Annotated in this window: 58 protein-coding genes (2 of these 58 running past the window's edge); 30 read left to right on the top strand and 28 right to left on the bottom strand. The window is 65.8% G+C overall.

Features of this window, described 5'->3' with window-relative positions:
• The 5 genes from BSY238_RS16780 to BSY238_RS16760 all read left to right on the top strand — a co-directional run.
• Positions 1-711, top strand: partial view of an efflux RND transporter permease subunit gene (locus BSY238_RS16780; RefSeq protein WP_069040158.1) — the 3' end only. It extends 2,481 nt beyond the left edge of the window; 711 of the gene's 3,192 nt are visible here — the last part of the coding sequence; its start codon lies beyond the left edge, outside the window; its stop codon occupies positions 709-711.
• Between the two features lie 18 nt (positions 712-729).
• Positions 730-2,238, top strand: a complete 1,509-nt coding sequence (locus tag BSY238_RS16775) for an efflux transporter outer membrane subunit (RefSeq protein WP_069040157.1) — start codon at positions 730-732, stop codon at positions 2,236-2,238.
• Between the two features lie 11 nt (positions 2,239-2,249).
• The gene (locus BSY238_RS16770) at positions 2,250-2,987 is read left to right on the top strand and encodes an SDR family oxidoreductase (RefSeq protein WP_069040156.1); all 738 of its coding nucleotides are present in this window, start codon (positions 2,250-2,252) and stop codon (positions 2,985-2,987) included.
• Positions 2,988-3,121: 134 nt separating this feature from the next.
• Complete coding sequence (locus tag BSY238_RS16765; RefSeq protein WP_069040763.1) at positions 3,122-3,652, top strand: DUF1993 domain-containing protein; 531 nt, start codon at positions 3,122-3,124, stop codon at positions 3,650-3,652.
• A gap of 71 nt (positions 3,653-3,723) precedes the next feature.
• Positions 3,724-4,542, top strand: coding sequence for a zinc-dependent peptidase (locus BSY238_RS16760; RefSeq protein ID WP_069040155.1), 819 nt, complete (start codon positions 3,724-3,726; stop codon positions 4,540-4,542).
• Between the two features lie 12 nt (positions 4,543-4,554).
• Here the strand turns inward: BSY238_RS16760 and BSY238_RS16755 are convergent, their stop codons facing one another.
• Positions 4,555-5,286 carry a HisA/HisF-related TIM barrel protein gene (locus BSY238_RS16755; protein ID WP_069040762.1) on the bottom strand — a complete coding sequence of 244 codons (732 nt, stop codon included), beginning with the start codon at positions 5,284-5,286 and terminating at the stop codon, positions 4,555-4,557.
• A gap of 13 nt (positions 5,287-5,299) precedes the next feature.
• Between BSY238_RS16755 and BSY238_RS16750 the strand changes: the two genes are divergently transcribed.
• The 3 genes from BSY238_RS16750 to BSY238_RS16740 all read left to right on the top strand — a co-directional run bounded on the left by BSY238_RS16750 (position 5,300) and on the right by BSY238_RS16740 (position 8,139).
• The gene (locus BSY238_RS16750) at positions 5,300-6,307 is read left to right on the top strand and encodes an ATP-grasp domain-containing protein (RefSeq protein ID WP_069040154.1); all 1,008 of its coding nucleotides are present in this window, start codon (positions 5,300-5,302) and stop codon (positions 6,305-6,307) included.
• Entirely contained in the window at positions 6,297-7,334 is a 1,038-nt protein-coding gene (locus tag BSY238_RS16745) for a hydantoinase/oxoprolinase family protein (RefSeq protein ID WP_069040153.1), read from the top strand. Before BSY238_RS16750 ends, BSY238_RS16745 begins: the two co-directional genes overlap by 11 nt.
• Positions 7,335-7,563: 229 nt before the next feature.
• Entirely contained in the window at positions 7,564-8,139 is a 576-nt protein-coding gene (locus BSY238_RS16740) for an amino acid kinase family protein (RefSeq protein WP_069040152.1), read from the top strand.
• 264 nt (positions 8,140-8,403) lie between these two features.
• Here the strand turns inward: BSY238_RS16740 and BSY238_RS16735 are convergent, their stop codons facing one another.
• Positions 8,404-9,336 carry an HDOD domain-containing protein gene (locus tag BSY238_RS16735; RefSeq protein ID WP_223300189.1) on the bottom strand — a complete coding sequence of 311 codons (933 nt, stop codon included), beginning with the start codon at positions 9,334-9,336 and terminating at the stop codon, positions 8,404-8,406.
• A gap of 434 nt (positions 9,337-9,770) precedes the next feature.
• Between BSY238_RS16735 and BSY238_RS16730 the strand changes: the two genes are divergently transcribed.
• From BSY238_RS16730 to BSY238_RS16720, 3 genes are all read left to right on the top strand, one after another.
• On the top strand, positions 9,771-11,270 hold the full coding sequence (locus tag BSY238_RS16730; RefSeq protein ID WP_223300188.1) for a GGDEF domain-containing protein: 1,500 nt from the start codon (positions 9,771-9,773) through the stop codon (positions 11,268-11,270).
• 215 nt (positions 11,271-11,485) lie between these two features.
• The gene (locus BSY238_RS16725) at positions 11,486-12,169 is read left to right on the top strand and encodes a PEP-CTERM sorting domain-containing protein (protein WP_069040151.1); all 684 of its coding nucleotides are present in this window, start codon (positions 11,486-11,488) and stop codon (positions 12,167-12,169) included.
• Positions 12,170-12,403: 234 nt separating this feature from the next.
• The gene (locus tag BSY238_RS16720; RefSeq protein ID WP_069040150.1) at positions 12,404-12,775 is read left to right on the top strand and encodes a hypothetical protein; all 372 of its coding nucleotides are present in this window, start codon (positions 12,404-12,406) and stop codon (positions 12,773-12,775) included.
• Between the two features lie 19 nt (positions 12,776-12,794).
• Here BSY238_RS16720 and BSY238_RS16715 read toward each other — a convergent pair whose 3' ends face one another.
• Positions 12,795-13,601: an NYN domain-containing protein gene (locus BSY238_RS16715; protein ID WP_069040149.1), complete on the bottom strand. Its 807-nt coding sequence runs from the start codon at positions 13,599-13,601 to the stop codon at positions 12,795-12,797.
• A gap of 238 nt (positions 13,602-13,839) precedes the next feature.
• Here BSY238_RS16715 and rnk point away from each other — a divergent pair, with 238 nt between their 5' ends.
• Positions 13,840-14,250 carry a nucleoside diphosphate kinase regulator gene (gene rnk, locus BSY238_RS16710; protein ID WP_069040759.1) on the top strand — a complete coding sequence of 137 codons (411 nt, stop codon included), beginning with the start codon at positions 13,840-13,842 and terminating at the stop codon, positions 14,248-14,250.
• Between the two features lie 65 nt (positions 14,251-14,315).
• On the opposite strand, the gene BSY238_RS16705 is transcribed toward rnk, so the two are convergent.
• The 4 genes from BSY238_RS16705 to BSY238_RS16690 all read right to left on the bottom strand — a co-directional run bounded on the left by BSY238_RS16705 (position 14,316) and on the right by BSY238_RS16690 (position 17,622).
• Positions 14,316-14,924, bottom strand: a complete 609-nt coding sequence (locus BSY238_RS16705) for a PEPxxWA-CTERM sorting domain-containing protein (protein WP_223300187.1) — start codon at positions 14,922-14,924, stop codon at positions 14,316-14,318.
• 165 nt (positions 14,925-15,089) lie between these two features.
• The gene (msrP, locus tag BSY238_RS16700) at positions 15,090-16,022 is read right to left on the bottom strand and encodes a protein-methionine-sulfoxide reductase catalytic subunit MsrP (RefSeq protein WP_069040148.1); all 933 of its coding nucleotides are present in this window, start codon (positions 16,020-16,022) and stop codon (positions 15,090-15,092) included.
• A gap of 53 nt (positions 16,023-16,075) precedes the next feature.
• On the bottom strand, positions 16,076-16,969 hold the full coding sequence (locus BSY238_RS16695) for a pyridoxamine 5'-phosphate oxidase family protein (protein ID WP_069040147.1): 894 nt from the start codon (positions 16,967-16,969) through the stop codon (positions 16,076-16,078).
• 5 nt (positions 16,970-16,974) lie between these two features.
• Positions 16,975-17,622: a glutathione S-transferase family protein gene (locus BSY238_RS16690; RefSeq protein WP_069040146.1), complete on the bottom strand. Its 648-nt coding sequence runs from the start codon at positions 17,620-17,622 to the stop codon at positions 16,975-16,977.
• Between the two features lie 125 nt (positions 17,623-17,747).
• Between BSY238_RS16690 and BSY238_RS16685 the strand changes: the two genes are divergently transcribed.
• From BSY238_RS16685 to BSY238_RS16670, 5 genes are all read left to right on the top strand, one after another.
• Positions 17,748-18,659: a LysR substrate-binding domain-containing protein gene (locus BSY238_RS16685; protein WP_069040145.1), complete on the top strand. Its 912-nt coding sequence runs from the start codon at positions 17,748-17,750 to the stop codon at positions 18,657-18,659.
• 160 nt (positions 18,660-18,819) lie between these two features.
• The gene (gene ovoA, locus BSY238_RS16680) at positions 18,820-20,955 is read left to right on the top strand and encodes a 5-histidylcysteine sulfoxide synthase (protein ID WP_069040757.1); all 2,136 of its coding nucleotides are present in this window, start codon (positions 18,820-18,822) and stop codon (positions 20,953-20,955) included.
• 14 nt (positions 20,956-20,969) lie between these two features.
• Positions 20,970-22,136: a MalY/PatB family protein gene (locus BSY238_RS16675; RefSeq protein ID WP_190295035.1), complete on the top strand. Its 1,167-nt coding sequence runs from the start codon at positions 20,970-20,972 to the stop codon at positions 22,134-22,136.
• Positions 22,137-22,323: 187 nt separating this feature from the next.
• A complete protein-coding gene (locus tag BSY238_RS18465; protein WP_335625439.1) occupies positions 22,324-22,446 on the top strand; it encodes a hypothetical protein in 123 nt (40 codons plus the stop codon).
• A 625-nt stretch (positions 22,447-23,071) separates the two neighbouring features.
• Positions 23,072-24,037, top strand: coding sequence for an IS110 family transposase (locus BSY238_RS16670; protein WP_069040143.1), 966 nt, complete (start codon positions 23,072-23,074; stop codon positions 24,035-24,037).
• A 105-nt stretch (positions 24,038-24,142) separates the two neighbouring features.
• Here the strand turns inward: BSY238_RS16670 and BSY238_RS16665 are convergent, their stop codons facing one another.
• The 4 genes from BSY238_RS16665 to BSY238_RS16650 all read right to left on the bottom strand — a co-directional run bounded on the left by BSY238_RS16665 (position 24,143) and on the right by BSY238_RS16650 (position 29,621).
• A complete protein-coding gene (locus BSY238_RS16665; protein WP_069040142.1) occupies positions 24,143-25,270 on the bottom strand; it encodes an ABC transporter permease in 1,128 nt (375 codons plus the stop codon).
• Positions 25,270-28,038, bottom strand: coding sequence for a ribosome-associated ATPase/putative transporter RbbA (gene rbbA / locus BSY238_RS16660; protein ID WP_442922954.1), 2,769 nt, complete (start codon positions 28,036-28,038; stop codon positions 25,270-25,272). Before rbbA ends, BSY238_RS16665 begins: the two co-directional genes overlap by 1 nt.
• The gene (locus BSY238_RS16655) at positions 27,990-29,075 is read right to left on the bottom strand and encodes an HlyD family secretion protein (protein ID WP_069040141.1); all 1,086 of its coding nucleotides are present in this window, start codon (positions 29,073-29,075) and stop codon (positions 27,990-27,992) included. Before BSY238_RS16655 ends, rbbA begins: the two co-directional genes overlap by 49 nt.
• Positions 29,076-29,198: 123 nt before the next feature.
• Positions 29,199-29,621, bottom strand: coding sequence for a hypothetical protein (locus BSY238_RS16650; protein WP_069040140.1), 423 nt, complete (start codon positions 29,619-29,621; stop codon positions 29,199-29,201).
• 436 nt (positions 29,622-30,057) lie between these two features.
• On the opposite strand from BSY238_RS16650, the gene BSY238_RS16645 reads away from it, so the two are divergent.
• Positions 30,058-30,582 (top strand): hypothetical protein, encoded by a 525-nt coding sequence (locus tag BSY238_RS16645; protein ID WP_069040139.1) that lies wholly within the window; start codon positions 30,058-30,060, stop codon positions 30,580-30,582.
• A gap of 150 nt (positions 30,583-30,732) precedes the next feature.
• Positions 30,733-31,095: a hypothetical protein gene (locus BSY238_RS18460; RefSeq protein WP_150123965.1), complete on the top strand. Its 363-nt coding sequence runs from the start codon at positions 30,733-30,735 to the stop codon at positions 31,093-31,095.
• A gap of 49 nt (positions 31,096-31,144) precedes the next feature.
• Here BSY238_RS18460 and BSY238_RS16640 read toward each other — a convergent pair whose 3' ends face one another.
• Both BSY238_RS16640 and BSY238_RS16635 read right to left on the bottom strand, forming a co-directional pair.
• Positions 31,145-31,864, bottom strand: a complete 720-nt coding sequence (locus tag BSY238_RS16640) for a HEPN domain-containing protein (RefSeq protein WP_069040138.1) — start codon at positions 31,862-31,864, stop codon at positions 31,145-31,147.
• Entirely contained in the window at positions 31,861-32,970 is a 1,110-nt protein-coding gene (locus BSY238_RS16635) for a DUF262 domain-containing protein (protein ID WP_069040137.1), read from the bottom strand. Before BSY238_RS16635 ends, BSY238_RS16640 begins: the two co-directional genes overlap by 4 nt.
• A 392-nt stretch (positions 32,971-33,362) precedes the next feature.
• Here BSY238_RS16635 and BSY238_RS16630 point away from each other — a divergent pair, with 392 nt between their 5' ends.
• Together BSY238_RS16630 and BSY238_RS16625 are read left to right on the top strand one after the other, a co-directional pair.
• Positions 33,363-33,674, top strand: coding sequence for a helix-turn-helix domain-containing protein (locus tag BSY238_RS16630; protein WP_223300186.1), 312 nt, complete (start codon positions 33,363-33,365; stop codon positions 33,672-33,674).
• Positions 33,674-34,978, top strand: coding sequence for a type II toxin-antitoxin system HipA family toxin (locus tag BSY238_RS16625; protein WP_069040135.1), 1,305 nt, complete (start codon positions 33,674-33,676; stop codon positions 34,976-34,978). The genes BSY238_RS16630 and BSY238_RS16625 overlap by 1 nt, the downstream gene beginning before the upstream one ends.
• Positions 34,979-35,070: 92 nt before the next feature.
• Here the strand turns inward: BSY238_RS16625 and BSY238_RS16620 are convergent, their stop codons facing one another.
• Both BSY238_RS16620 and BSY238_RS16615 read right to left on the bottom strand, forming a co-directional pair.
• Positions 35,071-36,021 (bottom strand): alpha/beta fold hydrolase, encoded by a 951-nt coding sequence (locus tag BSY238_RS16620; protein ID WP_069040134.1) that lies wholly within the window; start codon positions 36,019-36,021, stop codon positions 35,071-35,073.
• 44 nt (positions 36,022-36,065) lie between these two features.
• On the bottom strand, positions 36,066-36,494 hold the full coding sequence (locus BSY238_RS16615) for an organic hydroperoxide resistance protein (protein ID WP_069040133.1): 429 nt from the start codon (positions 36,492-36,494) through the stop codon (positions 36,066-36,068).
• Positions 36,495-36,616: 122 nt separating this feature from the next.
• On the opposite strand from BSY238_RS16615, the gene BSY238_RS16610 reads away from it, so the two are divergent.
• Entirely contained in the window at positions 36,617-37,438 is an 822-nt protein-coding gene (locus BSY238_RS16610; RefSeq protein ID WP_069040132.1) for an AraC family transcriptional regulator, read from the top strand.
• 104 nt (positions 37,439-37,542) lie between these two features.
• On the opposite strand, the gene pqqA is transcribed toward BSY238_RS16610, so the two are convergent.
• Together pqqA and BSY238_RS16600 are read right to left on the bottom strand one after the other, a co-directional pair.
• Complete coding sequence (gene pqqA / locus BSY238_RS16605) at positions 37,543-37,617, bottom strand: pyrroloquinoline quinone precursor peptide PqqA (RefSeq protein WP_083224124.1); 75 nt, start codon at positions 37,615-37,617, stop codon at positions 37,543-37,545.
• Positions 37,618-37,734: 117 nt separating this feature from the next.
• Positions 37,735-38,880, bottom strand: a complete 1,146-nt coding sequence (locus BSY238_RS16600; RefSeq protein WP_069040130.1) for an Eco57I restriction-modification methylase domain-containing protein — start codon at positions 38,878-38,880, stop codon at positions 37,735-37,737.
• Positions 38,881-38,966: 86 nt separating this feature from the next.
• Here BSY238_RS16600 and pip point away from each other — a divergent pair, with 86 nt between their 5' ends.
• From pip to BSY238_RS16580, 4 genes are all read left to right on the top strand, one after another.
• A complete protein-coding gene (pip, locus tag BSY238_RS16595) occupies positions 38,967-39,938 on the top strand; it encodes a prolyl aminopeptidase (RefSeq protein ID WP_069040129.1) in 972 nt (323 codons plus the stop codon).
• A complete protein-coding gene (locus BSY238_RS16590) occupies positions 39,935-41,281 on the top strand; it encodes an ATP-binding protein (RefSeq protein ID WP_069040128.1) in 1,347 nt (448 codons plus the stop codon). Before pip ends, BSY238_RS16590 begins: the two co-directional genes overlap by 4 nt.
• Positions 41,282-41,299: 18 nt before the next feature.
• Complete coding sequence (locus BSY238_RS16585; protein WP_069040127.1) at positions 41,300-41,938, top strand: response regulator; 639 nt, start codon at positions 41,300-41,302, stop codon at positions 41,936-41,938.
• Between the two features lie 420 nt (positions 41,939-42,358).
• Positions 42,359-43,165, top strand: a complete 807-nt coding sequence (locus tag BSY238_RS16580) for a S1 family peptidase (protein WP_069040126.1) — start codon at positions 42,359-42,361, stop codon at positions 43,163-43,165.
• A gap of 346 nt (positions 43,166-43,511) precedes the next feature.
• On the opposite strand, the gene BSY238_RS16575 is transcribed toward BSY238_RS16580, so the two are convergent.
• From BSY238_RS16575 to BSY238_RS16530, 10 genes are all read right to left on the bottom strand, one after another.
• Entirely contained in the window at positions 43,512-43,832 is a 321-nt protein-coding gene (locus tag BSY238_RS16575; RefSeq protein ID WP_223300185.1) for a helix-turn-helix domain-containing protein, read from the bottom strand.
• Positions 43,822-44,121, bottom strand: a complete 300-nt coding sequence (locus BSY238_RS16570) for a BrnT family toxin (protein WP_223300184.1) — start codon at positions 44,119-44,121, stop codon at positions 43,822-43,824. Before BSY238_RS16570 ends, BSY238_RS16575 begins: the two co-directional genes overlap by 11 nt.
• Before the next feature lie 230 nt (positions 44,122-44,351).
• The gene (locus BSY238_RS16565; RefSeq protein WP_069040124.1) at positions 44,352-46,511 is read right to left on the bottom strand and encodes a sodium-translocating pyrophosphatase; all 2,160 of its coding nucleotides are present in this window, start codon (positions 46,509-46,511) and stop codon (positions 44,352-44,354) included.
• 171 nt (positions 46,512-46,682) lie between these two features.
• Entirely contained in the window at positions 46,683-47,939 is a 1,257-nt protein-coding gene (locus BSY238_RS16560; RefSeq protein WP_069040123.1) for a 6-phosphofructokinase, read from the bottom strand.
• A 5-nt stretch (positions 47,940-47,944) separates the two neighbouring features.
• A complete protein-coding gene (adk, locus tag BSY238_RS16555; RefSeq protein WP_069040122.1) occupies positions 47,945-48,598 on the bottom strand; it encodes an adenylate kinase in 654 nt (217 codons plus the stop codon).
• A gap of 142 nt (positions 48,599-48,740) precedes the next feature.
• Positions 48,741-49,505: a 3-deoxy-manno-octulosonate cytidylyltransferase gene (gene kdsB, locus BSY238_RS16550; protein ID WP_069040121.1), complete on the bottom strand. Its 765-nt coding sequence runs from the start codon at positions 49,503-49,505 to the stop codon at positions 48,741-48,743.
• A gap of 10 nt (positions 49,506-49,515) precedes the next feature.
• Positions 49,516-49,737: a Trm112 family protein gene (locus BSY238_RS16545; protein WP_069040120.1), complete on the bottom strand. Its 222-nt coding sequence runs from the start codon at positions 49,735-49,737 to the stop codon at positions 49,516-49,518.
• On the bottom strand, positions 49,718-50,734 hold the full coding sequence (gene lpxK, locus BSY238_RS16540) for a tetraacyldisaccharide 4'-kinase (protein ID WP_069040119.1): 1,017 nt from the start codon (positions 50,732-50,734) through the stop codon (positions 49,718-49,720). The genes BSY238_RS16545 and lpxK overlap by 20 nt, the downstream gene beginning before the upstream one ends.
• Entirely contained in the window at positions 50,731-51,159 is a 429-nt protein-coding gene (locus BSY238_RS16535) for an ExbD/TolR family protein (RefSeq protein WP_069040118.1), read from the bottom strand. The genes lpxK and BSY238_RS16535 overlap by 4 nt, the downstream gene beginning before the upstream one ends.
• 9 nt (positions 51,160-51,168) lie before the next feature.
• Positions 51,169-51,780: a MotA/TolQ/ExbB proton channel family protein gene (locus tag BSY238_RS16530; RefSeq protein ID WP_069040117.1), complete on the bottom strand. Its 612-nt coding sequence runs from the start codon at positions 51,778-51,780 to the stop codon at positions 51,169-51,171.
• A gap of 245 nt (positions 51,781-52,025) precedes the next feature.
• Here BSY238_RS16530 and xseA point away from each other — a divergent pair, with 245 nt between their 5' ends.
• The 4 genes from xseA to BSY238_RS16510 all read left to right on the top strand — a co-directional run bounded on the left by xseA (position 52,026) and on the right by BSY238_RS16510 (position 55,757).
• Entirely contained in the window at positions 52,026-53,375 is a 1,350-nt protein-coding gene (gene xseA, locus BSY238_RS16525) for an exodeoxyribonuclease VII large subunit (protein ID WP_223300183.1), read from the top strand.
• Between the two features lie 95 nt (positions 53,376-53,470).
• A complete protein-coding gene (locus BSY238_RS16520; RefSeq protein WP_069040115.1) occupies positions 53,471-54,058 on the top strand; it encodes a superoxide dismutase in 588 nt (195 codons plus the stop codon).
• Positions 54,059-54,176: 118 nt separating this feature from the next.
• Entirely contained in the window at positions 54,177-54,566 is a 390-nt protein-coding gene (locus tag BSY238_RS16515) for a 4a-hydroxytetrahydrobiopterin dehydratase (protein WP_069040114.1), read from the top strand.
• Positions 54,567-55,757, top strand: coding sequence for a GNAT family N-acetyltransferase (locus BSY238_RS16510; RefSeq protein WP_069040113.1), 1,191 nt, complete (start codon positions 54,567-54,569; stop codon positions 55,755-55,757).
• 15 nt (positions 55,758-55,772) lie between these two features.
• On the opposite strand, the gene ppa is transcribed toward BSY238_RS16510, so the two are convergent.
• On the bottom strand, positions 55,773-56,180 hold the 3' portion of the coding sequence (gene ppa / locus BSY238_RS16505; RefSeq protein WP_069040112.1) for an inorganic diphosphatase. Its footprint extends 141 nt past the window's final position; only the last 408 of its 549 coding nucleotides appear in the window; its start codon lies off the right edge, out of view; it ends in the stop codon at positions 55,773-55,775.

Genomic DNA, 56,180 nt, shown 5'->3' with positions numbered 1-56,180 from the left:
GGCTACACCGCAGCCGACATCAACGGCGGACCGGCGCCCGGCTATTCGTCCGATCAGGCACAGGCGGCGGCCGAGCGCATCGCGGCCGAAACGCTGCCGCGCGGCGTGAAGTTCGAATGGACCGACCTGACCTATCAGAAGATTCTGGCCGGCAACGCCGGTGTGTGGATTTTCCCGATCAGCGTGCTGCTCGTGTTCCTCGTGCTCGCCGCGCAGTACGAAAGCCTGACGCTGCCGCTGGCCGTCATCCTGATCGTGCCGATGAGCATCCTGGCGGCGCTGACTGGCGTGTGGCTCACCGCGGGTGACAACAACATCTTCACGCAGATCGGACTGATGGTGCTGGTCGGACTGTCGGCGAAGAACGCCATCCTGATCGTCGAGTTCGCGCGCGAACTGGAACTGCGCGGCCACGGTATCGTGCAGGCGGCGATCGACGCCAGCCGCATGCGCCTGCGCCCCATCCTGATGACCTCGATCGCCTTCATCATGGGCGTCGTGCCGCTGGTCATCTCGACCGGCGCCGGCTCGGAAATGCGTCATGCCATGGGCGTTGCGGTGTTCTCCGGCATGCTCGGCGTGACGCTGTTCGGCCTGTTCCTGACGCCGGTGTTCTACGTGCTGCTGCGCTCGCTGAGCGGGCGCCGCCTGACGCACGCCGGCCACACCCCCGACACCGCTGCCGCGCTTGCGCCGCAGGCTGGCCACTGATCAACGGGAGACCTACGCATGAACTTCATTCCCCGACCCCGCGCGCCGGCGTTGCTGCTGGCCAGCCTGCTGGTGCTCGCCGGCTGCTCGGTGGTGCAGCCCTACGAGCGCCCGACGGTCGACACACCGGCCGCGTTCAAGGAAGCGCCGGTGGACAACGCCGACTGGAAACCGGCGCAGCCGTCCGAACAGATTGCCCGCGGCGAGTGGTGGACGGTGTTCGGCGACGCCACGCTGAACGCGCTCGAAAAGCAGGCGCTGGACGCGAATCAGGACCTGAAGGCCGCCGCCGCCCGGCTGGCGCAGTCTCGGGCGCTGCTCAAGGACGCCCGCTCGCTGCGCGCGCCGCAGGTGAGCGCGGGCTTCGGCCCGACCCGCCAGCGCGCCTCCCCAGCGTCGCGCGGCCAGCAGGATGACGGCGACGCCAACGCGCTGACGCTGTGGCGCGCCCAGGCGACGGTGGGCTACGAGGTCGACCTGTTCGGCCGCGTAGCCGCCGGCGTCGATGCTGCGTCGGCCACGGCACAGCAGCGCGAGGCGCTGTTCCGCTCGGTGCAGCTCGCGCTGCAGGCCGACGTCGCCCAGGGCTATTTCCTGCTGCGCGAACTGGATGCCGAACAGGCGCTGTACGCCGGCACCGTGCAGTTGCGCACCGATGCACTGCGTCTGGTGCAGCGACGCTTCGACGAGGGTGACATCAGCGAACTCGATCTGGCACGCGCGAAGACCGAACTGGCGTCGGCGCAGTCGGAATCGTTCGGCGTCGCCCGCCGCCGCGCCAATGCCGAACATGCGCTGGCGCTGCTGCTCGGCCGCGCGCCGGCCGATTTCAGCCTGCCACCGAGCCCGCTGGAGCAGGTCAGCGTCAACGTGCCGCCCGGACTGCCATCGACGCTGCTGGAACGCAGGCCCGACATCGCCGCCGCCGAGCGCGCGATGGCAGCAGCGAATGCCCGGGTAGGCGTGGCGCAGACGGCGTGGTTCCCGCGCCTCAACCTGACCGGCGCGCTCGGTTACGAATCGTCCGAACTGGGCAATCTGTTCCAGTGGTCGAGCCGCAGCTTCCTGCTCGGTCCGCTGGTCGGCACCGCGCTCACGCTGCCCATCTTCGACGGCGGTGCGCGCGACGCCGGACTGGAGCGCGCCCGCGCCGCCTGGGAGGAAGATGTCGCCAACTATCGGCAGACCGTGCTGAATGCCTTCCGGGAAGTTGAGGACAATCTGGCCGGACTGCGCATACTGACGGATCAGACGCGCGCCCAGGACGAAGCGGTCCGCGCGGCGACGCGCGCGGCACGGCTGTCGCAGATCCAGTACCGCGAAGGTTCGGTCAGCTTTCTCGACGTGATCGACGCCGACCGCAGCGTGCTGCTGCAGCGGCGGGTCGCGTCGCAGCTCGAAGGCGAACGCGCACGTGCCGCCGTCGGTCTCATCCGTGCGCTCGGCGGCGGCTGGGACGACCCGGCCGAAGCCATCAATACATCCGACGCAGGGCCGGTTCAGCCCCTGCATGCCCGACATCATTGAGGAGATCCATCATGACCGTTACCCGTAAAGTCGCCTTCATCACCGGCGCCAACCGCGGCCTGGGCCTGGAAACCGCACGCGGCCTGGGCCAGCTCGGCATCGAAGTGGTGCTCGGTGTTCGCAATGCCGAACGCGCCGAAGAAGCCATCGCCGCATTGCGCGCCGATGGCATCACCGCCAGCGCGATCGCGTTCGACGCGAAGAAGCCGGCCACCTACGAGAACGCCTATGACCACCTCGCGCACCACTACGGCCAGCTCGACATCCTGGTCAACAACGCCGGCGTCGCGCTGGAAGACCTGTTCGCGCCGAACGCCAGCAGCGTGACGCCGGCCGTGCTGCGCGAAACCTTCGACGTCAATTTCTTCGCCGTGGTCGAGCTGACCCAGCTGCTGCTGCCGCTGATCCGCCTGTCGCCGGAAGGCCGCATCGTCAACCTGTCGAGCATCCTCGGCTCACTCACGCTGCAGAGCGATCCGAAGTCGCCGATCGCCGCGGCCAAGGCCTTCGCCTACAACGCCTCGAAAACTGCGCTGAACGCCTTCACCGTTCACCTGGCCGACGAACTGCGCGCAACGCCGATCAAGGTCAATTCGGCCCACCCGGGCTGGGTGAAGACCGACATGGGCGGCGAGAACGCGCCGATCGAAGTGTCGGAAGGCGGCCGCACCAGCGTGCTGCTGGCGACCCTGCCCGCCGATGGCCCGACCGGCACCTTCACGCACGTCGGCGAAACGCTGCCCTGGTGAGGCAGGCGCAAGGGGCAATGTACGGGGAGCAAAACCAAAGCCAGCCCCCTTGCCCCTTGCCCCTTGCCCCTTGCCCCTTGCCCCTTCCCCTTGCCCCTTCCCCTTGCCCCTTGCCCCTTCCCCCTGGAGTGATGATGACGATTTCCATGTATGAAACCTCGATACCCGTATTCGTGCGGGTGCTCCAGAACATGTCTGCCGTGCTCGACAAGGCCGCGGCGCATGCGGCCGCACGCAAGATCGATGAATCGGTGTTCATCCACGCGCGGCTTTCACCCGACATGTTCGCGCTGCCGCGCCAGGTGCAGATCGCGACCGACATCGCCAAGGGCGGCGCGGCGCGTCTGGCCGGTGCCGAGGTGCCGCGCTGGGAGGACAACGAAGCGACCTTCGCCGAACTGCAGGCCCGCATCGCCAAGGCCATCGACTTCGTGCAGGGCTTCGGCGCGGCGCAGATCGACGGCAGCGAGGAGCGCGACATCACGTTCCGGCTGGCCGGACACGATGCGCATTTCAAGGGCTTGCGCTATCTGCTCGATTTCGTGCTGCCCAATCTGTATTTCCACGCCACGACCACCTACGCCATCCTGCGCCACCTCGGCGTCGAGGTCGGCAAGATGGACTTTCTCGGCGCAGCGGCGCTCGGCGACGCGCCACGCGCCTGAAACGGCGGCGTTGAAATGACGGCGGCGCGACCCCAGCTTCTTCGAACCCCAACCGGCGAGATTGGCCAGACGTGCCGCTGCTCCTCTTCATCCTGCTGACGCTGATCCCGGCGGTCTGGCTGCTCGCCGAACCGCTGCGCATCGAATCGCGCCGCCGCTGGCTGCGCAGCCGGCCGTTCCCGCCGGACTGGCGGGCCACCCTGCGCCAGCGCGTGCCGCAGGTCCGGCTGCTGCCGGCCGACCTGCAAATCCAGCTCAAGAAGCACATCCAGGTGTTCGTCGCCGAAAAGACCTTTGTCGGCTGCGACGGACTGGAGGTGACCGACGACATGCGGGTGACCATCGCCGCCCAGGCCTGCCTGCTGCTGCTGAACCGGCGCAGCGGCTACTTCCCGGAACTGCGTGAAATCCTGATCTACCCGTCGGCTTTCTCCGTTCGGCGCCTGACCACCGACGCCGCCGGCGTCGTGCATGAAGGGCATGCGGTCCATCTGGGCGAGTCATCGGCGCGCGGGCATGTCGTCCTGTCGTGGGACGACGTCTTGCGCGGCGCCGCCGATGCGTCCGACGGCCACAACGTCGTCATCCACGAATTCGCGCATCAGCTGGATCAGGAGAACGGCGACGCCAATGGCGCCCCACCGCTGGTCGGCCGCCAACGCGTCGAGCGCTGGACGCGCGTGTTCGACGCCGCCTACGACCGGTTACGCCGCCAGTTGCAGGGCGAGTCTGCACCGGCACTCGATCCGTATGGCGCAAGCAGCCCGGCCGAGTTTTTTGCGGTGGCGTCGGAAGCCTTCTTCGAGCGGCCGCAGCATCTGGCCGCAAGCTTTCCCGACGTGTTCGACGAGCTGAGCCGCTACTACCGGGTCAATCCGCTCAGCTGGTGATGAAAGTGAGATCTACAGCCGCCCGTCGTGCAGCGCGCTCGCGACCAGCACCGCCGTGACGCCGATGCCGTCAAGCGCGCGCAGGTCCTCGCGGTTGCGCACACCGCCGGCGGCGATGACGTCCACGTCCGAACGCATCGACTGCAGCGTGCGGATCAGCTGCAGCGCGGGGCCGTCATCGGCCCCGACACGCCCCAGTTCCATCGCGAGCACCCGCGCCGGCCACTCGACCGGGTCGTAGGACCAGTCCGGGCCGAGCGGAACACCACGCCGGTAATCGAGCGACAGCACGGTGTCGATGCGCGCGTTGCGGAACTTGCGCAGCGCGCCATAGCTGCGCATCGACTCGGTGCCGAACACCGGCGTCACGCCGGCCGCACGATGCAGCGCCAGCGCAGGCGTGGCATCGACATAGCCGCCATCGACCCACCACTCTACATCGGGGTGTCGCGCCGCCAGTTCGGCGATCAGCGTCGTGTGGTCAGCCCTGGCAGCGCCCTCGCCACCATCCTTGCGGTCGCCCTTGCCGTTCGCCTTTCCAGCGCCCGGCGCGCGAATCGCATCGATGTCGGCCACATAGATCTGGCGCGCACCGGTCGCCTCGATCAGCGCCTGTGCCACCTCGTGCGGGTCGCAGCCATCGACCAGTGATGACTGCAGCGGCTGGTAAGCTTGCCGGTCGCCGCGGCGCGCATGCACGACCTGGCCGTTCATCAGATCGATGACGGGAATGATTTGAGGCACCACGAATCCTTATATGAAGCGTCGAATTTTCGTATTCGAGTTTATCACCGGCGGCGGACTGGCCGGCCAGCGCCATTTGCCGCCCTCGCTGCTGCGCGAAGGCCAGCTGATGCACGATGCCCTGCTGCGCGATGCGGCGGCGCTGCCCGATATCGAGATCATCCTGCTGCATGACGCCAGGCTGCCGCCGCCCGGCTTCCCGGCACACCTGATTGTGGTCACCGACGACGACGCCTTCGATGCCGGTTTTGCAGCGTGTTTCGACCGCGCGCTCGACGCGGCCGACGCGGTGCTCGTCGTCGCGCCTGAAACCGGCGGCGTGCTCGCCGCACTGACGTCCCGGGTCACGGGCGCCGGCAAGACGCTGCTTGGCTGCGACGCCGACGCCTGTCGCATCGGCGCATCCAAGTCGATGACTGCGACCTGTCTTGCCGGGGCCGGCATCAACGTGCTGCCGCATTTCACCGATGCCGCGACCTTGCCGGCGCTGCCCGGTCGCTGGGTCGTCAAGCCGGATGACGGCGCCGGCTGCGATGGCCTGCGGGTTTTCGATACCGTGCATCGGGCCGCGCAGGCACTGCACCCGGGCTTCGTGGCGCAGCCCTGGATGGCGGGCGAGGCGCGCAGCCTGAATCTGCTGTGCGGGCGCGGCGAAGCGGTGCTGCTGTCGATCAACCGCCAGCAGCTGGCGCTCGACGGCGAACGGGTGTCGCTCGCCGCATTGGCGGTCGGTGAGGTGCCGATCGACGAGACATACAGGGCGTTGGCAGGGCGCATCGCCGCCGCCCTGCCTGGTCTGCTCGGTCACGTCGGCGTCGACGTGCTGCACACCGCCGACGGCCCGGTCGTGGTCGAACTGAACCCGCGTCTGAGCACTTCGGCCTGCGCGCTGCATGACGCGCTGGGCTGCAACCTGCTCGCCGCCACACTGGCCGTGGCAGACGGCGGCCCGTTGTGGCGTGCGGCCGGCGTCGCGCAGCCGCAGCGCATCGATCTCACGCAGGCCGCCGATGTCGTCTGACTGCACCATCACCGGCTGGGACATCGGCGGCGCGCACGTGAAGGCAGCGCGCGTCGAGCGCGGCCGCGTCACCGGCGTCGTGCAGGTCGCCTGCCCGCTGTGGCAGGGACTGGACAAGCTGGATGCAGCCGTTGCGCAGGCGCGTGCAGCACTCGGCGACACCCGCCACCACGCCGTCACGATGACCGGTGAAATGGTGGACCTGTTCGATTCGCGCGCGGCCGGGGTGGTGGCCATCGTCGAGCGGCTGACCGCAGCACTTCCGGGCGAACTGCACTTGTATGCGGGGCGCAGCGGCTGGGTTGCACCGTCAGCCGCCGCCGCGCACGCCGACGACATCGCGTCGGCCAACTGGCTGGCGACTGCCGCCTGGGTCGCGAGCCGCTGCCCGCAGGCGCTGCTGGCCGACATCGGCAGCACCACGAGCGACCTCATCGTGATCGACCGCGGGGTGGCCAGCGCCAGCCGCAGCGACGCCGACCGGCTCATCAGCGGCGAGCTGGTGTATGCCGGCCTGGTCCGCACGCCGCTGATGGCGCTGGCCCCGGCCGTCGATTTCCGCGGCCGGCGGCACCGCGTGATGGCCGAACACTTTGCGACCACCGCCGACATCTGGCGCCTGCTCGGCGAGTTGCCGGAATACGCCGACCAGTATCCGGCGGCCGACGGCGGCGCCAAGACGCCGCAGGCCAGCGCCCGACGCCTCGCCCGCATGATCGGTCGCGATGTCGACGAAGGATCGATGGACGACTGGCGCACATTGGCCGCCACCTTCGCCGACGCCCAGCTCGCGACACTGGTCGACGCCAGCCGCGCCCTGCCGGGCATCGCCAACCTGCCCGCTGACGCACCGGTGGTGTGCGCCGGCGCCGGCTGCATGATCGCCGCCCGCCTTGCCGACGCGCTCGATCGCCGCGCGGTCACGCTCGCCAGCCTGCTGACCGACTGCGCACCGACCTGCCTTGATGACGCCACCACCTGCGCCCCTGCCGTCGCCACGGCGCTGCTGGCGGAGACTGCGCGATGAAGGCTTCCGGCCATGCCGCATTGGCGCCATTCGAGGCGGAGCAGCCCCTGTGGGAGCGGCGGCCCCGCCGCGATTGCACCGCGCTGGTCGCGTTGCAGCGTTCGAATCGCGGCGGGGCCGCCGCTCCCACAGTCCACAGCGACACTCGTCACGCCTACGGCTCAAGTCCGAAGCCGCACGCCCCAGACGCGTACAGCTCTTTGGAAGTGGCGACCATGGCTGACTCGCCATGAACGCGCCGCTTGTCATCAAGCTCGGCGGCAGCCTGCTGAGTGACCCTACGGACGGTCGGCTTCAGCGCTGGTGCGACTGGCTGACGGGTGCGGGCGCCGGGCGCAGCATCGTCGTGGCCGGTGGCGGCCCGTTTGCCGATGCGGTACGGGAGAGCCAGGCCCGCTGGGGCTTTCCGGATGAAGTTGCACACCGCATGGCGTTGCGCTCGATGGACCAGTACGCGCTGATGCTCGCCGGAACCCGCCCCGGTTTCGTCGCCACCGACGAGATTGCGCGGATGACCGATCTGTGCGCTGCCGGCCGCACCCCGGTGTGGATGCCCGCGCGCGAACTCGACACGCTGCTTGACCTGCCGCGCGACTGGCGCGTCACCTCCGACAGTCTCGCCGCATGGCTGACGCATCGACTTGGCCTGCCGCGCGCACTGCTGGTGAAGTCGTGCGCCATTCCGCAGGCGCCACTGACCGAACTGGCGCAATGCGGCGTCGTGGATGCCTGGCTGCCGACTTTCGCGGCAGGTCACGGCATCGAGATATGCCTCGTTCAGGCGGACGGCCCACTGCCTGAGTGAGCCGCGTTCGTGGGAGCTGTTCCTGTAGGAGCGGCGGCCTGTGGGAGCGGCGGCCCCGCCGCGATCGTGCCGCGACCATCGTTGTGCAGAGTGCGTATCGCGGCGAGGGCGGAGCGGGGGTTTCGGCGAGCACTGCTCGCCGCCCGCAGAGCCGGCCGGCCATGCAGGGCCGGCAGTGGATCGCCGCTCCCACAGGCCGGCTCACCCACAGTCGCTCCGGCGAGAAACCGCAATCGTCGAGGCGACGCCCGTGTGCGCCGACGATCAAGACACGCGTCCATCGGTCGACGCCTTGTCTGCCATCGCACCGCACAGCGCAGCGAATTCGCGTTCGATGTCCGGCAGCAGCTCGGCGTAGCGCTCGCGTACCGGCTCGGGGCGCTGGCTCACGTGACACACCGGGTCGCCGTATAACTCGGTTGCGCCGCCGGCCAGCACGTTGGCGAGAAACACCACGTCGGCGACGGTGTGCAATGAAACGGGCGCAGTGCGCGGCTGTTCGTGGTCGCGCATCGCATCGATCAGAACCGCCGGCAGGCCGAGCGATTGCAGCAGTGCCTCTCCGATCGTTTCATGCCATTCCAGAATGAGCGCCTCCACGCCACCCGGATCCTCAGCGACCCGAGGCTGACGGGCCAGCCGATCCAGCAGGTAGAAGGCGCCGATGTCGTGCAGCAGCGCCGCGGTCATCGCCTCATCAGGATCAAGCGATGTCAGGCGCTGCGCCATCACGTACGCCGATGCTGCGGTGCGCAGCGTGTGCAACCACAGACGGCGCGACAGCGCATCGACGTGGGTCAGCTGACGCGCACAACCGATCTGACAGCCTGACAACGTGCTCGCGATGTGCCGGCTGCGCTCGCCGCCCAGTTGTGCGATCGCATCACGCACGCCGGTCACCGGCACTGCCGGCCGCAGCCGGTTGGCGCGACGCAGTACCCGTGCGCACAGCAGCGGATCGACGCGTACCGCGCCGGCCAGCTGCTGCAGCGTCGCGTCCGGTGTGCGCAGCGTCTGGCGCACGCGCAGCAGCGCATCGAAGCAGATCGGAAAGATGACACCCGGCCGCAGTTCGCGTGCGATGTCTGCCAGCAGATCGAACGCGTGAGTGGCTCCAGGCAGCGCACCAGCGCTGCCACCGACGGCGGTGGGTGCGGCAAGCGCAGCTGACAGGGCGGGCGTTGCGGCTCGGCTCACATCGGTCTCCAGGCGGTCGACGATCACGCCCCGGAAGGACCGCCCAAGAGGGCGAACCATCCGGGTTGGTGGATGCCTCAACGCTTGACTACACACAAACGACGTACGTGGATGCAGCAGACTGCGCGACGCCAGCCGGACAAAGGTGCCTGAAACGGTGACGTCCTCCTCGGCACCATCATGCGCCACGCCGCGGACGTATGCGCGCGAAAAAACACGCCTTTCCCTGCACGCTTCCGGAAATCGCGAGGTGCGATGGCGTATCGATTTCCGTGTCGGTCCGCCCATTTGGACTTTGAACGCCGGCCATGCCGGTGGCCAGATCGCATCGCGGCGCCAACTATTCACGGTAACTTTTTGTCGCGGCGCGCGAATCCGCCCGGTTGATCCGGCATGCTGGCGCGCCCATCCGCCGTGATTCACCCGGACCCGACGTGCCGAACACCCTGGATGCACTGCGCAGCCGCCCCGACTGGCGGATCTTTCTGCTGTTGCCGCTGCTGCACTTTGCCAGCGTCAAGCTGACGTTCTCGACCGCGCTGTCGCCCGAGAACGAGGTGGTCATGTGGCTGCCGAACGCGGTGCTGCTCGCTGCGCTGCTGCACTACTGCGGCGAGCGTGCGATCACGCTCGCGCTGCTCGCGCTGGGTTCCGATGTGCTGGCCAACCTGCCGGTATTCCCGCCGCTGCAGGCCGTGCTGCTGAGCCTGTGCAATCTGGCCGAAGTCACGGTCACCTATCTGCTGATGCGCCGGCTCGGTGCTTCGCCCGGGCTCGAGCGCATCGGCGACTTCGGCCGCTTCCTGCTCGCCGGGCCGCTGCTCGGCGCGCTTGGCTGTGCGCTGCTGGCCAGCGCAGTGCTCTTGTTCACGCGTGAGAATGTGAGCGCGAATTACTCGACGCTGGTGCTGCTGTGGTGGTTCGGCGACGCATTGGGCCTGCTGATCTGGACGCCACTGCTGCTCGCACTGCTGCAACCCGAGCGCGACCCGCCGTTACTGGGCTGGCGCGACACGGCGGTCTTCGCGTTCACCGGGCTGCTGGCCGGCACTATTTTCCTGCAGGAGCACGCGGCCGACCCTGATACCCGGCTGGCGCTGACGCCTCACCTGCTGCTGCTGCCGGTGCTCTACATCGCCGCACGTTGCGGCCGCCGGCTCACGGCGCTGACTGTGGCCATGATCGCGCTGACCGCTGCGTGGTCGCAGACCACCGGATTCCGCCCGTTCGGCGACGCGACACCGCACGAAATGATCCTGCGCGCGCAGGAGTACATCCTGACGCTGAGCATCATCGGCATGGGGCTGGTCATTATGCTGGGCGAGCAGCGCGCGCTCGCGCATGAACTGGAAGACAAGGTGAACGAGCGCACCCGGGCCCTGGAAGCGTCGAACCGCCGGCTGGCCGAACTGAGCGCCACCGACAGCCTGACCGGCGTGGCCAACCGGCGCTGCTTCGACACCACGCTGGCGCTGGAATGGGCGCGGGCGCGGCGCAACGGAGAGCCACTGGCGCTGTGCATGCTCGATGTCGACCTGTTCAAGGACTACAACGACCACTACGGCCATCAGGCCGGCGACGATTGCCTTCGTCAGGTGGCTGAAGTGATCGGACTGCATGTGCGACGTTCGACCGATCTGGTTGCCCGCTATGGTGGCGAGGAATTCGCCTTCATCAGTCCGGGCGTCAATGAGGCGCACGCACTCGCCACAGCGCTGTCGGTCTGTGAGGCGCTGCGTGCTCGCGCGCAGCCGCACCAACGCTCACCCTTCGCCGTGCTGACGGCAAGCATCGGCGTGGCCGTCATCGTGCCAGGCGAGGACGACACTCCGGACGCGCTGGTGCGCCGGGCCGATGCGGCGCTTTACGAGGCCAAGCGGCGCGGCCGCAACCAGGTTGTTCTGGCGGGCGCGCCGAAGCAATCGGTGGCGTGACCGGCTGCGGCCTGCCGGACATCGGCCCGCTTCGGCGCGGGAGTCCTAATACCAAAGTCGTAATTTTCCTTGTCGAGTGGCCTTACATCGATCTCAAGGCAATCAACACAAGCAACGTAAAATCATGTACTTGGCCGCCGGGTATGCTTTTTGCGTTCCGATAACCAAAAATGCTCCGCCCACAGGGAGGAGGTCAGACTTTCAGGAGATTCGCAATGTTCGTCCGCCGTACGCTCGTCGTGCTCTGCCTGCTGTCGCAGGCATTGATCGTCGCGCCATCGAGTGCCGCGCCGGTCAGCTGGGTGGACTGGACCAGCGGCACCGCCGGCGCCAGCGGTTCGGCGAGCGGCCTGCTGAACATCGGCGAATCGACGGTCGATGTCGATTACGTCGGTGAAATTGAATTCATCCAGACCGCTGGCGGCGGCAACTACTGGAACCCCTCGTCGCCCTACATCAGCGCACTGGTCGACAACGCACCTGACACGACGGACATCATCGCGCTGTCGCGGGCCACATCGAAAACACTGACCTTCTCGGTGCCGGTGCAGGACCTTTTCTTCGCCGTGGTCAGCCTGAACGGCAACGGCTACCGTTTCGACCAGGATTTCGAGGTGGTCGGTTTCGGTCCGGGTTACTGGGGCAACGGCACGCTGACCCGCGTCGAACTCGGCGGCGGCCAGTTCCAGCTGAACGGCACCGGCGAGCCGCATGGCGTCATCCGCTTCACTGGCGCCGTCAGTTCGATTACCTGGACCAGCCTGACAAACGAAAACTGGAACGGCTTTACGGTGGGCACCTACGGCATTGCACCGCTGCCGATACCGGAACCCGAAACCTGGATGCTGATGCTGGCAGGCCTCGGCATCGCCCTGCTGGCGGGGCTGCGCCGCCGCTGAACGACGGCGGGTGCGAAGATCGGCCCGCGCGTCGGGCGACCGCCTTGCGGCTCCGTTGCGATACCTCCCGTCGCGACGCCCTCCCCCTCACGTTTCGGTCGTACTGCGCGAGCGCGCCTGATCCAGCCGCAGCAGCACGCGTGATCCGCTATGCTGTCGCGCGGATCGGCCCGACCTGCGGTGCAGAACAGGGGCCGGCCGTCCTTCCGCACCCGAAGTATCCGAGGCCTTTCCGTGATCGAAGAGTTCCAGAGTTATCTGCTGTTCTTCCTCGGCGCCTGGTGGATCGCGCTGATCGCGCTGGTCGCCGGCGCGTTCGGTGGCCGGCATTCGCAACGCCTGGTGGCCGGCCCGCTGGTCATGGCCATCATCTTCATCCAGGTATGGATCGTCGTCGCGCTGGCCAAGCTGGCGTTCGGCTATGTCGGCTATCTGATGGAACTGAGCAAGAACGTCCAGGCCATCTATCCGGAATTCGTCATGCCGCTGGCGGCCGGCATCTACGTGGCGCGCCAGCTGCTGCGGCTGGACGCCCAGAAGCACGGACGACTGCGTGCCGACACCGGTGTGCCACCGCCGCGGCGGCGCGCGCGTCGTCCCTACTGACTCGCCCGCCTGCGCAGGCTCAGCGCAGCCGCACCACGTGGTCCAGTTCGCCCTTCTTCACCTCCACCACGGCGTCGAGCGACTTCAGCATGTCGCTGAAATCGGTGTAGCCGTGGTCCTTGACGTCGAAGGTGGCGTCGAGCCGCTTGATCATCGGCCAGATCGACGCCTTGTTCACCCACGGTTCGCCCTGGGCACCGGACAGCAGACGCACGGCGCGGCGCAGGATGTCGGCCGCCGGGTCAGACGGCTGCACGGCGCTCGCGTCGGCCGGCGATGCCTCGTCGGACGGGCTCTTGCCGATCAGATTTTCGTAGTACCGGAACTCATGGCAGCTTTTCGCCCAGTGGCGATTGGTGGCCTTGCGCGTGCCGACACCGATCAACGTGCGCCCGGCCGCCTTGATCTTCTGCGCGACCGGCATGAAATCGCTGTCGCCACCGACGATGATCACCGTGCCGATGTGGCCGAAGCGGCTGATGTCTTCGGTCGCGTCCAGACACAGCTTGATGTCGGCACCGTTCTTGGCCGACGCACCCGGCGGAAACAGCTGGATCAGTTCCACTGCGCTCTGCAGCAGCACGTCGCGGTAGCGGCCGAAATACTGCCAGTTGCAATAGGCTCGATTGATCGCGATCGGTCCGAACGATGCACCGAGGCCGACGATGGCATCGATGTCGACCAGCGGTTCCTGCACCTTGAAGCGGGAATCCGGCTTGGCGTAATGGCCCTCGCCGTAGCGGTCCTCGACCAGACTGGCGTGCAGGTTCTCGAAATCCCAATATAGGGCGACCGACCGGGTCGGTTCGCTGTCACTGCGGCTCAATGTGTGCTCCCTGCGTGCTCGGATGGGGCCGTCATGATGCCTGCCGGCGCATGCATGCGCCTGAAAAAGGTGACCGGGCTGGCCCGGTCGCAGCGTTTGCAGTAAACTTTTCAGACACTTGGTGATTCCAGAGGCAGCGCTTTCCGAAGGCGCTGCCTTTTTGTTTTGGGGATTCACCAGCGAACGCCAGCCCGTGCGTTCGTTCAACCAGACATCCATCGAACATGAGGTGACCCGCATGCAACATTCGCCCCCCATCACCGTATCCAGCCTCGATACCGCGCGCCTTCACCGGCTACTGGATCGTGATGCCTACCGAAATCAGCCAGGCGCCGACGCCTTGCGCGATGAACTCGATCGAGCCACAACGGTGGCGCCGGCCGACATGCCGCCAGGCGTCGTGACGATGAATTCCACGGTGCGCTTCATCGACGACTCGAACGGCGCCACCTTCGAACTCAAGCTGGTGTATCCGGAAACCAGCGGCGTCTCCGGCACGGTGTCCGTGCTGGCGCCGATCGGCAGCGCACTGCTCGGCCTGTCGGTCGGCCAGGCCATCCCGTGGCAGGTGCCGGGCGGGCGGCAGATCACGGTGCGCGTGCTCGATGTGCTGATGCAGCCCGAAGCGATGGGTGACTACGTCAGCTGAACGCAGGCACGCCGCAAAGAAAAAGGCCGGCACATGTGCCGGCCTTTTTTGTCAGCGTCGCCGACTCAGCTGCGACGGTAGGCAATGGCGCCGATCAGGCCGAGACCGGCGATCAGCAGCGCCCAGGTTTCCGGTTCCGGCACCACGGCCACGCCGCTGAAGCTCACTTCCGACACCGAAAACGCGCTGTCGCCGCCGACGGCGTAGATGCGGGCGTAGCGCGCAACCGTGGTCGGGAAGTCGATGGTCGCCTGATACTCCGGATCACCCGCCACGCTGGAAATGATTTCGCTGCCGAAATTCGACTGGCCTTCGAACGAGAGGTTGGTGAACAGCGTGTTCCACACCGATCCGTCGAGCGAAACCTGCACCTGATAGAAATCGTTGTGATCAACGCCGATGAGCACATCGCTCAGCGTGTAGAGCTGACCGAAGTCGAAATCGAGCGTGACGCCGCTGCTGCCGACCTGACCGAACCAGGACACCGCATCCGTCTGGTACGGCGTGCCTTCCGGCGCGATGTAGCCATCGAACAGGATGGACAGATCGGCACCGTCGATCAGGACGATACCGTTGTTCGACGCCGACACCGGCGTGACGGGCGATGCCGCGAAGGCAGCCGGGGCGCTGATCAGCGAAGCAGCGATCAACAGGGATTTCAGCAGGTGATTCATGAGTGGTGTGTCCTTCTTGTGGGGGGGCGCTGCGACGCTACAAGCAAAACCCAAACCAGCTCCGCAAGCCATTGATTCGACTGGATCGGTTCATGCCGCGGCGACGTGCTGTCAATTTTTCCGACGATCAGGGGATCGGTTGCGACCGGATCGCCGCACCTTGGGTCAGAACGCGCGCACCAGATCCATGCCGGTGTACAGCCCCGACACCGCATCGGCGTAGCCGTTGAACATCAGCGTGTCGCGCTTGGCCAGTTCGCCCAGACGACGTTCGCGACGCTGGTCGTAGCGCTCGCGGCTGACCAGCGGATTCACGTTGGAATAAAAACCGAAATCGTGCGGTGCCGAGCGATTCCATGACGTCAGCGGTTGCTCGTCGGTGAACCGGATGCGCACGATGGACTTCGCGCTCTTGAAACCGTATTTCCACGGCACGGCCAGCCTCAGCGGCGCGCCGTTCTGCTTCGGCAGCAGGTCGCCGTACAGGCCGACGACCAGCAGCGTCAGCGGATGCATCGCCTCGTCCAGGCGCAGTCCTTCGATGTATGGAAACACCAGCGGGTTGAAGATGGGCGACGACATGAGCTTTGCGTCGTGAAAGGATTCGAATTCGACGTACTTCGCACTGCCCAGTGGCTCGACCTGCTTCAGCAGTGCCGACAGCGGGATGCCGACCCAGGGCACGACCATGGACCAGCCTTCAACGCAGCGAAGGCGGTAGATGCGCTCTTCCAGTGGCGCGAGCTTCATGATCCGGTCGATGTCCAGCGTGCGCGGCGTGTGCACCAGGCCTTCGATGCTCACCGTCCAGGGGCGCACCGGCAGCTTGTGCGCATAGACCGCCGGGTCCTGCTTGCTGGTCCCGAATTCGTAGAAATTGTTGTAGCCGGTGACGTGTTCGAGTGGCGTCGTCCGATCGTTGATCGAATGCGGGCTGCGCTGCAGCGGGCCCAGTCCGGCGGCCGCATGCAGCGCACCCGGCGCCGCCCACGCGCCGAGCAAGGCGCCGCCGGCGCGCAGCGCGTCGCGGCGCGCCTCGAACACGGTGCGCGGGGTGATTTCCGAGGGCAGGATGCGGATGTGCGCTTGTTTCTGCATGCGATGACGCCGGACGGGTGGTGCTGCGACAGACCGGCGTGGCGTCCCCATCCTTACGGATCGGTCATCTGCCACTGCAGCGGCAGACCGCCCGGCACGCGCAGTGCGCCGGTCACTGCGATCGTGAGCAGGCGCTGCGCCCCCGGATGGGCGGCCAGTGCTTCATCTTCCCACACGATCTGCGCATGTCCGCTCACCTGCAGCAGATCGCCGCTGTCGAAATCGATGAACAGCAGACCGGCGCGTGGTTCGAGCAGCAGATTGCCCAGCGTGTTGAAGAAGAAGTTGCCGGCATAGTCGGGCAAGGTCAGCAGGTCACCCGGGCCGACCGTGACGAAGCCCGGTTCGCCGCCGCGGTGCGACACATCGACGCCGGCTGCATGCGCGCTGGCGATGAACAGCGTGTCGGCGCGCCTGATCAGTGCGCGCGCCGCGTCGTCGAGCGCCGGCAGCGGCTGCGCCATAGCGGGCGGCTCATCGTCGCCGAAGTAGAAGGCTTCGCGCGTGCGGATGTATTTCGGGCAGTTGCCGAAGCTCTGCTCCACCTCGACATCGAAACCGGCTTCGCCTGCCCGGATGACCGATCCATTCATCCTGTTGCGCCGCCGCGTGTGCGGCTGGATGCCGAGCAGACCGAGCGGCGCGCCGACGCGCAGGTGGGCCGCGAGCGGGCTGTCGGGATGCGCCCGGGCGGCGACCTGGAGGGTGCGTGGATCGGGCGACTGCACGAAGCCCGGCGGGCCGGACAGCACCGACGCCCAGGGCTGACCGTCGGCGTCGACGCTGCCGATGACGAGAAAGGGCAGCAGCGCGAAGAAGTCGCGATGCTGGTCCGGCATGTGGTCGCGGATGGCGCGCGGGCCGACTTCGGCCATGCGCGCCTGCATGCCGGCCTGCGCCTGCAGCGCGCGCTCGCCGTCGTGGAAGGGATCGCGTGGGGTGTCCATGGCGATCAGGCACGCAGGCCGACATGGCTCACCGGCATCGCGACGAAGCCGGGCAGCGCCTCGACGCGCGCCAGCCAGGCGCGCACGTTCGGGTAGTCGTCGAGCGACACGTTGCCTTCCGGCGCATGGGCGACGTAGGTGTACACCGCGACATCCGCCAGCGTCGGCGCCGTGCCCGCCAGCCAATCCTGCACACCCAGCTCGAGGTCCATCACGGCGATCAGGCGGTGCGAACGGGCGATCACCTCCTGCGTGTCGAAGCTGGCGCGGAACAGCGTCACCAGCCGTGCCGCCGCCGGACCGAAGGCGACCAGACCCGCCGCGACCGTGAGCCAGCGCTGCACCTTCGCCTGACCGACCGGGTCCAGCGGCAGCCAGCGGCCGGGCGCGTAGCGTTGCGCCAGATAGACGAGGATGGCATTCGAGTCGGCGATCACCGTGGCGCCATCCTCGATCACCGGTATCTGGCCGAAGCTGTTCTTCTGCAGAAAGGCCGGCGTCTTCTGTTCGCCGCCCGCCAGGTCGACCTCGCGAAATTCGTATGGGAGCCCCAGCAGTGCGAGCAACAGCTCGGCACGGTGGCTGTGGCCGGACAGCTTGTAGCCGTGCAGCACGATGGGGGCATCAGGACGGTGGATGGCGGTCAGGGACATGGCGGACTCCTCGTTTGGGTTCAGTGTCGCCGACGGGCGACGCAACACACTATCCACGATCCGGATCAGGCAATAAATGAGCGATATCGGATAACACTGCTCCACTTATCGCAGTAATATCCCGCATGGACACACTCAGGGCAATGCGCACCTTCGTCAATATCGCGGAGCATGGCAGTCTGACTGCGGCCGCGCGTGCGCTCGACAGTTCGCTGCCGGCCGTCGTGCGCACGCTGGCCGCACTCGAGGCGCATCTGGGTGTGCGGCTGATGAACCGCACGACGCGCCGCATCGCACTGACCGATGAAGGCCGCAGCTATCTCGAAAGCTGTCGTCAGGTGCTGTCGGCCGTGCAGGACGCAGAGGAGTCGCTGAAGGAAGGGGCGGCCGAACCCTCCGGACCGATCACGCTGACCGCGCCGGTGCAGTTCGGCCTGATGCACGTGGCACCTGTCGTCACCCGCTTCGCGCTCCAGTATCCGCAGGTGAAGCTGCGCGTGCTGCTGCACGACCGCGTGGTCAACATGCTGGAGGAAGGCATCGACGTCGGCGTGCGCATCGGCGCGCTCGACGACTCCGGCCTGATCGCGCGTCCGCTCGGCGCCATCCGCCGCGTCGTGGTCGCAAGCCCTGACCTGATCGCCGCCCACGGCGAGCCGGCACATCCGGACGCCCTGCGCGGCGTACCCTGCGTGCGCTTCACCGGCGCGTCGAGCCTGGCGTGGAGCTTTCACATCAACGGCCGCGCCGTCACGGTGCCGGTCGCCGGCAACCTCGAGTTCAACCACATTGCGCCCGCTGTCGACGCCTGTGCAGCCGGCGCCGGCTTCGGCCTCTTCCTGTGCTACCAGGTCAGGCCGCAACTTGAGTGCGGTACGCTACGCGTTGTGCTGCGTGAATTCGAGCCGCCGCCGCGGCCGGTTCACATCGTGTACCCGCACGCACGCCTGCTGCCCGGTCGCACCCGGCTGCTGGTGGACTGGCTGGCGCGCGAACTGGGTGGCGACACCGCTGCGTTTGCTCCGGATCCGGCGTGAAATACGCATGACCCGGTGGGCGCGGCACAATATCTGAACTTGTCGGCCCTGCCATGCGTCACACGCGCGGTCGCCGCCGGCGTCAGCGGATGATCGCGCCATGATCGCCGAATACCGGCTGCCCTTCCAACACCCGCATCCGCCGGAGTATTACAAGAACATGCAAGCCCATCAGGATACGATTTTCCTGCGCACGCCCCGCCTCGACGCGACCGACCCGGACGCGCTGCGCAGCACGCTGCGCGACTACTTTCACGCCACCTTCAGCCGCTACGAACAGCTGTTCGAGGTGCTGGCCTGTGACGACGCGTACTACAAGAAACCGATTTCGCTGCGCCATCCGCTCATCTTCTATCTCGGTCATACCGCGACCTTCTTCATCAACAAGCTGCTGCTCGCAGGTCTGATCGACGAGCGCATCAACCCGCGCTTCGAATCGATGTTCGCGGTCGGCGTCGATGAAATGAGCTGGGACGATCTGAACGAGTCGAATTACGACTGGCCGAGCGTGCAGGCGGTGCGCGACTACCGCAACACGGTGCGCAGCGTGGTGGACCGCGTGATCCACGCTGCCCCGCTCGCCCCGCCGATCGGCTGGAACAACCCGTGGTGGGTCGTCATCATGGGCATCGAGCACGAGCGCATCCATCTCGAAACCTCATCGGTACTGATCCGGCAGAGCCGGCTCGATTACGTGCGCCCTCACCCGGCCTGGGAACCCTGCCGCGACGTCGGCGATGCACCGGACAACGCGCTGCACCCGGTCTCTGCCGGCGTCACGCAACTGGGCCGGCGGCGCGATGACCCGATCTACGGCTGGGACAACGAATACGCGCAGCGTGAAGTCGCGGTCGATGCCTTCCAGGCCAGTCGTTTCGTCGTCAGCAACCGCGAATTCCTCGAGTTCGTGGATGACGGTGGCTACGCGAACGAAGCCTGGTGGGAAGACGAAGGTCGTGCCTGGCGCGCCTGGCGCACCGGCGATGGTCACCAGACCGCACACCCCGAGTTCTGGGTCCGCACGGCCGATGGCTGGCAACTGCGGCTCATGCTCGAACAGGTGCCGATGCCATGGAACTGGCCGGTGGAAACGAATTACCACGAAGCCAAGGCCTTCTGTAACTGGAAGGCCGCACGCAGCGGCGCGCCGGTGCGGCTGCCGACCGAGGACGAGTGGTACCGCCTGTATGACGTGGCCGGCGTGACCGAAGTACCGGCAAACGGCGCAGCCGGCGCCAACATCCATCTCGATCACTGGGCGTCGTCCTGCCCCGTCGATGTCCACGCGCACGGCGACTTCTTCGACGTGGTCGGCAATGTCTGGCAATGGACCGAAACGCCGATCTACCCGTTCGCCGGCTTCGATGTGCACCCGACGTATGACGATTTCTCGACACCGACCTTCGACGCGCGCCACAACCTGATCAAGGGTGGCTCGTGGATTTCCTGCGGCAACGAGGCCACGCGCGCATCGCGCTATGCCTTCCGCCGTCATTTCTTCCAGCATGCGGGGTTCCGATACGTGGTGAGCGATACACCGGCCACAGCGCCAAACGTCTATTACGAAAGCGACCGGCAGTTGTCCGAGTACGCCGAATTCCATTACGGCGACGAATACTTCGGCGTGCCCAACTTCCCGAAGGCCCTGGCGCAGATCGCCATCGACGCCATGGGCGGGCGCCCGGCCCGCCGCGCCCTCGATCTCGGCTGCGCCACCGGCCGTTCCACCTTCGAGCTGGCACGCCACTTCGAGCACGTGACCGGCGTCGATTTCTCGGCCCGCTTCATCAACGCCGGCGTCCATCTGGCCGAACAGGGCGAACTGCGCTACACGCTTCCGGACGAAGGCGAACTGGTGTCGTACAAGACCCGCCGCCTGGCCGATATGGGGCTGGACGCGGTGCGCGGCAAGGTCGACTTCCAGCAGGGCGACGCCTGCAACCTCAAATCCGTGCTGACCGGTTATGACTTCATGCTGGCCGCCAACCTGATCGACCGGCTGTACGATCCGGCGGCCTTCCTGAAGTCGGTGCATGAACGCCTCAATGTCGGTGGAGTGCTGATGATCAGCTCGCCCTACACCTGGCTGGAAGAGCACACGAAACGCGACGACTGGCTGGGCGGCTTCAAGAAGGACGGCGAAAGCTGGACCACGCTCGACGGCATGAAGGCGATTCTGGGCGAACGCTTCCGCCTGCTCGGCAGTCCGCGCGACGTGCCTTTCGTCATCCGCGAAACGCGTCGCAAGCACCAGCACACGGTGGCCGAGGTCACGCTGTGGGAGCGCGTGCGCTGAATGAGGTGACCCATGTGAGCGTCGATTTCGACCGCCTCATTGCGCGCGACGGCACGGCCAGCGTCAAGCATGACGGGCGCGGCAGCTACTTCGGTACGACGGCCGTGACCCCGCTCTGGGTGGCCGACATGGACTTCGCGGCGCCGCCCGCCGTGCTCGATGCGCTGGCGGCGCGCGCCGCGCACCCGGTATTCGGCTACTCGCTCTACCCGGACGGTGCCTTCGATGCGCTGACCGGCTGGCTCGCAACGCGGCACCGCTGGGCGGTGGGGCGGGAATCGGTACTGATGTGCCCGGGCGTCGTGCCCACGCTGTATGCCGCGGTACAGGCCTTCGCTGACGCAGGTGAAGGCGTCATCGTGCAGCCGCCGGTGTACCCGCCCTTCTTCTCGGCCATCCGCGACACGGGCCGGCGCGTGATCGAAAACCCGCTGCTCGAGCGCGACGGCCGCTGGACCGTCGATCTCGATCACCTCGAGCGCTGCGCCGCCGACGGCGCGAAGCTGCTGCTGCTGTGCTCGCCGCACAACCCGGTCGGCCGCGTGTGGTCGCACGACGAGCTGGAGGGCATGCTGGGCGTGGCGCGCCGCCACGGGCTGGTCGTGCTGGCCGACGAAATCCACCACGACCTGATCTACCCCGGCCACACGCACATTCCGCTGGCCACGCTCGCGCAGCCGGGCGACCGCATCGTCACCACGGTGGCACCGAGCAAAACCTTCAACATTCCGGGGCTGGGCCTGTCGGCGCTGATCGCGGACGACGCCGAGCGGCGCGCGATCGAAAAGGTGTTCGGGCAATTGCACGTCAGCGCGTCCAACCCGTTCAGCGTCGCCGCATTCGAAGCGGCCTACCGCGACGGCGGCCCGTGGCTCGATGCGCTGATGAGCTATCTGGCGGGCACGCGCGACGCCGTCATGCAGCTCGCCGCACAGCAGTTGCCGGGCATCCGCGCGGTGCCGCCTGAAGGCACCTACCTGATCTGGCTGGACTGTCGCGCACTCGGGCTGAACGACAGCGCACTGCGCGACTTCTTCGTCGGCGGCGCACAGGTCGGCATGAACCCCGGCATCACGTTCGGCACCGGCGGTCGCGGCCACATGCGGCTCAACCTGGCGTCGCCCCGTGCAGTCATTCTCGATGCGCTCGGGCGGATCGAACAGGCGCTGTCACGGCGCTGAGCGGCCCTTGTGGGAGCGAGGGAGTGGCGGCGTGTGTTGGACCTGCCCTGTGGGAGAGGCCATGTTGGAGAGGCCAGATGGCAGCTGCGACGGTTTTGTGGGAGCGGCGGCCTCGCCGCGATCGGCGCGTTGATCAACGATCATCGCGGCATCAATCGCGGCGAGGCCGCCGCTCCCACAGCTCGGCATGAACCCGGGCATCACCTTCGGCACCGGCGGCAGCGGTTTCATGCGGCTCAACCTGGGTTCGCCCCGTGCAGTCATTCTCGATGCGCTCGGGCGGATGGAGCAGGCGTTGTCACGGCGCTGAGCGGCCCTTGTGGGAGCGAGGGAGCGGCTGCCTGTGTTGGACCTGCCCTGTGGGAGAGGCCATGTTGGAGAGGCCATATGGCAGCTGCGACGGTTTTGTGGGAGCGGCGGCAGCGGTTTCATGCGCCTCAACCTCGTTTCGCCCCGTGCAGTCATTCTCGATGCGCTCGGGCGGATGGAGCAGGCGTTGTCACGGCGCTGAGCGGCCCTTGTGGGAGCGAGGGAGCGGCGGCGCTTTTGTGGGAGCGGCGGCCTGTGTTGGACCTGCCCTGTGGGAGAGGCCATATGGCAGCTGCGACGGTTTTGTGGGAGCGGCGGCCTCGCCGCGATCGGCGCGTTGATCAACGATCATCGCGGCATCAATCGCGGCGAGGCCGCCGCTCCCACAGGCGCCGCTTGTATGTTCTGCCTCGGCAAGCTGTAGTGAGAACTTGTCGGGGTGGAGGGACTAACGCCGCTTCTGGCTTTTGCACAGACCGTGGGAGATATCGTCCCGCCCCTCACCATCGAGCACCCATGAGGAATCCATCGACGCGGCCCTCGCCGGCCCTGATCGACCATATCCTGCAAGCGATTGCCTGGTGAGTCCCGACAAGTCCCTAAACCTTAGTCGGGAGCGCCTGTTCATGACAAGTCAGCCTGCGCCGATTTACATCGGCATCGACGTATCCAAAGCCAGCCTCGATATCGCACTGGGCGAGCACGGCCCGGTGCAGCGCATCGACAACACCCCTCTAGCCATCCGGGCCTGGCTGCGCACCTTGCCCAGCGGCCCGCTGCACATCGGCTGCGAGGCCACCGGCACCTACCACCTCGCGCTGCGCGACGCCGTGATCAAGGCCGGGCACCCGCTCTACCTGATCGACGGCTACCGCCTCTCGCGCTACCGCGGCGCCACCAGCGTGCGGGCCAAGACCGACCCGATCGACGCCCGGCTCATCGCCCGCTACGTCGCCAAAGAGGGCACGCACCTGCGCCCCTACACGCTGCCGCCCGAGGCCACGCAACGCGTGCAGCAACTGCTGCGTCGTCGCGCCACCCTGGTCCGGACCGCCGTCATCTTGCGCCAGAGCCTGTCCGATCTGCCCGGCTTCAAGCGCGAGGTGCGCGCCTTGCTGGCCCGGGCCGACCGGCTCGCCCAGCAGATTCAGGCCCAGATCGTGGAAAAGCTCAAAGCCAGCGACTGGATCGACGATCACCGCCGCTGCCAGGGCATCGAAGGCGTCGGCCCACTCACCGCCGCCGCCTTGTGCGCGACCTTCCATCGGGGCGCCTTCACCCGTGCAGACGCCTTCATCGCCTATCTCGGCCTCGATGTGTGCGTGCGCCAATCGGGCAACCAGCACGCCCGCGGCACCCTGAGCAAAAAGGGCGACCCCGAGCTACGCCGACTCCTGCACAACGCCGCCATGGCAGCCAGCCCATCCGACACCTGGAAGCCTACCTACCAAGCCTTCATCGCCCGCGGCTTCTCCCGCACCCAGGCCCTTGTCGCCCTGGCACGAAAGATCGCTCGCGTTGCCTTCTCTCTGATGAAAACCGGCACTCAATACCAACCCGGAGGGCTCAAAAACACTTGTGCTCAGACATAGAATCTCCCACAGGCGCCGCTCCCACAGGCGCCGCTCCCACAGGCGCCGCTCCCACAGGCCGCCGCTCCCACAGGCCGCTGATCCCACAGGCCGCCGTTCCAGCATTCAACCCTGCGCCGCGATGCTGCGCCGGAACATCAGCAGCGACGCAACGAAAAAGGCGAGTGCGATGGCGGCCATGGCCAGCAGGCTGGGCCACACCACGTCGAGCCCGGCGCCACGGTAGAGCACTGCCTGGGCCAGACTGACGAAATGCGTGGTGGGTGCGAACAGCATGATGTCCTGGACCACCTCCGGCATGCTTTCGCGCGGCGTCATGCCGCCGGACAGCAGTTGCAGCGGCAGCACGACGAGAATCATCATCAGGCCGAGCTGCGGCATGTTGCGCGACAGCGTGCCGATGAAGATGCCGAGCGAGGTGGTGGCCAGCAGCTGCACCAGCGTGCCGGCCATGAACAGCGGGATCGAGCCGGCGATCGGCACGTCGAGCACGCGGCCGACCACGAAATACAGCGACAGTCCGACCGCGATCCACACCACCAGCGCCATCGACCACACCTTGGCCAGCATGATTTCGAAGGCGCCGAGCGGCATCACCAGCAGGTGTTCCAGCGTGCCGTGCTCGCGCTCGCGGATCAGCGCGGCGCCGGTCAGGATGACCGACAGCATGGTCACGTTGTTGATGATTTCCATCACGCTGCCGAACCACGAACTGGTCATGTTCGGATTGAACATGACGGTCGGCGCCAGCGTGATCGGCGCGGCCGCCTCGCTGCGCCGGTGCTGCACGAACTCGCCCACTTCGCCCAGCACGATGTTCTGGATGTAGCCGGCGCCGATGAAGGCCTGGCTGACGCGCATCGCGTCGATGTTCACCTGGATCACCGGCTGCTGCCCGGCCAGCACGTCGCGCTCGAAATCGGGCGGGATGTTCAGCACGAAGGTGTAGATGCCGGCATCCAGCCCGGCGTCGACCTGCGATTCAGTGATCATGTCCGGCGGCTTGAAGTACGGCCCGTAGAACGACCCCGCGATGCGCGAGGACAGCACCGACTGGTCTTCGTCGACGATGGCGATCGGCGCGTTGTGCAGCTCCTGCGAGGTCGCCGTCGACGCGGTGTAGATGCCGCCGCTGAACGCCCAGACGATCATGATCAGCAGCACCTTGTCGTTCCACAGGCTCAGCAGCTCCTTCATGCCGAGCCGCCAGGCATTGAGCAGGCGCACCTTCATCACCGCTCCTGCTTCTTCAGCAACAGCACGCTGAGCAGCGTCAGCACCGGCACGAAGGCGAGCATCGCGAGAAAGTCCATGTAGACGTCGCGCAGGCCGAGCGCCTTGGTGAACAGGCCGCGGCTGATGTTCAGGAAGTAGGTCGCCGGAAAGAAGGTGCCTATCGTGCGCCCTGCCCCTTCGAGCGACGACACCGGGTGGGTCAGGCCGGAGAAGGTGACGGTGGCGAGCATGGTGACCACGGCCGTGGCGGCCAGCGCGGCGATCTGGGTGCGCGCGAAGGACGACATCAGCAGGCCGATGCCGGTGGTCGCCGTCACGAAGATGAGCGCCGCCACGCTCAGCGTGAACAGGCTGCCCTTGAGCGGCACCCCGAACACGTACACGGCCAGCGCGACCAGCCCGTAGAAGCTGATCATGCTGACGCCGATGTAGGGCAGTTGCTTGCCGAGCAGGAATTCGAGCCGGGTCACCGGCGTGGCGTACAGATTGGTGATCGACCCCAGCTCCTTCTCGCGCACCACGCCGACCGCCATCAGGATGGCCGGAATGAAGGTGAGCAGCAGCGGAATCACCGCCGGCACCATGGCATAGACGCTCTTGAAGTCCTGGTTGTAGCGGTAGCGCATGTCGAGCCGCGCCGGCGCCTCCTGCACCGCGCCGACCTGCCGGCGGGCCGCCTGCTGCAGGAAATCGGCATGCAGGCCCTGCACGTAGCCCAGCGTCGTTTCGGCACGGAAGGGCATGGCGCCATCGACCCAGACGCCGATTTCCGCCGCCTGTCCGCGGCGCAGGTCGCGTCCGAAATCGGGCGGGATTTCGAGCGCCACGCTCAGTTCGCCGGCCTTCATGCGCCGGTCGAGTTCGGCGCTGCCGGCCAGCGGCGGCTGTTCGAGAAAGTAGCGCGAGCCGGCCATGTTCTCCACATAGGCGCGGCTTTCCGGCGACTGGTCGCGGTCGAGCACGGCGAATTTCAGATCCTCGACATCCATCGAAATGCCGTAGCCGAGTATCAGCACGAGAATGACCGAACCGAGCAGCGCGAACGTGAGCCGCACCGGATCGCGCACCACTTCCAGCCACTCGCGGCGCGCGTAGGCGAACAGGCGCAGCAGGCTGAAGGCGCGGCGTTCGGTGCTCACCTTGCGGGTGGCGACGGCCGCGACGGACGCTGCGGCAGGCCGGTCCGCCTCGCCGGTGGCTTCTTCGAGACAGGCGATGAAGGCGTCTTCGAGCGACGCCGCATTGCGTTCGGCGACCAGCGCCGCCGGGCTGCCGCTGGCCAGCACGCGGCCGGCATGCATCAGCGATATCCGGTCGCAGCGTTCGCCTTCGTTCATGAAGTGGGTCGACACGAAGATCGTGACGCCGTCCTTGCGCGACAGATCGATCAGCAGGCGCCAGAAACCGTCGCGGGCGACCGGATCGACACCCGAGGTCGGTTCGTCGAGGATGAGCATTTCCGGCTTGTGGATGACCGCGACGGCCAGCGACAGGCGCTGGCGGATGCCCAGCGGCAGGCCGGCGGCCTGCGCATCGACGTAGCCCGCCAGTCCGAAGCGATCGACCATGTCCTGCACGCGCGGCGCCACGTCCGCCGCCGGCAGGTGGAACAGTTGCGCGTGCAGCACCAGGTTCTGGCGCACGCTCAGTTCGCCGTACAGTGAAAAACCCTGGGTCATGAAGCCGACGCGGCGGCGCGTGTCGAGATCGCCGGCATCGACTTCATGACCGAACAGCAGCGCCCTGCCCGAGGTGGGCGGCAACAGGCCGGTGAGCATTTTCATGGTCGTCGTCTTGCCGCAGCCGTTCGACCCGAGAAAGCCGAAGATTTCCCCGCGACCGATCTCGAAATCGACGTGATCGACCGCGGTGAAATCGCCGAACTGCATGGTCAGACCTTCGGCGACGATGGCCGGGCCGTCGCCCTGCACGACGCGCGGCGGCACGACCAGCGCGGCGTGGCCGCGGCGCTTGTCCGGCGGCAGCAGTTCGATGAAGGCAGCGTCGAGATCCGTCGTGCCGGTGCGCGTCAGCAGGTCGGCCGGACTGCCGGTGGCCAGCACGCGGCCGTCGTCCATCGCCACCAGCCAGTCGAAGCGCTCCGCCTCGGCCATGTAGGCGCTGGACACCAGCACGCTCATGCCGGGACGGCGCGCGCGCATGCGGTCGATCAGCTGCCAGAACTGGCGGCGCGACAGCGGATCGACGCCGGTGGTCGGCTCGTCGAGGATCAGCAGGTCGGGGTCGTGGATCAGCGCGCAGCACAGGCCGAGCTTCTGTTTCATGCCGCCGGACAGCTTGCCCGCCGGCCGGTCGCGGAAGGGCGTGAGCCCGGTGCTGTCGAGCAGCTCGGCGATGCGCGTCTCGCGCTCGGCCGATGACTGGCCGAACAGGCGGCCGAAGAAGTCGACGTTCTCGAACACCGACAGCGTCATGTAGAGGTTCTTGCCCAGCCCCTGCGGCATGTAGGCGATGCGCGGACACACGGCTTCCCGGTGAGGGCGGCTTCCCATGTCGCCGCCCAGCGTTTCGACCGTGCCCTGCTGGATGACGCGCACGCCGGCCACCAGCGCCATCAGGCTGGACTTGCCGACGCCATCCGGTCCGATCAGGCCGACCATGCAGGCCGACGGAATGTCCAGATCGATCGCGTCGAGCGCCACCGTGTCGCCATAGCGCAGGCCCACGCCGGCCAGCCGGGCGACGCCGGTTCCGGTCATGGCTGCGCGGGCATGGCCACCGGCGGCGGCACGGTCGCCGGCCACGGCGCGCCGGCGTCCAGCCTCACCCAGGCCACGCCGGGCAGACCGGTCTTGACCTGCTTGGCGTAGGCCCGAAGCAGTTCGGGCGGAATCTTCACGCGCACGCGGAACATCAGCTTTTCCCGCTCGGTGCGCGTCTCCACCGACTTCGGCGTGAATTGCGCCTGCGGCGACACGAAGCTCACGCTGGCCGGAATCGAAATGTCGGGCCGCACGTCGAGCACGATGCGCGCCTCGCTGCCGATGGCCACGCGCCCGGCCTGCGAGGTCGGCAGGAACAGCGTCAGGTAGACGTCGGTGATGTCGAGCAGCGTCAGCACCTTGCCACCGGCGGGCAGCACCTCGCCCGGCTCGGCGAGCCGGTACAGCACGCGGCCATCGGCCGGCGCGACCAGCACCGCGTCCTGCAGGTCCACGCGCATGCGCTCGACCCGCGCCTGCGCGGCCTCGACCGCTGCCGCCGCCTGCACCACCGCCGCACGGGCCACCTCGATCGACGACTGCGCGCCCTGCATCTGCGACACGGCGGCTCGGGTCACCTCTTGCGCCGTCTGTTTCGCGGTGCGGTCGACGTCGAGCTTCTGCGCTGAAATGAACCCCTTGTCGACCAGTTGCTGCGTGCGTTCGATGTCCTTTTCGGCCAGCGCCATCTGGCCCTGTCGCTGCGCCACCACCGCGCCGGCGGTGGCGACGTCGCTGCGCCGCTGGGCGACCGCCGCGATCGCCGCCACATGCGCCGCCTTCGCCTGCGCGACCTGGGCTTCGGCCATGTGCAGTTCGGCCTCGAGTGCGCGCACATCCATGCCGGCAAGGGTCTGCCCGGCGCTGACATCATCGCCTTCGCGCACCGTCACGCTGGCCAGGCGCCCGCCGGTCTTGCTGGCGACATCGATTTCGGTCGCTTCGATGCGACCGTTGCCCGAAGCGAAGGCGTCAATCGGCGGTGGCGACTGGAAGTGCTTCCACGCGAAGAAGGCTGCGATGGCCAGCAGCGCGATGGCGATCGGCACAAGCCAGGGGCGTGAACGGGGTTCTGACATTCGGGCGGTCCGGAAACAAGCGAGGGATCACTGCAGGCGGCCGGCATACGGCCTCGCCCCCATAGTGCGCGTCTCCGGCGCGCGTGTATTGACCTTCGGCAAGCCGGCGCGACGAATCGGGCGTCAGCCCGGCAGCGACAGCACGAACGACAGGATGATGAGCAGCGGGTAAGGGAAAGCCACCGTCGGCTTCAGCGCACTCTTCGCGTACTCCATCAGCAGCCCGACAGCGCCCGGGCGTGTGGCCTGCCATTCCGTGTGCAACTGGCACGCCGCGTACTCCGACGCGCCATCGGCGATCAGCGCTTCCACCTTCAGCAATCGCTGACCCAGGCGCGCCTGCACCGTGCGCAGCATCGCCTCGATCACCCAGACGATGGCGATCAGCGGTGCCGCCAGCTCGAACGGAAAACCGAACAGCGCGGCGCCTGCGGTCAGCGCCACCGCCGCGACCTTGATACCGACCGCGCAACGCTCGTGGCGCTCGTGGTCCTGCTGCAGCGTGGCCCATTCGGTCTGGAGGGGTGACAAGGTGGAAGCGTTCATATGTGCGGCAGCGAGACCGGAAAGAAGCAGGAAAGGCCGCAATCTATCCACTGACAGCGCGGCATGCCCGGGCATGCGTCAAGCTTCTGCTTCGAAAAGCAGCGAAGCATGTGACTACCATGGCCACGGCCCCAACCCTCGCCGCACAGGTGCGAAAGGGAGAAGTCACCCTAACGACCTTGCGCATTGGGGCGCGCCCCATCGCGTCACCACTCGGATAAATGACTGATGGAACAGACACCGTGGACATGCTCCACTTGCCTGACATACAAGGGGTGAGGTTTTTGTGTTCGTTTAACAGGTAGTTATCCGGCACACGGCGCGCCAACCCACTGAAAACAAAAGAAGTCCCCCATGAAAATCCTTTGTGTTTATCCGGCACCGTCCATAGCTGTGGCGCAAAACTGCGCCAGAAAACAACGTTAGGCCCCGCAAAATGCCGATTGAGCACGCCACCCTCCGAAAGACAACTCAGCGCTCGCCGCATGCGTTTACGGCGGTCGAAGACGTCGCCAAGAAACTGCTTGAATACCTGAACGAAATTGAAGTCCAGGAAAGAATCGCCCTTGTTCACAAGTTGGGCGCGTCAAGCGTCGAAGTTCAGCGAGCAGTATTGCCTGGTGTGCAAGCGCTAGGCTTCACTCCCGAGAAGAAGGGGCTATTTCAAACATATGCCGTTCCTGCTCTTCGTCCCGACTATTACTTGAAGATCGAAGACACCGGGATCTTGCTAGAAGTTGAACGCGGCAAGACGACGACAAATAATATGGACCTTCTTGATTTCTGGAAGTGCCATATCTGTGAACACGCCGAATATCTATTTCTTCTTGTTCCCCAAGCACGGCCGAGCGAAAGGGGAAGTGTTATGCGGCATTTCAAGCAAGCACAAAATCGCCTTAGCACATTCTTCATTCCAAAAAATTATGCAAACGTCGAAGCCGTATTTCTTTTCGGCTACTAGCGCGGCGGGGCCTAACCCCTCGCTCAACCGGAGCAGCTACGGCAAGCCACCTTGGCCCGAACTGAGGTACGCGGTACATTCTCGCAGCTCGGGCCAAGGCGTCCTGCCTCCACTGGCCGGTTAGCTCGAACGCTAGCCGTCGGGAGCGCCATGGGACATTTCTACTTCGACGAAACAATTCAGGAGCGGGGAGGTTTCATCATTGGAGCGTTTGTCTATTCGACAAACGACGTCACCCCGGAGGTCTATTCGGCTATTGAGAAAGTCGGATTGCGCCCTGGAGTGGACGAGTTCAAGAGCGGAACCCGCATGGATCGCAGTCCCAAACAGGCGGAACTGCGCAGCCGCCTTATGGAAATTCTAAGTAACACTCGCGTTGGCATAGTTGTTGTACCGACCACAGAGCGTGCATTGCTCGGCCATCACGCACTACTTGGGCTACGAAAGATCCTCTCCGCTAACGGCCTCGCAGATAAACCGCATAGTAAATCGGGGACAGACCACGATCCTTAGACTGTGAACTTTGATGATTAAAAATCGTGGTCTGTTCCCTATTTTCTGCTCACGCCATAGCGCGGTTCCACGCTAATCGAGTCATTGCCGCAGAGCAGAAGTGATCCGCTATGCACCGATCTACTGCAGCGACGAACTCTTGCATCTGATCCAGTCGGTCGCGAAAGTCACGCTTGCCGAACCCAGGTGGCACATGCCCGTCATGAGCAATTGCGGTGCGAAGATCGTTAAGTGAGGTCAAAGTCAACTCAGCATTGAAGCGCCCGGCCGCGCTAGCAACGGCCCACAGGTTTCGAACCCCAAGTCGTCGAAACAGTTGAGGCATGTTCCGAGGCGACGGATACTTCTTCTTATCCAAAAATGCTGAAGGATCCAGTTGTATTGCCAGGCCGCCTGCATGCCATGCAACAACCTTGCGCGCAACTCCGCCAACCTTTCCTAGAAGTGCCGCCTCATCTTCGCTCGTGGCGAATCGTCGGTACTCCGCTCCGACCTCATCACCGCGATGTATAAGGTACCCAACCATCAGATCAGGCAGGCTGTCCAGCGGCGGAGCCGCCGTCTGAACTGCCTGCAGAGCATCCTCAACTACGGTCTTAACGAATACCTCCATTTGGGCGAACGCAAAGACGTAGTAAGCCGCCAGCAGCCTGGAACCGCCAAAGCCAGGCAGCCTCGCAGCGGGAGGATAGAGTTGCGTGAGCTCAGCGCGCGTCTGACCAAGTTGCAGCTCAAACTCTCGCCGCGCGCGGCTGCGTCGATAGCTCATAAATTCTTCAGTAGCGCGCCGACCTTCTGAACTCGTCCTTGCAGCGCGGCTTTGTCACTAGTCGCTAAAGTCACGCTCTTACTGAACTCGTGATCTTTCTCGAGATCTGCGTAGGCTTTCTTTAGTTCGTCTTTCTTTCCCGTGAGGACTCCCACCCTTGTGTCGCTGACCTTGGCGCACGAGAGCATTTGTGCGTCGTAGACAGCAGCATTGAACTTCGAGCGGCCGTCGCGCGAGAACGAAAACGCCTGGGAACCAAACAACTGAACTACGCGTTTATGGGCCTTCCGAATCGTCGCGTCTAGCTCCTCGAGTTCCTCAGGCGCTATAAGCCTGTTGTCCTCTGCGAATACTGAGAGAAACGTTGCCAATGGCTTTTCGTACGACCCTAGCCCCTTGTTCAATGCCCAGAATCGTATGACAAGTTCCTCGGCCTTCATCCGTTTGTCCTTACGCATGCCGAGGTGCTTTTCCAATCCAAGGTCAGCCGCAACCTTTGAGGCGCGCTTGAGCAATGGACCATAGTAGAGGCCATGTCGAAGTTCTTGCCTCGTTAGTGCAACTGCTCCCGAATTTAGTCGCTCGAAAACATCAAACTTCACCTGCGGATGCGTATCTTTGAGGATTGCCGTACATCTGAGAACACGATTGCTAATATGCCGTTGAAACCGCTTATCCAACTCGGAGTACTTCAAGCCACTCAGCTCGGGGTAGCTGGTTAGCCCAATCAGTGCAAACTCATCGCCCACAAATCGATGCAAGCTTTTTAGGCGCTGGTTTCCATCAATCACGGAGAATGTTTCATCCTTCTCCTGATTAAGATAAATTACAGGGATTGGACATTGAATGATCAGTGATTCGATAAGTCGCGAAGCTTGACGATCGCTCCAGACATACCGACGCTGAAACTCAGGAATTACAACCTCATTTTTCGCCATCATCCCGAGAATCGTCGAAACAGAGAAGTCATACTGGTCGGTCCGAAGAATTCGACGCTCTGGAGGGATCTGTAGAATTGCTTCTTCAATCTCGTCGTCCGGCTCCTGCGGAAACAGAACATCGGCCAGCGCCTCTTGGTCTGCGGTGATCAATTTCTTGGTGACCATGCTTTTCCTTTAATGTATGCGCTACTGTAGCGTCACTCGAGAACGGCGGCTACGAGAATAAATGGGGTCAGACGTCATTTATTTCCCGGTACCACAATCGCCCACCCGAGCACGCGTCAGCCTTTCGCGACGACACCTCGCGACGTGATCCCGGCCTCGGCATCGTTCGCGACATCCGAGCCGCCTCGACGCCAGCCCGGCGTGCATGTTCGCAGGCGTAGCTGGCGACCCCGACGGGACGTCCTTGCCGAACCGAACCCACCTTCCTGTGTCGTCAAGACGCCCACAAGAAGCGCAGTTCTCCCGCACTGCTCGGTCGACTATAATATTCCCGATAGCAACCTTAATAATATATAAGAAGCCCTATCGGAATACTTAATATGGACTTCCCAGTGCCTCTGCCGGTCGAACGGGCGATCCGGAAGCTTGGCAGCGACATCTCCCTTGCCCGCCGTCGGCGGCACATTTCGCAGGCCTCGCTCGCCGAGCGCATGGGCGCGTCCCTGTCCACCGTGCGGCGCATGGAGCAAGGCGACCTGCGGGTTCCCATTCACTTCTTTGCCCGCGCGCTTCACGTCTTCGGCGAAATACAGTCGCTGGAAAACCTGCTGGACACGACGAAGGATGACATCGGCCTGACCCTGATGGACGAAAACCTGCCCAAGCGCGTGCGCAGCAAGGCCGGTACGTCGGGGGCGCTCTGATGACGGCGTCCACCCCGACCCGTCGGCAGATTCAGGTCTGCATCGGCAAAGCGGGTCTGCCCGTCGGCTCGCTCGTCTATGTGCGGCAAGGCCGGCGCGAGCACAGCACCTTTGCTTATGAGCCATCCTGGCTGGACACCCCGGCGCGCTTCAACGTGTCGGCCGACCTGCAACTGATGACGGGCTACCAGCCGCACAAGGCGCGCTCGCCGCACGACTCGGTCTTTCATGGCGCCGTCGCCGATACCGCGCCCGACGCCTGGGGGCGGCGCGTCATCGCCCGCGCCCACGCCAAGCGCCGCAAGGCCGATCCGCAACTGCCGGCCCTCACCGAACTGGATTACCTGCTGGCGGTGGATGACTTCAGCCGCGTCGGCGCGCTGCGCTTGCGCGATGCGGAGGGAGACTGGCACCGGACGACGCCCGAAGGACGGCGCAGTACTCCGCCCTTGATCGACCTGCAGCGCATTTACCAGGCCAGCCGCGCCGTCGAGCGCGGACAGGAGACGGCCGAGGACTTGCGCTACCTGCAGGGCAAGGGCACCTCGCTTGGCGGTATGCGACCCAAGTGCACCCTGGTGGACGAAGATGGCCGGCTCGCCATCGGCAAATTTCCCAGCGTGGGCGATACGCGCAGCGTCACCCGCGGCGAGGTGCTGGCGCTGAAGCTCGCAGCGCGCGCAGGCATCGAGGCCGCGCCCGCGCGCATCGTTCTGCTGGGCGACGAGGGAAACGAAGTGCCTGTGGCCGTGATCGGCCGCTTCGATCGCGATGACGCCGACGGCCGCATTCCCTACCAGTCGGCGGCATCGCTGCTGCAGGCCTCGCGCGAGGAGGATCGCAGTTACACCGAGATCGCCGACGCCCTCCGCACCCACGGCCACGCGCCCACGCAGGACGTGCAGCAGCTCTGGCGTCGCATGGCGTTCAATCTGCTGATCACCAACGTGGACGACCACCTGCAGAACCACGGCTTCCTGCACGTGGCCCACGGCCAATGGCGTCTCGCGCCTGCTTTCGACATCAACCCGTTTCCGGACAAGGACCGGGAATCCAAAACCTGGTTGTCGGAGCAGGACGGGCCGATCACCGACGTGCAGATGCTGCTGGCCCGCTCGTCGTACTTCGCACTGGGCAAGGAGCAGGCCTTGTCGGTGCTGAAAGAGGTCCACGCGGCGGTCTGTCGATGGAGGCAAGTCGCGCTGGCCCCGGAGGTCGGACTGCAGGCAGACGAGCTGGACGATTTCGCGCCGGCTTTCGAGCACGAACAGATGGAACAGACTGGCGCGCTACTCGGGCGGTAGACGCGGGCAAAGGGCACTTGCCTGCGGAAATCCTGCGCAACCGGGCGCGACACGGCACCCATCCAGAGTATCCGGAACGGGTGCCGCAGCGCTTACTTGCGCACGAAATCCAGCAAGTCCTGGTTGAGCCGATCCTTGTGCGTATCGGTGATGCCGTGCGGCGCACCCGGATAGACGATCAGTTCGGCGTTGCGGATCAGCGCCGCGGACGCCTTGCCGGACAGGTCGAGCGGCACGATCTGGTCGTCGTCGCCGTGGATCACCAGCGTCGGCACGTCGAACTTCTTCAGGTCGGCGCGGAAATCGGTGGCCGAGAACGCCGCGATCGAGTCGTAGGTGTTCTTGTGCCCCGCCTGCATACCCTGCGCCCAGAAGGACTGGATCAGCCCCTGCGACGGCTTGGCACCCGGACGGTTGTAGCCGTAGAACGGGCCCGATGCGATGTCCAGATAGAGCTGCGAGCGGTTTGCCTGCGAGCCCTTGCGGATGCCGTCGAACACCTCGATCGGCAGGCCGCCCGGGTTGTCGGCGGTCTTCAGCATCATCGGCGGCACCGAACTGACCAGCACCGCCTTCTTCACACGCAACGTACCGTGGCGACCGATGTAGCGCGCGACTTCGCCGCCACCGGTCGAGAAGCCGACCAGGGTCACGTCCTTCAGGTCGAGCGCCTTGATGACGGCGGCCAGATCGTCGGCATAGTGGTCCATGTCGTTGCCGTCCCACGGCTGGCTGGAGCGGCCGTGGCCGCGCCGGTCGTGGGCGACCACCCGGTAGCCCTGCGACGCGAGGAACAGCATCTGCGATTCCCAGCTGTCGGAACTGAGCGGCCAGCCGTGGCTGAAGGTGACGACCGGGCCGCTCTTCGGGCCCCAGTCCTTGTAATAGAGCTGCACGCCGTCGCGGGTGGTGACGTAGTTTTCGGTCTTCTTGACCACGGCAGCGGAGCGGGTCGCGGCCTTGACGGGCTCGGCGGCATGGGTCGGTGCTGCGAGGGCAGCGGCCAGCACGGTCAGTGCGAGGGCATGGCGAATGGCTTTCATGATGGATTCCTTTCTGTGTCGGGGACGATGTCTGTTCGGGAAGTTCAGTCGGCGATGACCAAGGTCACGTCGATGTTGCCGCGGGTGGCGTTCGAGTACGGGCACACGATGTGCGCCTTCGCGACCAGCGCTTCGACCTGCTCGCGCGGCAGGCCGGGCACGGCGATGGTCAGTTCGACCTCGATGCCGAAGCCGGTCGGGATGGCGCCGATGCCGACGCGGCCGGTGATCTGCGTGTCGGCCGGCAGCGCGACCTTGTTCTGGCCGGCGACGAACTTCAGCGCGCCAAGGAAGCAGGCCGAATAGCCGGCGGCGAACAGTTGCTCGGGATTGGTGCCGGCACCGCCGGCGCCGCCCAGTTCGCGCGGGGTCGACAACTGCAGGTCGAGCACGCCGTCTGACGATACGGCGCGGCCTTCGCGGCCTCCGGTGGCGGTGGCCTGAGCGGTGTAGAGGACTTTTTCGATGGACATGGCTGACTCCTGTGTATTGAGTGAATGAGGCAATGCCGGTTGGCAGGACGAACTTTGCGCCGGCGCTCGATACCAAACGCAACGTATAGTCCTGAAAACTTCACCTGGAGTATCGAAGCACCATGACCGACAGACTTGAAGCCTTGCTGGCGCACTTTTCGGTCAGCGCGCGCGTGTTCAACACCGGCGCGCTGTGCGGCCTCACCGAACTGGACGCCGGTGACAGCGGACGCATGCACCTGATCCGCGCGGGCGAAGTCGCCATTCATCACTCGGCAGGCATCGAGCACGTGACCCGGCCCAGCCTGCTGCTGTTTCCGCGACCGCTTGCCTACCGTTTCGTCACCGACCCGACACGGGGCGCCGACTTTGCGTGCGCGCGGATGCTCTTTTCCGGCGGCGCAGCCAACCCGATCGCCGCGGCGTTGCCGGACTTCACCTGTCTGGCGCTGGACGACATCCTCGGTGCGGGACCGGTGCTGGATCTGCTGTTCGACGAGGCGTCAAATCAGTACTGCGGCCGTCAGGCGGTGCTCGATCGATTGTTCGAAGTGGTGCTCGTGCAGGTGCTCAGACACCTGATGGAAGACGGCCAGACCGGCGCGGGCATGCTGGCCGGACTGTCGCACCCGCGCCTGCGCCTAGCACTGGTGGCGATGCACGAGAACCCGGCGCAGGACTGGTCGCTGGAGGCGCTCGCCGCGCGTGCCGGCATGTCGCGCAGCGTCTTTGCGAATGCTTTTCGCGACACCGTGGGCTGCACGCCGGGTGCCTATCTGCAGCGCTGGCGCATCGGCCTGGCCGAGCAGGCACTGCGTCGGGGGCGAACGCTGGCGCTGATCGCCGATGAAGTCGGTTACGGAGGAGAAGCCGCGCTGTCGCGTGCCTTCAAGGCACAGACCGGGCTGTCACCGCGGCAGTGGCGCGAGGCGCACAAGCGGTGACGAAGGGGGCGGGGCATGCGGCGGCGCAAGCCTTGATGCGGCATTCGCGACGCACCAAAGAAAAAAGCGGGCAATGCCCGCTTTTTCTTATCGCAACGCTGAGATCAGCGGTTGGCGATGTACATCGTGATTTCAAAGCCAAAACGCAGGTCGGTCGCCTTCGGGGTTTGCCAGTTCATGTGTGTCTCCTCGATGATTTCGCTTCGCTTCACAGCAACGCGCTGTGCATGAACTGAATAGTGCGCCGATGCCCGGCGCGTCACCTCGGGCCGGTCACGAAAGAAGGCTCAGGATTTTCATGAGAGCAAGGCGCGGAAGTCGTCCGGCAGCACGCAGGTCTGCAGGCTGCGCTGCGTGAACAGGAAGCGCCCGTCGCACACGAAGCCCAGTTCTTCCCAGTCGACCGCATCGTTGAGCAGGCTCGCGGCCCGCGCGATGTCGAGCGCCGGCGAGCGCGCGAACAGCGCGAGCACGGCACCGTCGTAATGCGGGCAGTCATGCAGGAAGAACGGACGCGGCTTGCGCGTCTTGCCATTCACGTAGATGCGCGCAGCGTCCGAGCGGTGATGCACCCTGCCCCAGCGCCACCAGTTGTGCTCGCCGAACGGCCGCACGCGGCGCGCCAGCAATCGGGCCTTGTGCTGTTCCAGCCAGTCGTTGCGCACATCGAAGAAGGCGCGCCGCGTCCGGCCGGTGTCGACGGTGCTGGAACAGACGAATTCCATATTGCCTTCCGGATGCACGAACACGTCGTCCGCACCGGACACGGCGCCCACGCGCACGTCGAACAGTGCCGACAGCGGCACGCCGTAGTCGCCGCGCAGGAACATGAGCTGCCCCTGTTCGCAGTGAAAGCGCCGGCCGTCGTGCATGCGCCGGTCCGCGCGTCCCTTCTCGAAGCGGAATACCGCGCAGTTCGGCACATAGGCGCCGAACACGCGCGAGTCGCCGGTTTCGATGAAGTCGGTGATGCTGCCCTGCTCGAACAGCCAGGCATTCAGCCGACGGGCCGCGGTCAGCTTGGTGAATTCGCGCGGCACGATGAAGATGAGTTCGCCGCCCGGATTCAGGTGGCGCACGCATTTCTCGATGAAGAACAGGTACAGGTTGCTGCGCAGGTCGAACAGCGCGCTGGCGAGCCGGGCACGCGTGGCCGGCAGGATGTCCTGGTGCCGCACATAGGGCGGATTGCCGATGATGGTGTCGAAGCGCTCGGCGGTCGGATAGTCGAAGAAATCCATGACCTGCGCGCCGGCCGGCGCCACCGACGGATCGAGCTCGATTGCGGTGCAGCCGGGCAGGCGCGACGAGAACGCGCCGTCGCCGGCCGAAGGCTCGAGCACCCGCCCGGCATTGCGACGCAGCGCGAGCATCTGCGCCACGACATCGTCGCGGGTGAACACCTGCCCGTACTGTTCCACCCGATGGTTGCGGTCGTCCATGGCGCGATTGTCACATGGCCGGTGTCGTGCAGGCATGCATGGGCTAACATCGACGCCCGACCGAACCGCCCGACCACGCGCCGCCCATGCTGCATCCTCCGATTGAACCGTACGACACCGGCTGGCTTGACGTCGGGCATGGCCATCGCCTGTACTACGAACAATGCGGCAATCCGGACGGCGGGCCCGCACTGTATGTACACGGCGGTCCGGGTTCGGGCTGCTCGCCGCGCCAGCGCCGCTTCTTCCATCCGGAGCGCGATCGCGTCGTGCTGTTCGACCAGCGTGGCTGCGGCCGCAGCACACCGGGCGGCGACATCGCCCACAACCACACCGATGCGCTGGTGGCCGACATCGAGGCGCTGCGCGCCCATCTGGGCATCGAACGCTGGCTGGTGTTCGGCGGTTCATGGGGCTCGACGCTTGCTGCCGTCTGGGCGGCGCGCCATCGCGCAGCGTGCAGCGGGCTCATCCTGCGCGGCATCTTCCTCGCCGGGCGCGCTGATCTCGACTGGTTTTTCCACGGCGCGGCGGCCCTCGCCCCCGAGGCGCACGGCGCGCTGATGCAGGCGGTGCCGGCGCGCTGGCGCGACCGCATCGTCGTGTGGCTCGACCGCGCGCTGTCGTCAGGCGATCAAGCGCGCGTCGATCACGCCGTGCTGGCCTGGCGCAACTGGGAACACGCCCTCGGCAGCTGGCCGCACACCGGACTGCCTGCTGCACCCACCGACGACGAATGGCCGGCACTGCGCACGCGCTACCGCGTGCAGGCGCACTACCTCGCCCACCGCTGCTTTCTCGGCGAAGCGAAGGTGCTCGATGCCATCGCGCATCTGCACGGACTGCCGGTGGCCATCGTGCATGGCAGCCACGATATGGTGTGCCGGCCACAGAACGCCTGGCGCGCGCACCTCACCGCACACGGCAGCAAACTGGCCTGGGCGCAGGGGGCTGGACACGACCCCTTCCATCCAGCCAGCGCAGCGCTGCTGGTGTCGGCCGTCGATGCCCATGCGCGCGCGGGCGACTTCGCGGACTGGCCGGGAGGATCCGCATGAGCCTGCGCCTGAAACTGAATCTGCTGATCGCGCTGGTCATCCTGACCTTTACCAGCACGATGCTGACGCTGGAACTGATGGGCACGCGACGCGCTGTCAGCGAAGAGATCGAGGCGGCGAACCGGGTAGCCACGCAACTGCTGTCGCGCGTCACGCTGGTCTATGCCAATACCGGCTCGCCCGCCCTGGTCGATTTCCTGCACCGGCTGGGCCGGGTGCGTGCAACCGAAATCCGCCTGGTCGACGGCAGCGGCACCGAACTGTATGCATCACCGCCGTCGCCCTACAAGGCGGGGCGTGAGGCGCCGGACTGGTATTCCGACACCATCCTTCCGCGCCGGCCGCGGCAGGAAATCACGCTGACCGATGGCGCAAAACTGGTGGTCGAGGCCGATGCCTCGCGCGCCATTCTCGACGGCTGGGACGAAGCCGTGCACCTGCTGATCGCGGGCACGATTGCGCTGGTATTGGGCAATGCGCTGGTGTTCTGGCTGGTCGGGCGGGCCACGCGGCCGTTCAACCGCATCGTGCGCGGGCTGGAACAGATGCGCGCGGGCGACTACCACACGCGACTCGAAGACCTGCCCGGACGCGAAGCCGGCTCGATGGCGCAGGCGTTCAACCGCATGGCGCAGTCGATCGAAGACAACATGACGGCGCGGCAGGAAGCGCTCGAGGCGCGCAGCCATCTGGAAGAAAACCGCGAACTGACGCAATTCATCCAGAGCCGCATCGAGGAAGAGCGACGCGACATCGCACGCGAGCTGCACGACGAAATGGGCCAGGCGGTCACGGCGATCAAGAGCATGGGTCTGTCGATCGCCCGGCGTGATGTGCAGAGCGATCCGCGCAGCGCCGAGGCGGCACAGCTCATCGTCGATACGGCCGATCATCTGTACGACGTCATGCACAGCATCATTCCGCGCCTGCGCCCGCTGGCGCTCGACAATCTCGGACTGGAAGATGCGCTGGACGACCTCGTTGCCGAATGGCGGCGCCATCACCCGCACATGCAGTTCGAACTGCAGATGTCCGATCTGCCGGACGCACCGGGCGATTCGTTCAAGCTGGCGGCCTACCGCATCGTGCAGGAAGCCGTGACCAATGCGCTGAAGCACGCCAGTGCAGGGAAAATCATGATTTCACTGCGCGGCACTGAACAGTTCCTGCATCTGACAGTCGAGGATGACGGGAGCGGGCTGGCCGAAGGCTGGGCACACAAGCGCGGCCACCACGGCGTGCGCGGCATGCGCGAACGTGCGCAGGCACTCGGCGGCGAACTGGAGGTGACGGCGCGTGATGGCGGCGGCACGCAGGTCGTGGCTCGACTGCCACTCGAATAAGACAGGGGAGACAACAGGATGGGCCCGATCAAGGTGATGCTGGTCGACGACCATGCGGTGGTGCGCATGGGCTTCAAGCTGCTGCTGGCCGCGTGCGAGGACATCGAGGTGGTCGGCGAGGCGGACAGCGGCGAAACCGCCTATGTGCGCTATGCCGAGCTTAAGCCGGACGTGGTGGTGATGGATCTGTCGATGCCCGGCATGGGCGGCATCGAGGCGGTGCGCCGCCTGACGGCGCGCGACAAGGGCGTGCGCATCCTGGCGCTGTCGGCACACGAAGACACGGCGCATCCCAAGCGCGTGCTCAAGGCAGGCGCCACCGGCTACCTGTCGAAGCGCGGTGCGCCGGAAGCGCTGATCGACGCGGTGCGCACGGTGGCCGCCGGGCGCATGTATCTGGACGCCGAGATTGCGCAGAAGCTGGCGATGCAGGACGTGACCGGTGCGCAGAACCCGGTCGAGGCGCTGTCGGAACGCGAATTCGAAGTGTTCATCCACCTCGCGCGCGGCCAGTCGGTGAACCAGATCGCGGAAACCCTTCATCTGTCGACCTCGACCATCGGCACCCATCTGTACAACGTGAAGCAGAAGCTCGGCGCATCCAATCAGGCCGAGCTGACGCTGATTGCGCTGCGCAACGGGCTGATCGAAGCCTGACTTCGGCCCGACGCGGCAACCGCACCACAACGGGGCACCCTGCATCACGGTGCAGCGTCCGCTGCACTGTTTACCCGCCCGTACCGAGTGGCAATTTGCAACGTCGGACGGTTGGGCGTCGCAGACTTCAACGCTCGCGCGACGCCCTCTTCATCCTTTGTCCCACACGTCAATCATGCGGCAACGCACAAAACCGGCTGCGTTGCGCCCTGTGACGTCATTTCTGCCATAAAGACCATGTTTACAGGACCCGGACGTGAGTGCCCTCCCGCACAGACACGAGGGCTTGGCACGATTTACGCTTAGTGTTGTGCACCGCACCAAGCTGAAAAAACCCACAAGGTTCCACCACATGTTCCGTTAGTCCATTCATCGCCGCCGGGCTTCATCCAATGCCAGACGGCTGCAAGGAGAATCATCATGCGCATCCCCGGATTGCTGTTGATGCTGTTGTTTGCCACCGGCGCCCAGGCGAGCGCCGAGCGCTACATACAGCTTTCGATGCACATGGTGAAAATCCTTGCCGCGGCACCCGACGGCCGCATCAACAGCGGCACCGGCGTGCAGCTCGATGCCAGACACGTGATCACCAACTGCCACGTGGTTGGCCGTGCGCAGAACGTCATCGTCGCGCGTGGCAGCACCGGCGTGCCGGCGCAGGCGCGTTCGGTCGATACGCGGCACGACCTGTGCCTGCTGAGCATCGCGCAGCCGATGGCGCGCCCGGTCGAAGTGTCGTCGTCGCGCACGCTGAAGATCGGCGACGAAGTGCATGCCATGGGATTTTCCGGCGGCAAGGCGCTGTCGATGAGCGTCGGAAAGGTCACTGCACTGCACGAAATGGACAACGCGGCGGTGATCGAAACAGACGCCCAATTCCAGCAAGGCGCATCCGGTGGCGCGCTGTTCGATTCAGAAGGCCGGCTGGTCGGCGTGCTGACCTTCTTCATCCCGGGCATGAAGCGTCACTTCGCGGTGCCGACCGAATGGATGCAGGCCGGGCTGGACAATGCACAGGACGTGGAAATGCCGGTCGCCGCCACGGCGCCGCCCTTCTGGGCGGCAGCCGAAGCGGACAAGCCGTTCTTCCTGCGCGCCATCCAGCACGAAAACGACCAGGAATGGGACCGCCTGCAGGCCGTCACCCAGGAATGGGTCGAAGCGGAGCCGCGCAATGGTGCGGCGATCGAAGCCGCCGTGCGCGCCAGCCGTCTGCCGCCGCGCTGAACGCATCCGAAAAAATCATCACGTGAACCGGGGAGAAACAGTGGTTGGCGATTCGGAGGCTGGCAGATTGGAAGCCGCCAAACAAACCTCAACCTCTTCGCTGTCATGCGGGATGCGATGCCGGACAAGTTATCCGGGAAAGCCTCACCAAAGCTGTCGAGCGACGCGACGTCCTGGAAGACCTTGGGCCCATCCGACTGTGCGGCGGCCAGGTGACATCGAGGCTGCACAAGCGCAAATGCCCGGTCAGGTGCGCATGAAGCGGCGACGGTGCATCGGGCCGCAGGCCTGCCCGACCTGACCGGCCCCGCCTCCTGAATCTGGCTCGAACGGCGGGTACTGACGATCAGCTCAATGCCGCCAGCGCTGCCTCCGGCGCCTTGTCGAGTACCTTCAGCAAGGCTTTCGCCGCTCCGGTGGGGCTGCGCTTGCCTTGCTCCCAGTTTCTTATCGTTTCGAGCGGCACATTGATGCTCGCGGAGAACTCGGCTTGGCTCAGCCCTAGACGTTTGCGCACGCGGCGGACGAACCTGCCAGCATCCTGCCGTGACAGCGCGTCGTCGACCGCAACCTGCGCAGCGATGTCGCCCTCGGTTGTTGCATCCACCCGCTCGGCATCAATGCGCCCCTGCTTCAGCGACTCAGGCTCGGCAGGGTCAATCGTCACTCGTATTGTCTTCATAACGTCGAACTTCCCTCTGATTGGCCTTGCGGGCGGAAATGATGCGGACTGCCGCGCCACGCGGCGTGTAGATGACGATGAAGAGGCGCGACCCGACCTTGCCCATCAACTGAAAGCGCGCCTCGCCATAGCTGTAGCGGATGTCAGCCTCGACCCTGCGATCCGGATCGAAAAATGCCCTCGCGGCGTAAGCAAAATCAAACCCGCGCTCTCGAAAGCAGGCATTGTTCTTGGCTTCGTCCCATTCGAACTCCATCGGCAAATGGTAGTTCATTGGCCGACCCGGGACAAGAACACTCAAGCCATGTCCGCTTTCCGGAAGTCAGCCGGCTGCGAGACGAACGTACTCAGGTCGTCACGCGCAAGTCAGCCGACAAATACTTCCGGTGAAAACGACTCGATCGTATGTGGATGCGCCCGGAATCAAGGCTGACCAATAACCAGGATGAACCAAAAAAAGGCCGTGCCGGAACTCCGGCACGGCCCTTTCAGTTCACGGAATGCTCAGCGCGCCTGTTCAACCTGCTGTACCTGAGCCACCGATACAGTCGGGTTGGCGGCACTGACCGCCGAGCCGGTGGCCGACGGCAGCAGCGGCACGATCAGCAGCGCCACGATGTTGATGATCTTGATCAGCGGATTGACCGCCGGACCCGCCGTGTCCTTGTACGGATCGCCCACGGTGTCGCCGGTCACCGCGGCCTTGTGCGCTTCGGAACCCTTGCCGCCGAAGTGACCGTCCTCGATGTACTTCTTCGCGTTGTCCCACGCACCGCCACCGGTGGTCATGGAAATCGCGACGAACAGGCCGGTCACGATGGTGCCCATCAGGAGGCCGCCGAGCGCCTGCACGCCAGCTTCAGGCCCCATCAGGAAGGCCATGCCGAAGGCCACGATGACCGGTACCAGCACCGGCAGCAGCGACGGAATCATCATTTCCTTGATCGCCGCCACGGTCAGCATGTCGACCGCCTTCGAGTAATCGGGCTTGGCCGTGCCTTCCATGATGCCGGGGATTTCCTTGAACTGCCGGCGCACTTCGACCACCACCGCGCCCGCCGAACGACCCACCGCCTCCATCGCCATGGCGCCGAACAGATAGGGGATCAGGCCACCGATGAACAGGCCGATGATGACCGCCGGGTTGGCCAGATCGAAGGTGACGCTGTGACCGACCGCTTCGAGCGCGTGCGTGTAGTCGGCGAACAGCACGAGTGCGGCCAGACCGGCCGAGCCGATGGCGTAACCCTTGGTGACGGCCTTGGTCGTGTTGCCCACGGCATCCAGCGGATCGGTCACCGCACGCACCGACGCAGGCAGATCGGACATTTCGGCAATGCCGCCGGCGTTGTCGGTGATCGGACCGTAGGCGTCGAGTGCCACGATGATGCCGGACATGCTGAGCATGGACGTCGCGGCGATCGCGATGCCGTACAGACCACCCAGCGTGTAGGCGGCCCAGATCGCGGCGCACACCGACAGCACCGGCCAGGCGCACGACTTCATCGACACGCCGAGGCCGGCGATGATGTTGGTGCCGTGACCCGTGGTCGACGCTTCGGCGATGTGGCGCACCGGCTTGAACTCGGTGCTGGTGTAGTACTCGGTGATCACCACCATCAGGCCGGTCAGCGCCAGACCCACCAGTGCCGCGAGGTAGAGCCGCATCTGCGCGCCACCGTCGATGCCCATGACGGCATTGAGCGCGTCGTCGGGAATCAGCGCCGTGGTTAGCGGATAGAAGGCGATGGTCGCCAGTACGCCGGCCACGATCAGGCCGCGGTACAGCGCGCCCATGATCTTCTGGCCCGGTTTCGCCTTGACGAAAATGCAGCCGATGATGGACGCGATGATCGAAAAGCCGCCCAGCGCCAGCGGGTAGATGACTGCCGCTTCGGCATTGGACTTGAGCAGCAGCGAGCCGAGCAGCATCGTGGCCACGATGGTCACCGCATAGGTTTCGAACAGGTCGGCTGCCATGCCTGCGCAGTCACCGACGTTGTCACCCACGTTGTCGGCGATCACCGCCGGGTTGCGCGGATCGTCTTCCGGGATGCCGGCTTCGACCTTGCCCACCAGGTCGGCACCGACGTCTGCACCCTTGGTGAAGATGCCGCCGCCGAGGCGCGCAAAGATCGAAATGAGCGACGAACCGAAGCCCAGGCCGATCAGCGGATGGATGATCTGATCGATCGTCGCGTCGTGCGCGGCAGAGCCTTTCAGGATCGCGTAATAGCCTGCCACCCCCAGCAGGCCCATGCCGACCACCAGCATGCCGGTGATCGCGCCGCCGCGGAAGGCGACGTCGAACGCTTCGGAAATGCCCTTGCGCGCGGCTTCTGCCGTGCGCACGTTGGCGCGTACCGATACGTTCATGCCGATGTAGCCGGCCGCCCCGGACAGCACCGCTCCGATGACGAAGCCGGCGGCGGTCGACGTGCCTAGCGTGAGCCACAGGACAACCGTAAGGATGACCCCGACGATGGCAATCGTCCGGTACTGCCGGTTCAGATAGGCCTGGGCGCCCACCTGCACTGCATCGGCAATTTCGCGCATGCGCTCATTGCCGCTGGGTTGAGCAAGAATCCACTTGCTGGATACGGCGCCATACGCGATGGCGACCACCGAACACACGAGTGCGAATATCAGACCGGACGACAACATCACCCCTCCCCCCTTGTTTTACTGCGCCAGATGGACACCCCGCGTGAGCAGGACGTCCGAAAGCTGCAGCGATCTTGTGGATCGCCGGGCGCCGCCTCCCCGGCTGCTGCCCTGGTAAATCGGCAGACCGCTGGAGAGCGGACTGCAACAAGCGGTTGCACGTGGTCTGTGTCAGCCTCCGAACGCGGGCAGCACGGCCGCCACACTTTCGTTCTTCAGACTCACGTAGGCCGGCAGGCCGTCGACATAGGGCGGATAGTCCTCGCCCGCAATCAGCGGCTGCAGGTATCTCCGGCAGGCATCGGTAATGCCGAAGCCGTCGTCGGAAATGAAATCTCTCGGCATCATCTTTTCGTGGTTCGCCACATCCGCCAGCTGCACGACGCCGATCTCCCATTGGTAGGGACTGTCGGCGGTACGCACGATGGCGGGCATCACGGCATTGCGTCCTTCGAGCGCCAGCTCGACCGCGCGGCGACCCAGCGCATGCGCCTGGGCGGCATCGGTCGCCGACGCGATGTGGCGACCGCTGCGCTGCAGGTAGTCGGGCAGCGCCCAGTGATACTTGTGACCGAGTTGCGCCTTGATCAATTCGGCCACCTGCTGGCCGACACCGCCAAGCTGGGCATGACCGAACGCGTCACGCGTGCCCGATTCGGCCAGCAGCTTGCCGTCGGGCCCACGCAGGCCTTCCGACACCGCGATGGCACAGAACTGGTGTTCGCGCACGCAGGCATCGACGCGCGCCATGAAGGCGGCCTGATCGAAGGGGATTTCGGGGAACAGCAGCAGGTGCGGCGCATCGCCCGCATTGCGCGCTGCCAGTCCGGCAGCCGCGGTGATCCAGCCGGCGTGCCGGCCCATCACTTCCATGACGAATATCTTCGTCGAGGTGCGCGCCATCGACGCGACATCGAGACCGGCTTCCATCATCGACACGGCGACGTATTTCGCCACCGAACCGAAGCCGGGGCAGTTGTCGGTGCCGACCAGATCGTTGTCGACCGTCTTCGGTACACCGACGCACACCAGCGGGTAGTTCAGACGCTCGGCGATCTGCGACACCTTCCATGCGGTGTCCATCGAGTCGTTGCCGCCGTTGTACAGGAAGTAGCGGATGTCATGCGCGCGGAACACGTCGATCAGCCGTTCGTAATGGGCGCGGCTTTCGTCCAGCCCCTTCAGCTTGTAGCGGCACGAGCCGAAGGCGCCGCCCGGCGTGTGACGCAGGGCGGCGATGGCTGCATCGCTTTCGAACGACGTGTCGATCAGGTCTTCATGCAGCGCACCGAGGATGCCGTTGCGCCCGGCAAACACCTTGCCGATGCGCCCGCCCTGCTCGCGTGCCGCCTGGATGACACCGCAGGCGGTGGCGTTGATCACCGCGGTGACGCCACCGGACTGCGCGTAGAACAGGTTTGCAGGCATCAGTGTCAGCGCAGTGCCTCGAGTGCGCGCTTCATCACCTCGTCGACCGGACCGACGCCCGAGATGGCGCGGTACTGCGGTGCGCCCGGCTCGCCGCGCTGTGCCCAGCCGGAGTAGTAATCGACCAGCGGACGGGTCTGCGAGTGATACACCTCGAGCCGCTTCTTCACCACTTCTTCGCGGTCGTCGTCGCGCTGTACCAGCGGTTCGCCGGTCACGTCATCGATGCCTTCGACCTTGGGCGGGTTGAACACCACATGATAGGTGCGACCCGACGCCAGATGGGCACGGCGGCCGCTCATGCGGGTGATGATGTCCGAATCGGGCACCTGGATTTCCAGCACGAAGTCGATCGCCACCTTGGCCTGCTTCATCGCGTCGGCTTGCGGAATGGTGCGCGGGAAGCCGTCGAACATGTAGCCGGCCTTGCAGTCGTCGGCCAGCAGGCGGTCCTTGACCAGTCCGATGATGAGGTCGTCCGACACCAGGCCGCCGGCGTCCATCACCTTCTTGGCTTCGATGCCGAGCGGGGTGCCGGCCTTCACCGCGGCACGCAGCATGTCACCGGTCGAAATCTGCGGAATGCTGAAGCGTTCCTTGATGAAGGTGGCCTGAGTACCTTTGCCGGCGCCCGGCGGGCCCAGAAGAATGAGGCGCATGTCCGCTCCTGATGTGGTGTTGTTGTCGGGGTTGATGTGATGTCCGGATTCTTCTTCTGCAGGCCGCACCGGCTTTGTTACCGTCCGGTGTCAGCGGGCGCGAACTTACCGCCAATGTGCGGCGCGGTCAAACCGCAGTGCGTCACGCGATGCCGTTCGCGAACAGCGCACGCATGCGCGCCAGATCGTCTTCGGTATCCACACCGGCGTGCGGCATGGCGACATTGCCGACAACGCGGATGCGGTGCCCGTGCCACAGCGCGCGCAGCTGTTCCAGCGCCTCGCACTGCTCAGCTGCCGCTGGCGAAAGACGGGCGTTCTTCTGCAGGAAGCGTACCCGGTAGGCGTAGATGCCGATGTGGCGCTGCGCATCCAGACCGGGCGGCAGCACGTCGCGCGTGACGGCAAAGTCGTCGCGCGCCCACGGGATCGGTGCGCGCGAAAAGTACATCGCGCGGCCCTGCGCATCGCACACCACCTTCACCACGCCGGGACTGAAGAAGTCAGCGGCCTCGGTGATGGCGCTGCTGGCGGTCGCGATCGACGATTCCGGATCCTGATCGAGCGCCAGCGCGACGGCACGGATCAGGTCCGGATCGATCAGCGGTTCATCACCCTGCACATTGACCACCACGGTCGCCGGCGACCAGCCCAGTTGCTCCGCGACTTCGGCAATGCGGTCGGTACCGGTCGAGTGGTCGGCGCGTGTCATCACCGCCTGGAAACCGTGCGCGGTGACCGCGGCGGCGATGCCTTCATGATCGGTCGCCACCACCAGCGCGTCGGCGCCGCTGCGCGCGGCCTGCTGAGCGACACGCACGACCATCGGCAGGCCACCGATGTCGATCAGGGGCTTGCCGGGCAGGCGCGTCGAGGCGAAGCGGGCGGGAATCACCACCTTGAACATGATGAGCGCCTCAGATGGACGCCGTACCGCGGCCCGGCACCGCGTCGCGCAATGCGGCCACTTCGGCCTCGGACATTTCGCGCGCCTCATCTTCCAGCATGACCGGAATGCCGTCGCGGATCGGGTAGGCCAGGCGGCTCGCCTTGCACTGCAGCTCGTTGCGTGCACGGTCAAGCACCAGGGGTCCCTTGGTGACCGGGCAGACGAGAATCTCAAGTAGTCGGGGGTCCATGCTTCAGCTCCGCAAGGCGGTCCGATACCCGGCCCGCCAGATCAGGATCGAGGTGTGCCTCGACCGGCAATACCCACACAGGGGTGTCCGACAATCCGTGACATTTTACCGCGTCCTTCTCGGTCAGCAGCAAGGCATCGCAGTCCTGAAACGTCAGGTCCCGCGCCGAATACGCGTGATGATCGGGAAACGGATGCGCCACGAACACCAGTCCGAGCGCCCGCAGGTGGTCGAAGAAGCGCGCCGGCTCGCCGATGCCGGCCACGGCGTGCAGGCGCAGACCCTGCAGGTCGGCGACGCCTGCACTGTCACCGGGCTGGTCGAGACGGCGGAAACGTTCACCCTGCAGACGCATCGAAAAACGCGGCGGGCCGCTCAGCGGTGCATCCGGCGTGCCATTGAGCACCTGCGCAAACACCTGTGCCAGACGCGACGGCGGCTCGCGCAGCGGGCCGGCCGGCAGATGAAATCCGTTCATGACACCGCGCCGGTCGAACACCGCAATTTCGATGTCGCGCGCCAGTGCGTAGTGCTGCAGACCGTCGTCGCACAGCACGACGTCGCACTGCGGGTGGCGGGCAAGTGCCGCGCGGGCGGCCTCCGCGCGGCGACGTCCGACCCACACCGGTACGCCGCTGCGTTGCGCCAGCAGCAGGGCTTCATCGCCGCACCGCGCCGGGTCATCGTCGACCGCGACCTCGTGCACACCGTGCACCGTGCCGCCGTAGCCGCGCGACACGATGAGCGGCCGGTGGCCGCGCGCGGTCAGCGTGCGGGCCAGATAGAGGGTAAGCGGGGTCTTGCCGGCGCCGCCGGCGATGATGTTGCCGATGACCACCACGGGCACTGGCAGCCGGTCGGCGCGCAATACGCCCGAACGAAAACCGGCACGGCGCAGCGTGGTGACCAGACGGTACAGCAGGGACAGCGGCCACAGCAGCCAAGCCAGCCAGCCGCGCCGGTGCCAGGCTTCGGGCAGCGCCCGCGCTGCGCTCATCGACCGGCCGGCGCGTCGGACTGGGTAGCGAAGGAAATGCCGGCGATGCCGGCTTTCTGCGCAGCCTGCATGACATCGATCGACGACTGCAGCCGGGCGTCGCGGTCGGATGAAATGATCACCACCGGGTCTTCCTTGCCCGACGCGGCGCCCGCCAGGGCACTGCGCAGCCGCTCGATGTCACCGGCCGGCACCGGCTGACGATCGACCAGAATGTCGCCACGGGCCGTGATCATCACGTTGATTTCGCGCGCCACCGGCTCGGCCTCCGGCGCCTGCGCGCTGGGCAGCGTGATTTCGAGGCCAGCCGTTTTCGAGTACGTGGTGGTCACCATCAGGAAGATGAGGATGACCAGCAGCACGTCGATCAGCGGAATCAGGTTGATTTCCAGCTCTTCGCGCCCACGTCCGCGTCGGAAGTTCATCTGGGCGCCCTACTTTGCCGAACGCTCGCCGTGTACGACTTCGACCAGCTTGATCGCAAGCTGCTCCATCTCGACCACGAAGTCATCGACCAGACCGCGAAAGTAGCGGTGGAAGATCAACGCCGGTATCGCCACCAGCAGACCGAAACCGGTGTTGTACAGCGCAATCGAAATGCCGCTCGCGAGCTGCTGCGGATTGCTGCCGGTCGCCGTCTGGGAACCGAAGATTTCGATCATGCCGACGACCGTCCCGAACAGTCCCATCAGCGGCGCGGCAGCGGCGATCGTGCCCAGCGTCGTCAGATAGCGCTCGAGGTAATGCACCACGGAACGCCCCTCTTCCTCGATCGCTTCCTTCATGATTTCGCGCGGATTGCGCACGTTGCGCAGACCGGCCGCCAGCACGCGGCCGAGCGGCGAGTGGGCGGCAACGCGGCGTATCATGTCGGCGTTCGGCAGACCGCCCTTCAGATCGGCGAGCACCGAATCAAGGAGTGCCGGCGGCACCACCTTGCTGCGTCGCAGGCTTGTCAGCCGTTCGAAAATGAGCGCCAGCGCAATGATGGACGCCGCGATCAGCGGCCAGATGGGCCAGCCGGCCGCCCGGATGATGTCAAACACGTGCGCTCCCCTCGTCAGCAAGCGGCGAACTGTAGCCTGCGACACCAGCCGGGGCAACCCTGAGCCGATGTGGTTGCGCACTGCAGCATGCCGCCGGGCGGGGTTATCCACAGAACTTGTGGATAACCGTGTGGGTAGCGGCCGGACGACAGCGGGAAATCGCGGCCGGCACAGGCGTTTTTCTTGCAGCGATCAAAAATTAAGCTTCGATGACAGCGTGGTGAACGATGGTCCCTGAATCACCGATGCCGGCCGGACCCGGCATGCCGGTATCCGAACTGGTACGACGCGCCCGGCTGACGCTGGAGCGCAGCTTTCCCGTGCTGTGGGTCAGCGGCGAATTGTCGGGCGTGACGCGCGCTGCGTCGGGCCACCTCTACTTTTCGCTGAAGGACGAGCTGGCGCAGGTGCGCTGCGTCATGTTCCGCAACCGCAGTCAGCTGCTGCCATTCGAAGTGCGCGCCGGCCTGCGCGTCGAGGTGCGCGCCCAGGTGTCGCTGTACGAGGCGCGCGGTGACTTCCAGCTGACCGTCGATGCGATGCGGCCGGCCGGCCAGGGCGCGCTGCACGACGCCTTTCTGCGGCTGAAGGCGAAGCTGGAACAGGAAGGCCTGTTCGATGCTGCGCGCAAGCGGCCGCTGCCGGCGCTGCCAGCCCGGCTGGCTGTGGTCACCTCAGCGTCGGGTGCCGCACTGCGTGACGTGCTGATCACGCTGGCACGACGCGCCCGTCACATCGAGGTGACCGTACTGCCCTGTCTCGTGCAGGGCGCGGATGCGCCGCCGCAGATCGCCGCCGCCGTCACGCGGGCCGGGCGCCTCGGCTGCGACGCGCTGCTGCTGGTGCGCGGCGGCGGATCGGCGGAAGACCTGGCCGCCTTCAACGACGAGGCGGTGGCACGCGCCATCGCAGCGAGCCCGGTTCCGGTGGTCACCGGCATCGGGCACGAAACGGATTTTTCGATCGCCGACTTCGTGGCCGACCTGCGCGCCGCGACGCCGACCGCCGCCGCCGAGCTGGTCAGTGCCGGCCATGTCGAGGCGGCTGCCAGGCTGATCGGGCTGGCGCGGCGGCTGGCCCGGGCCATGCGCGCCCGCGTCGAGCGGCGCGGCCAGCGGCTGGACGACCTGTCGTCGCGACTGCATGCGCCAGCACGACAGCTGACGCGGGCGGGCGAGCGGCTGCATGCGCTGCACGCGCGGATGCGGCGCGCCCGCGATGTCAGCCTGGCGCAGCAGCGCCGTCATGCCGACGCCCTGACCCAGCGCCTGCACGACAGACGCCCCGATCTTGCGCGCCGTCAGGTCGCATTGCAGCGCTTGACCGAGCGGCTGCGCACCTCGGCGCGCTGGCTGCTTGAAACTGCGCGCCACCGCAGTGGTCTCAATTCGGCCCAACTCGCGCAGCTCGATCCGGCGGCCGTGCTGGCGCGCGGCTTTTCCATCGTGCGTGACGGCGAAGGCCGCATCGTGCGTGACGCAGCGACGCTGTCGTCCGGACAGGAACTTGATCTGCAGTTCGCACGCGGCAGGGCCGGCGTGACGGTCGGGCGCGTCAGCGCAGCGGCCGCCACCGACGAAACACCCAGCAATTGAGGGGCCTTTGTGCCTGCACGCTTTGCCTTGTGCTCGGACTTGGGCAACCCTAAACTCGCATACCTGACTTTGAACCGACACGACTGGGAGACACCATGGAACACACGCTGCCCCCGCTGCCCTATGCGCTCGACGCTCTGGCTCCGCACATTTCGCGCGAAACCCTCGAATTTCACTACGGCAAGCACCACCAGACCTACGCCACCAACCTGAACAACCTGATCAAGGGCACCGAGTTCGAAAACCTCGATCTGGAAGCCATCGTCAAGAAGGCGCCGGCAGGCGGCGTGTTCAACAACTCCGCCCAGGTGTGGAACCACAGCTTCTTCTGGAGCAGCATGAAGCCCGCAGGCGGCGGCGCACCGACCGGCGCGCTGGCATCGGCGATCGATGCCAAGTGGGGCAGCTTCGACGAATTCAAGAAGGCGTTCAAGGCATCCGCGGTCGGCAACTTCGGCTCCGGCTGGACCTGGTTGGTCAGAAAGCCGGACGGCTCGCTGGACATCGTGAACACCAGCGGTGCCGGTACGCCGCTCAATTCCGACGCGAAGCCGCTGCTGACGCTCGACGTGTGGGAACACGCCTACTACATCGATTACCGCAACCGCCGTCCTGACTTCGTCGATACCTTCCTCGCCAGTCTCGCGAACTGGGACTTCGCGGCGAAGAACTTCGCGGCCTGACCGCCCGCCGGAGTTCGCCTCCGGCATGCGACGCCGATGCGCGCTGCCTCATCCGGCCCACGCCGGGCGGGACAGCGCGTTTTTCATGGCTTGACCGAACCACCCGAGGAGCAACGACATGACGCAGTGGAGAACAGCCGGGCCGAACGAGGCCTTCACACCGGAAGAGATCGACGCCCGCCTGAAGGGCGAACTGCCCAAGTGGTACTACGAGGACGGCTGGATCCGCCGCAAGTACAAGACCAGCGGCTGGAAGGGCACGCTGATGGTCGTGAACACGGTCGGTCATCTGGCCGAAGCGGCCTTTCACCACCCGGATCTCGCGGTGTCCTATGCTTTCGTGATCGTCAAGCTGATGAACCACGAAGCCAAGGGCGTGACCGAGCGTGACTTCCAGTTGGCGAAGAAGATCGAAGAGGTCGTCATGTGGCAGCCGGCACTGGCGGAAGGGTCGGCGCTGGCCGGCACGCCTGACGACCCGCGCTTCAAGTACATCAAGTACGACTGAGTGAGCGGACCGGTACTGCGCGTCGAGCGCCATGGCGCGATCGCCGATCTCGACGCCGCGCAGTGGAACGCACTCACCGGCGGTCAGGCCACACTGTCGCACGCGCTGCTGGATGCCTTCGAAAGTTCGGGCTGCGTCACCGAGGAATCCGGCTGGCAGCCGGATCACCTGTCCGTTCACGAAGACGGGCAGCTGATCGCCGCGCTGCCCGGCTACCGCAAGCTGCACAGCTATGGCGAGTACGTTTTCGACTGGTCATGGGCCGAGGCGCTAGAACGTACCGGGCGCTCCTACTACCCCAAGCTGCTGAGCGCCATTCCCTTCACGCCGGTGCCCGGCCCGCGGCTGCTGGCGCGCGACACGTCGGCCCGCACCGCACTGCTCGAAGCCTGGCTGGCGCATGCGCGCGACAGTGGCGTGTCGTCGGCCCACCTGCTGTTTCCGGACGCCGAATCGCTGGCTGCGCTCCAGCACTCGTCGCTGCTGCTGCGCCAGTCGGTGCAGTTCCACTGGTACAACGCGGGCTACGACAGCTACGAAACCTTCCTGTCATCGCTGGCGCGCGACAAGCGCAAGAAGATCCGTCAGGAGCGGCGGCGTGTGGCCGATGCAGGTGTTTCGCTGAGGCGCGTCGACGGACCGGACATCCGCGACGCCGATCTCGCCCTGTTCTTCAAGTGCTACAGCAATACCTATCGCGTGCGCGGTCAGCGCCCGTATCTGAACTTCCGATTTTTCGAACTGCTGCGCGAACATGTGCCGCACGCGCTGATGCTGGTCGTGGCATCGGTGGCCGGACGCGACATCGCCTGCGCGCTGAACCTGCGCGACGACAGGCGCCTTTACGGGCGTTACTGGGGCGAACTCGAACATGTTCCCTGCCTGCACTTCGAGGCCTGCTACCACCAGGGCATCGAATACGCGATCGAGCGCAAGCTCGCGGTGTTCGAAGGCGGTGCCCAGGGCGAGCACAAGATGGCGCGCGGTTTCGTGCCGGAAACGACCTGGTCCGCGCACTGGCTGCGCGACGCGGATTTTGCCGACGCCGTGGCGCGCTACCTTGAGCGGGAGCGCGCCGGCGTGGCGCTGCACATCGACGAACTGGAAGAGCGCACGCCTTACCGGCGGGCGGTTCAGGCGCTGACGACATCGAATCGCGAACCGGGCGCGATTGATGTCGACAGTCCGTGAGCGAGCGCCGAAAGGTCAGAACGCCGGCTTGTCGGCGGCTTTCTGGTAGGCCTCGACGCCCGACATGATTTCGCGCTTGGCATCTTCGATGTCGCCCCAGCCCTGAACCTTGACGAACTTGCCGGGTTCCAGATCCTTGTAGTGCTCGAAGAAGTGCGAAATCTGGTCCAGCAGGATCTGCGGCAGGTCGCGCGGGCTCTGCACCGAGCGGTACATCGGCGTGAGCTTGTCCACCGGCACGGCCAGCAGCTTGGCATCTTCGCCGGCTTCGTCGACCATCTTCAGCATGCCGATCGGACGGCAGCGAACCACCACGCCCGGCGGCAGTGCGAACTGCGCCAGCACGAGCACGTCGACCGGGTCGCCGTCACCGGCGATGGTGTGCGGGATGTAGCCGTAGTTGCACGGATAGTGCATCGCGGT

This window comes from Methyloversatilis sp. RAC08 (assembly GCF_001713355.1).
Lineage (GTDB): Bacteria > Pseudomonadota > Gammaproteobacteria > Burkholderiales > Rhodocyclaceae > Methyloversatilis.
Note: the sequence above shows the minus strand (reverse complement) of the source record. Positions and strands in the feature narration are given on the sequence as shown.

Excerpts from the sequence above, each read along its gene's own strand:
- BSY238_RS16770 (WP_069040156.1), top strand. The coding sequence starts at position 2,250 with ATGACCGTTACCCGTAAAGTCGCCTTCATCACCGGCGCCAACCGCGGC.
- BSY238_RS16685 (WP_069040145.1), top strand. The coding sequence starts at position 17,748 with ATGGACACACTCAGGGCAATGCGCACCTTCGTCAATATCGCGGAGCAT.
- pip (WP_069040129.1), top strand. The coding sequence starts at position 38,967 with ATGCTGCATCCTCCGATTGAACCGTACGACACCGGCTGGCTTGACGTC.
- BSY238_RS16620 (WP_069040134.1), bottom strand. The coding sequence starts at position 36,021 with ATGAAAGCCATTCGCCATGCCCTCGCACTGACCGTGCTGGCCGCTGCC.
- BSY238_RS16745 (WP_069040153.1), top strand. The coding sequence starts at position 6,297 with ATGTCGTCTGACTGCACCATCACCGGCTGGGACATCGGCGGCGCGCAC.
- BSY238_RS16610 (WP_069040132.1), top strand. The coding sequence starts at position 36,617 with ATGACCGACAGACTTGAAGCCTTGCTGGCGCACTTTTCGGTCAGCGCG.
- msrP (WP_069040148.1), bottom strand. The coding sequence starts at position 16,022 with ATGCAGAAACAAGCGCACATCCGCATCCTGCCCTCGGAAATCACCCCG.
- rnk (WP_069040759.1), top strand. The coding sequence starts at position 13,840 with ATGCAACATTCGCCCCCCATCACCGTATCCAGCCTCGATACCGCGCGC.
- BSY238_RS18460 (WP_150123965.1), top strand. The coding sequence starts at position 30,733 with ATGGGACATTTCTACTTCGACGAAACAATTCAGGAGCGGGGAGGTTTC.
- BSY238_RS16705 (WP_223300187.1), bottom strand. The coding sequence starts at position 14,924 with ATGAATCACCTGCTGAAATCCCTGTTGATCGCTGCTTCGCTGATCAGC.
- BSY238_RS16655 (WP_069040141.1), bottom strand. The coding sequence starts at position 29,075 with ATGTCAGAACCCCGTTCACGCCCCTGGCTTGTGCCGATCGCCATCGCG.
- kdsB (WP_069040121.1), bottom strand. The coding sequence starts at position 49,505 with ATGTTCAAGGTGGTGATTCCCGCCCGCTTCGCCTCGACGCGCCTGCCC.
- BSY238_RS16535 (WP_069040118.1), bottom strand. The coding sequence starts at position 51,159 with ATGAACTTCCGACGCGGACGTGGGCGCGAAGAGCTGGAAATCAACCTG.
- BSY238_RS16765 (WP_069040763.1), top strand. The coding sequence starts at position 3,122 with ATGACGATTTCCATGTATGAAACCTCGATACCCGTATTCGTGCGGGTG.
- BSY238_RS16725 (WP_069040151.1), top strand. The coding sequence starts at position 11,486 with ATGTTCGTCCGCCGTACGCTCGTCGTGCTCTGCCTGCTGTCGCAGGCA.
- BSY238_RS16585 (WP_069040127.1), top strand. The coding sequence starts at position 41,300 with ATGGGCCCGATCAAGGTGATGCTGGTCGACGACCATGCGGTGGTGCGC.
- BSY238_RS16750 (WP_069040154.1), top strand. The coding sequence starts at position 5,300 with ATGAAGCGTCGAATTTTCGTATTCGAGTTTATCACCGGCGGCGGACTG.
- BSY238_RS16560 (WP_069040123.1), bottom strand. The coding sequence starts at position 47,939 with ATGCCTGCAAACCTGTTCTACGCGCAGTCCGGTGGCGTCACCGCGGTG.
- ovoA (WP_069040757.1), top strand. The coding sequence starts at position 18,820 with ATGCAAGCCCATCAGGATACGATTTTCCTGCGCACGCCCCGCCTCGAC.
- BSY238_RS16650 (WP_069040140.1), bottom strand. The coding sequence starts at position 29,621 with ATGAACGCTTCCACCTTGTCACCCCTCCAGACCGAATGGGCCACGCTG.
- BSY238_RS16565 (WP_069040124.1), bottom strand. The coding sequence starts at position 46,511 with ATGTTGTCGTCCGGTCTGATATTCGCACTCGTGTGTTCGGTGGTCGCC.
- BSY238_RS16775 (WP_069040157.1), top strand. The coding sequence starts at position 730 with ATGAACTTCATTCCCCGACCCCGCGCGCCGGCGTTGCTGCTGGCCAGC.
- BSY238_RS16615 (WP_069040133.1), bottom strand. The coding sequence starts at position 36,494 with ATGTCCATCGAAAAAGTCCTCTACACCGCTCAGGCCACCGCCACCGGA.
- BSY238_RS16670 (WP_069040143.1), top strand. The coding sequence starts at position 23,072 with ATGACAAGTCAGCCTGCGCCGATTTACATCGGCATCGACGTATCCAAA.
- BSY238_RS16635 (WP_069040137.1), bottom strand. The coding sequence starts at position 32,970 with ATGGTCACCAAGAAATTGATCACCGCAGACCAAGAGGCGCTGGCCGAT.
- BSY238_RS16600 (WP_069040130.1), bottom strand. The coding sequence starts at position 38,880 with ATGGACGACCGCAACCATCGGGTGGAACAGTACGGGCAGGTGTTCACC.
- BSY238_RS16520 (WP_069040115.1), top strand. The coding sequence starts at position 53,471 with ATGGAACACACGCTGCCCCCGCTGCCCTATGCGCTCGACGCTCTGGCT.
- BSY238_RS16625 (WP_069040135.1), top strand. The coding sequence starts at position 33,674 with ATGACGGCGTCCACCCCGACCCGTCGGCAGATTCAGGTCTGCATCGGC.
- BSY238_RS16640 (WP_069040138.1), bottom strand. The coding sequence starts at position 31,864 with ATGAGCTATCGACGCAGCCGCGCGCGGCGAGAGTTTGAGCTGCAACTT.
- BSY238_RS16515 (WP_069040114.1), top strand. The coding sequence starts at position 54,177 with ATGACGCAGTGGAGAACAGCCGGGCCGAACGAGGCCTTCACACCGGAA.
- BSY238_RS16545 (WP_069040120.1), bottom strand. The coding sequence starts at position 49,737 with ATGGACCCCCGACTACTTGAGATTCTCGTCTGCCCGGTCACCAAGGGA.
- BSY238_RS16690 (WP_069040146.1), bottom strand. The coding sequence starts at position 17,622 with ATGTCCCTGACCGCCATCCACCGTCCTGATGCCCCCATCGTGCTGCAC.
- BSY238_RS18465 (WP_335625439.1), top strand. The coding sequence starts at position 22,324 with ATGAACCCGGGCATCACCTTCGGCACCGGCGGCAGCGGTTTCATGCGG.
- BSY238_RS16590 (WP_069040128.1), top strand. The coding sequence starts at position 39,935 with ATGAGCCTGCGCCTGAAACTGAATCTGCTGATCGCGCTGGTCATCCTG.
- lpxK (WP_069040119.1), bottom strand. The coding sequence starts at position 50,734 with ATGAGCGCAGCGCGGGCGCTGCCCGAAGCCTGGCACCGGCGCGGCTGG.
- xseA (WP_223300183.1), top strand. The coding sequence starts at position 52,026 with ATGCCGGCCGGACCCGGCATGCCGGTATCCGAACTGGTACGACGCGCC.
- adk (WP_069040122.1), bottom strand. The coding sequence starts at position 48,598 with ATGCGCCTCATTCTTCTGGGCCCGCCGGGCGCCGGCAAAGGTACTCAG.
- BSY238_RS16740 (WP_069040152.1), top strand. The coding sequence starts at position 7,564 with ATGAACGCGCCGCTTGTCATCAAGCTCGGCGGCAGCCTGCTGAGTGAC.
- BSY238_RS16665 (WP_069040142.1), bottom strand. The coding sequence starts at position 25,270 with ATGAAGGTGCGCCTGCTCAATGCCTGGCGGCTCGGCATGAAGGAGCTG.
- BSY238_RS16645 (WP_069040139.1), top strand. The coding sequence starts at position 30,058 with ATGCCGATTGAGCACGCCACCCTCCGAAAGACAACTCAGCGCTCGCCG.
- BSY238_RS16695 (WP_069040147.1), bottom strand. The coding sequence starts at position 16,969 with ATGGACACCCCACGCGATCCCTTCCACGACGGCGAGCGCGCGCTGCAG.
- BSY238_RS16570 (WP_223300184.1), bottom strand. The coding sequence starts at position 44,121 with ATGAACTACCATTTGCCGATGGAGTTCGAATGGGACGAAGCCAAGAAC.
- BSY238_RS16580 (WP_069040126.1), top strand. The coding sequence starts at position 42,359 with ATGCGCATCCCCGGATTGCTGTTGATGCTGTTGTTTGCCACCGGCGCC.